At 26.1% G+C, this 57,671-nt stretch carries 47 protein-coding genes and 1 other RNA gene (1 of these 48 running past the window's edge); 24 read left to right on the top strand and 24 right to left on the bottom strand.

Annotated elements, in window-relative coordinates:
- The 4 genes from ACYQ44_RS02615 to ACYQ44_RS02600 all read left to right on the top strand — a co-directional run.
- A protein-coding gene (locus ACYQ44_RS02615) for a helix-hairpin-helix domain-containing protein (protein ID WP_459995007.1) crosses the window boundary here: on the top strand, positions 1–1,270 show its 3' portion. It extends 1,025 nt beyond the left edge of the window; 1,270 of the gene's 2,295 nt are visible here — the last part of the coding sequence; the start codon falls outside the window, past its left edge; it ends in the stop codon at positions 1,268–1,270.
- A 99-nt stretch (positions 1,271–1,369) separates the two neighbouring features.
- The gene (locus ACYQ44_RS02610) at positions 1,370–1,831 is read left to right on the top strand and encodes a ribosome maturation factor RimP (RefSeq protein WP_459995006.1); all 462 of its coding nucleotides are present in this window, start codon (positions 1,370–1,372) and stop codon (positions 1,829–1,831) included.
- 14 nt (positions 1,832–1,845) lie between these two features.
- A complete protein-coding gene (gene nusA / locus ACYQ44_RS02605; protein WP_459995004.1) occupies positions 1,846–2,871 on the top strand; it encodes a transcription termination factor NusA in 1,026 nt (341 codons plus the stop codon).
- Between the two features lie 103 nt (positions 2,872–2,974).
- The gene (locus ACYQ44_RS02600) at positions 2,975–3,403 is read left to right on the top strand and encodes a Fur family transcriptional regulator (RefSeq protein WP_459995003.1); all 429 of its coding nucleotides are present in this window, start codon (positions 2,975–2,977) and stop codon (positions 3,401–3,403) included.
- Between the two features lie 36 nt (positions 3,404–3,439).
- Here ACYQ44_RS02600 and yihA read toward each other — a convergent pair whose 3' ends face one another.
- The gene (gene yihA / locus ACYQ44_RS02595) at positions 3,440–4,018 is read right to left on the bottom strand and encodes a ribosome biogenesis GTP-binding protein YihA/YsxC (protein ID WP_459995002.1); all 579 of its coding nucleotides are present in this window, start codon (positions 4,016–4,018) and stop codon (positions 3,440–3,442) included.
- Positions 4,019–4,020: 2 nt separating this feature from the next.
- Positions 4,021–6,384: an endopeptidase La gene (gene lon, locus ACYQ44_RS02590; RefSeq protein WP_459995001.1), complete on the bottom strand. Its 2,364-nt coding sequence runs from the start codon at positions 6,382–6,384 to the stop codon at positions 4,021–4,023.
- Between the two features lie 217 nt (positions 6,385–6,601).
- Here lon and ACYQ44_RS02585 point away from each other — a divergent pair, with 217 nt between their 5' ends.
- The 5 genes from ACYQ44_RS02585 (at position 6,602) to malE (ending at position 11,167) form a co-directional block, all read left to right on the top strand.
- Positions 6,602–7,330: a WecB/TagA/CpsF family glycosyltransferase gene (locus tag ACYQ44_RS02585; RefSeq protein WP_459995093.1), complete on the top strand. Its 729-nt coding sequence runs from the start codon at positions 6,602–6,604 to the stop codon at positions 7,328–7,330.
- An 82-nt stretch (positions 7,331–7,412) separates the two neighbouring features.
- On the top strand, positions 7,413–7,772 hold the full coding sequence (locus ACYQ44_RS02580) for a DUF1622 domain-containing protein (protein WP_459994999.1): 360 nt from the start codon (positions 7,413–7,415) through the stop codon (positions 7,770–7,772).
- Positions 7,759–8,742 (top strand): DNA-processing protein DprA, encoded by a 984-nt coding sequence (gene dprA / locus ACYQ44_RS02575; protein WP_459994997.1) that lies wholly within the window; start codon positions 7,759–7,761, stop codon positions 8,740–8,742. Before ACYQ44_RS02580 ends, dprA begins: the two co-directional genes overlap by 14 nt.
- 2 nt (positions 8,743–8,744) lie before the next feature.
- Positions 8,745–9,812: a hypothetical protein gene (locus ACYQ44_RS02570; RefSeq protein WP_459994995.1), complete on the top strand. Its 1,068-nt coding sequence runs from the start codon at positions 8,745–8,747 to the stop codon at positions 9,810–9,812.
- 146 nt (positions 9,813–9,958) lie between these two features.
- Complete coding sequence (malE, locus tag ACYQ44_RS02565) at positions 9,959–11,167, top strand: maltose/maltodextrin ABC transporter substrate-binding protein MalE (protein ID WP_459994994.1); 1,209 nt, start codon at positions 9,959–9,961, stop codon at positions 11,165–11,167.
- A 23-nt stretch (positions 11,168–11,190) separates the two neighbouring features.
- Here malE and ACYQ44_RS02560 read toward each other — a convergent pair whose 3' ends face one another.
- On the bottom strand, positions 11,191–12,012 hold the full coding sequence (locus tag ACYQ44_RS02560; protein ID WP_459994993.1) for an MBL fold metallo-hydrolase: 822 nt from the start codon (positions 12,010–12,012) through the stop codon (positions 11,191–11,193).
- 171 nt (positions 12,013–12,183) lie between these two features.
- On the opposite strand from ACYQ44_RS02560, the gene yfcE reads away from it, so the two are divergent.
- Both yfcE and ACYQ44_RS02550 read left to right on the top strand, forming a co-directional pair.
- On the top strand, positions 12,184–12,732 hold the full coding sequence (gene yfcE / locus ACYQ44_RS02555) for a phosphodiesterase (protein ID WP_459994991.1): 549 nt from the start codon (positions 12,184–12,186) through the stop codon (positions 12,730–12,732).
- 81 nt (positions 12,733–12,813) lie between these two features.
- On the top strand, positions 12,814–14,595 hold the full coding sequence (locus ACYQ44_RS02550) for a 5'-nucleotidase C-terminal domain-containing protein (protein ID WP_459994989.1): 1,782 nt from the start codon (positions 12,814–12,816) through the stop codon (positions 14,593–14,595).
- Between the two features lie 104 nt (positions 14,596–14,699).
- On the opposite strand, the gene ACYQ44_RS02545 is transcribed toward ACYQ44_RS02550, so the two are convergent.
- From ACYQ44_RS02545 to ACYQ44_RS02530, 4 genes are read right to left on the bottom strand one after another with little or no spacing between them, the layout of a single operon-like run.
- On the bottom strand, positions 14,700–16,853 hold the full coding sequence (locus ACYQ44_RS02545; RefSeq protein ID WP_459994987.1) for a TIM-barrel domain-containing protein: 2,154 nt from the start codon (positions 16,851–16,853) through the stop codon (positions 14,700–14,702).
- A 27-nt stretch (positions 16,854–16,880) separates the two neighbouring features.
- Positions 16,881–17,678 (bottom strand): RMD1 family protein, encoded by a 798-nt coding sequence (locus tag ACYQ44_RS02540; protein WP_459994985.1) that lies wholly within the window; start codon positions 17,676–17,678, stop codon positions 16,881–16,883.
- The gene (locus tag ACYQ44_RS02535; protein ID WP_459994983.1) at positions 17,662–18,933 is read right to left on the bottom strand and encodes a DUF5693 family protein; all 1,272 of its coding nucleotides are present in this window, start codon (positions 18,931–18,933) and stop codon (positions 17,662–17,664) included. The genes ACYQ44_RS02540 and ACYQ44_RS02535 overlap by 17 nt, the downstream gene beginning before the upstream one ends.
- Before the next feature lie 4 nt (positions 18,934–18,937).
- The gene (locus ACYQ44_RS02530) at positions 18,938–19,825 is read right to left on the bottom strand and encodes an RluA family pseudouridine synthase (RefSeq protein WP_459994981.1); all 888 of its coding nucleotides are present in this window, start codon (positions 19,823–19,825) and stop codon (positions 18,938–18,940) included.
- A 63-nt stretch (positions 19,826–19,888) separates the two neighbouring features.
- Here ACYQ44_RS02530 and ACYQ44_RS02525 point away from each other — a divergent pair, with 63 nt between their 5' ends.
- The 7 genes from ACYQ44_RS02525 to ssrA all read left to right on the top strand — a co-directional run bounded on the left by ACYQ44_RS02525 (position 19,889) and on the right by ssrA (position 30,647).
- Entirely contained in the window at positions 19,889–20,608 is a 720-nt protein-coding gene (locus ACYQ44_RS02525) for a hypothetical protein (RefSeq protein WP_459994980.1), read from the top strand.
- Positions 20,609–20,667: 59 nt separating this feature from the next.
- On the top strand, positions 20,668–21,645 hold the full coding sequence (gene gnd / locus ACYQ44_RS02520; RefSeq protein WP_459994978.1) for a phosphogluconate dehydrogenase (NAD(+)-dependent, decarboxylating): 978 nt from the start codon (positions 20,668–20,670) through the stop codon (positions 21,643–21,645).
- Positions 21,626–23,155 carry a glucose-6-phosphate dehydrogenase gene (gene zwf, locus ACYQ44_RS02515; RefSeq protein WP_459994976.1) on the top strand — a complete coding sequence of 510 codons (1,530 nt, stop codon included), beginning with the start codon at positions 21,626–21,628 and terminating at the stop codon, positions 23,153–23,155. The genes gnd and zwf overlap by 20 nt, the downstream gene beginning before the upstream one ends.
- Positions 23,152–23,838: a 6-phosphogluconolactonase gene (gene pgl, locus ACYQ44_RS02510; RefSeq protein WP_459994975.1), complete on the top strand. Its 687-nt coding sequence runs from the start codon at positions 23,152–23,154 to the stop codon at positions 23,836–23,838. Before zwf ends, pgl begins: the two co-directional genes overlap by 4 nt.
- Before the next feature lie 44 nt (positions 23,839–23,882).
- Entirely contained in the window at positions 23,883–28,952 is a 5,070-nt protein-coding gene (locus ACYQ44_RS02505; RefSeq protein WP_459994973.1) for a fibronectin type III domain-containing protein, read from the top strand.
- Positions 28,953–28,963: 11 nt separating this feature from the next.
- Positions 28,964–30,217 (top strand): hypothetical protein, encoded by a 1,254-nt coding sequence (locus ACYQ44_RS02500; protein WP_459994972.1) that lies wholly within the window; start codon positions 28,964–28,966, stop codon positions 30,215–30,217.
- Between the two features lie 68 nt (positions 30,218–30,285).
- Positions 30,286–30,647: a transfer-messenger RNA gene (ssrA, locus tag ACYQ44_RS02495) on the top strand.
- Positions 30,648–30,704: 57 nt separating this feature from the next.
- Here the strand turns inward: ssrA and ACYQ44_RS02490 are convergent.
- The 12 genes from ACYQ44_RS02490 to ACYQ44_RS02435 are packed head-to-tail and all read right to left on the bottom strand — an operon-like array spanning position 30,705 to position 43,844.
- Positions 30,705–32,174 (bottom strand): glycosyltransferase, encoded by a 1,470-nt coding sequence (locus ACYQ44_RS02490; RefSeq protein WP_459994970.1) that lies wholly within the window; start codon positions 32,172–32,174, stop codon positions 30,705–30,707.
- The gene (locus tag ACYQ44_RS02485) at positions 32,174–33,097 is read right to left on the bottom strand and encodes an MJ1477/TM1410 family putative glycoside hydrolase (RefSeq protein ID WP_459994969.1); all 924 of its coding nucleotides are present in this window, start codon (positions 33,095–33,097) and stop codon (positions 32,174–32,176) included. The genes ACYQ44_RS02490 and ACYQ44_RS02485 overlap by 1 nt, the downstream gene beginning before the upstream one ends.
- A 12-nt stretch (positions 33,098–33,109) precedes the next feature.
- Complete coding sequence (locus tag ACYQ44_RS02480; RefSeq protein ID WP_459994967.1) at positions 33,110–34,015, bottom strand: carbohydrate kinase family protein; 906 nt, start codon at positions 34,013–34,015, stop codon at positions 33,110–33,112.
- Between the two features lie 11 nt (positions 34,016–34,026).
- Complete coding sequence (locus tag ACYQ44_RS02475; RefSeq protein WP_459994965.1) at positions 34,027–34,809, bottom strand: nitrilase-related carbon-nitrogen hydrolase; 783 nt, start codon at positions 34,807–34,809, stop codon at positions 34,027–34,029.
- Position 34,810: 1 nt separating this feature from the next.
- On the bottom strand, positions 34,811–35,350 hold the full coding sequence (locus ACYQ44_RS02470; RefSeq protein ID WP_459994964.1) for a 5-formyltetrahydrofolate cyclo-ligase: 540 nt from the start codon (positions 35,348–35,350) through the stop codon (positions 34,811–34,813).
- Positions 35,351–37,648, bottom strand: a complete 2,298-nt coding sequence (locus ACYQ44_RS02465; protein ID WP_459994963.1) for a DUF2194 domain-containing protein — start codon at positions 37,646–37,648, stop codon at positions 35,351–35,353.
- Positions 37,645–39,066 (bottom strand): exopolysaccharide Pel transporter PelG, encoded by a 1,422-nt coding sequence (gene pelG, locus ACYQ44_RS02460; protein ID WP_459994961.1) that lies wholly within the window; start codon positions 39,064–39,066, stop codon positions 37,645–37,647. Before pelG ends, ACYQ44_RS02465 begins: the two co-directional genes overlap by 4 nt.
- Positions 39,066–40,472 carry a GT4 family glycosyltransferase PelF gene (gene pelF / locus ACYQ44_RS02455; RefSeq protein ID WP_459994958.1) on the bottom strand — a complete coding sequence of 469 codons (1,407 nt, stop codon included), beginning with the start codon at positions 40,470–40,472 and terminating at the stop codon, positions 39,066–39,068. The genes pelG and pelF overlap by 1 nt, the downstream gene beginning before the upstream one ends.
- A 1-nt stretch (position 40,473) precedes the next feature.
- The gene (locus tag ACYQ44_RS02450) at positions 40,474–41,037 is read right to left on the bottom strand and encodes a hypothetical protein (protein ID WP_459994957.1); all 564 of its coding nucleotides are present in this window, start codon (positions 41,035–41,037) and stop codon (positions 40,474–40,476) included.
- A gap of 2 nt (positions 41,038–41,039) precedes the next feature.
- Complete coding sequence (locus ACYQ44_RS02445; protein ID WP_459994956.1) at positions 41,040–41,978, bottom strand: hypothetical protein; 939 nt, start codon at positions 41,976–41,978, stop codon at positions 41,040–41,042.
- A complete protein-coding gene (locus ACYQ44_RS02440) occupies positions 41,975–43,174 on the bottom strand; it encodes a GAF domain-containing protein (protein WP_459994954.1) in 1,200 nt (399 codons plus the stop codon). Before ACYQ44_RS02440 ends, ACYQ44_RS02445 begins: the two co-directional genes overlap by 4 nt.
- Positions 43,175–43,178: 4 nt before the next feature.
- Complete coding sequence (locus tag ACYQ44_RS02435) at positions 43,179–43,844, bottom strand: flagellar brake protein (RefSeq protein WP_459994953.1); 666 nt, start codon at positions 43,842–43,844, stop codon at positions 43,179–43,181.
- Positions 43,845–44,049: 205 nt separating this feature from the next.
- Here ACYQ44_RS02435 and fabF point away from each other — a divergent pair, with 205 nt between their 5' ends.
- Genes fabF through fabD form a run of 6 tightly spaced genes read left to right on the top strand, consistent with a single transcriptional unit; the run spans position 44,050 to position 49,271 of the window.
- Positions 44,050–45,282 (top strand): beta-ketoacyl-ACP synthase II, encoded by a 1,233-nt coding sequence (fabF, locus tag ACYQ44_RS02430; protein ID WP_459994951.1) that lies wholly within the window; start codon positions 44,050–44,052, stop codon positions 45,280–45,282.
- Positions 45,283–45,296: 14 nt separating this feature from the next.
- On the top strand, positions 45,297–46,142 hold the full coding sequence (locus ACYQ44_RS02425) for a DegV family protein (protein ID WP_459994949.1): 846 nt from the start codon (positions 45,297–45,299) through the stop codon (positions 46,140–46,142).
- Complete coding sequence (gene fabZ / locus ACYQ44_RS02420) at positions 46,142–46,561, top strand: 3-hydroxyacyl-ACP dehydratase FabZ (protein ID WP_459995092.1); 420 nt, start codon at positions 46,142–46,144, stop codon at positions 46,559–46,561. The genes ACYQ44_RS02425 and fabZ overlap by 1 nt, the downstream gene beginning before the upstream one ends.
- Position 46,562: 1 nt before the next feature.
- Complete coding sequence (locus ACYQ44_RS02415) at positions 46,563–47,444, top strand: 3-oxoacyl-ACP synthase III family protein (protein WP_459994948.1); 882 nt, start codon at positions 46,563–46,565, stop codon at positions 47,442–47,444.
- Positions 47,437–48,348 (top strand): nitronate monooxygenase, encoded by a 912-nt coding sequence (locus ACYQ44_RS02410; protein WP_459994946.1) that lies wholly within the window; start codon positions 47,437–47,439, stop codon positions 48,346–48,348. The genes ACYQ44_RS02415 and ACYQ44_RS02410 overlap by 8 nt, the downstream gene beginning before the upstream one ends.
- Before the next feature lie 35 nt (positions 48,349–48,383).
- Positions 48,384–49,271, top strand: coding sequence for an ACP S-malonyltransferase (fabD, locus tag ACYQ44_RS02405; protein ID WP_459994945.1), 888 nt, complete (start codon positions 48,384–48,386; stop codon positions 49,269–49,271).
- A 60-nt stretch (positions 49,272–49,331) separates the two neighbouring features.
- Here fabD and ACYQ44_RS02400 read toward each other — a convergent pair whose 3' ends face one another.
- The 5 genes from ACYQ44_RS02400 to ACYQ44_RS02380 form a co-directional block, all read right to left on the bottom strand.
- Positions 49,332–53,369, bottom strand: coding sequence for a PolC-type DNA polymerase III (locus ACYQ44_RS02400; protein WP_459995090.1), 4,038 nt, complete (start codon positions 53,367–53,369; stop codon positions 49,332–49,334).
- A 251-nt stretch (positions 53,370–53,620) separates the two neighbouring features.
- Positions 53,621–54,970 (bottom strand): FAD-dependent oxidoreductase, encoded by a 1,350-nt coding sequence (locus ACYQ44_RS02395; RefSeq protein WP_459994944.1) that lies wholly within the window; start codon positions 54,968–54,970, stop codon positions 53,621–53,623.
- A 122-nt stretch (positions 54,971–55,092) separates the two neighbouring features.
- Positions 55,093–55,692 carry a hypothetical protein gene (locus ACYQ44_RS02390; protein WP_459994943.1) on the bottom strand — a complete coding sequence of 200 codons (600 nt, stop codon included), beginning with the start codon at positions 55,690–55,692 and terminating at the stop codon, positions 55,093–55,095.
- Positions 55,667–56,245, bottom strand: coding sequence for a macro domain-containing protein (locus ACYQ44_RS02385; protein ID WP_459994942.1), 579 nt, complete (start codon positions 56,243–56,245; stop codon positions 55,667–55,669). The genes ACYQ44_RS02390 and ACYQ44_RS02385 overlap by 26 nt, the downstream gene beginning before the upstream one ends.
- A gap of 12 nt (positions 56,246–56,257) precedes the next feature.
- On the bottom strand, positions 56,258–57,523 hold the full coding sequence (locus ACYQ44_RS02380; protein WP_459994940.1) for an ArsB/NhaD family transporter: 1,266 nt from the start codon (positions 57,521–57,523) through the stop codon (positions 56,258–56,260).
- Positions 57,524–57,671 lie beyond the last annotated feature (148 nt).

Below are 57,671 nucleotides of genomic sequence, written 5' to 3'. Positions count from 1 at the left end.
TCTAGAAGGTATAGAAATTGCAGAGTCTGTACATGCTGCTGGAATTATTTTATCTAATGAAAAAATAAAAGAAAAAATACCTCTCGATTTATCACGTAAAATACCAATTACATTATGGGAGATGAATGAATTAAAAGATATTGGTATAGAAAAATTCGATTTATTATCTCTTGATACTCTTTCATTATTGAAAAAATTCGATTTTAAATACTCGAGAGAAACTTTTAATAATTTAAATAATAAAAAAGTTTATGATTTTATATCCAAGGGATTTACAGAAGGAATATTTCAACTTGAATCCAAATTAGCTAAAAATTTAGCTAAAAATTTAAAACCAAAAAATTTTGATGAATTGTATATATTATTAGCATTAAATAGACCAGGTCCTTTAAATTCTGGTATGTTTGATGAATATTTAGAAGGTAGTAGTAAAGAATATTTAAAAAAATTACTTCCCGAAACTAAAGGAGTAATTATTTTCCAGGAACAGGTCATGTTCTTAGCTCAAAAATTAGGCGGATTAACACCTCATGAATCAGACAACTTTAGAAAAGCCATAGCTAAAAAAAATATTGACCAAATAGAAAATTTGAAAAATAAATTCATAATTAATGCTTCTAAAATAATAGGTATTGATGAGGCTACAAAATTATACAAAAAAATTGAAAATTTTGCTCAATATGCCTTTAATAAATCCCATAGCGTTGCTTATGCCCATCTGAGTTATTGGTTAGCTGAATTAAAAACTTCCCAACCTGAAAAATTTTACTTGGAATATATTAAATATAAAGGACTTAACTTTAGTTTATTTAATGAAATAAATGCTATAAAAATTAAAGTTTTTACTCCAAATATAAATTTTCCAACAGGCTTATACAAAAAAGGAGAAATTATATTACCTTTGAGAATAATAAAAGGTGTAGGCGAATTTGCTGAAAAAAAAATATTAGAAGATATACAAAAAAATGGCATATATACTTCATTTGAAAACTTTATAAAAAGATCTAAAAATATGGGAATAACACGAAATATTATTGAACAAACAATTAAAAGTGGTGCCTTTGATATATTTGATAATAATAGACGAAAACTTCTTAGAAGAATTTCAGAGATCGAGAGAACTGCCAGTGATACTTCTAAAAAAATTTTATCCAATGTTTTTGGGGAAAATATTAAAAATAATGATAAGAAAATAACTACTTCAAGAGATGATATTATTAAATTCGAAAAAGAAGTCTATGGATTTTCTATTTCATTCTCGCTTACTTGATTTTATATAAAAAATATGATATAATAAATTTTAGAATAATCTTCAAGAAGTTCGAGGGCTGTGCCCTCGAATTCTCTTTTATTACAAAGGAGGTGTATTATGAACAATAAAGACTTGATTAAAAACAAAGCTGAAGAAATAGCTAAAGAAATGAATCTGGAAATATTCGATATATCAATGAAAAAAATAAGGCGAAAACTAAAACTTGAAATTATTATCGATAAGCTTGATGATTATGTGGGAATAGATGATTGTGAAGCTTTTTCAAGAAAAATTGAAACATATTTAGACAAAGAAGATATTATTGAATCATCTTATGATTTAGTAGTTAGTTCTCCTGGTTTAGATAGACCCTTAAAAAGTTTAAATGATTTTATACGGTTTAAAGGAAAACTAGCTAAATTAATATTAAGAGAGCGAATTGAAAATAGAACTGCAGTAAAAGGTTACATTGAAAATATTGAAAATAATATTATTACTATAAAAGAAAAAGATGGAGGTAAAATAATAAATATTCCTTATGATAAAATTCTTAGATCAAATTTAGAAATAGATATTTAATTGGAGGTGATTACATGAATGTTGTTTTAATCGAAGCATTAGAAGAATTAGAAAGAGAAAAAGATATAAAAAAAGAATTATTATTAGAAATAATTGAAAAAGCTATTGAAAAAGCTTATAAAAATAACTATGAAATGGAAAATGTTGAGGTTATTGTAGATAAAAATCATGGTGAAATCTCAATATATCAAATTTTAAAAGTTGTTGAAAACGTTGAAAATGAAGGAGAAGAAACTTCTTTAGAAGAAGCAAAAAAAATCAATTCTAAAGTTCAAATAGGAGATTTTGTAAAAAAGAAAATTAACCCTAAAAAAGAATTTAAAAGAATAGCCGCACAAACTGCTAAACAAGTTATTAAACAAAGTATTAGGGAAATAGAAAAAGAAAATTTATATCATAAATATTCTCCGCTTGAAGGGAAAATTACAACTGCAGAAGTTTTATTGGTTACAAATGATTACGCAGATATACGAATAGGAAAATTAGAAACAAAATTACCTAAAAAAGAATGGATACCAAATGAATCTTTATATTCTGGAGATATTATCAAGGTTTATATAAAAAGTGTTCAAAAGACAACAAAAGGTCCGAAAATTTTAGTTACTAGAAGTGCTCCAGAATTTATTGAAGAATTATTTAAAATGAATATACCTGAAATCGAAGATGGTATTGTAAAAATTAAAAAGCTTTATAGAGAACCTGGTATTAGAAGTAAAATTGCAGTGTATTCTGAAGATCCAAAAATTGATCCTGTTGGAGCATGCATCGGGGAAAATGGTGTAAGAATTAGCCAAATTCTCGAAGATTTGAAAAACTTAGAAAAAATAGATGTAATAAAATGGTCTGAAGACATTGAAGAATTAATAAAAAATGCATTAGCCCCTGCACAAGTTTTAGATATTAAATTAGATAATAGAAATAAAATAGCATTAGTTCACGTCCCAGAAAATCAATTATCCTTAGCTATTGGAAAAGGTGGGCAAAACGCTCGAGCTGCAGCAAAAATTACTGGTTGGAAAATAGATATACATACTGTTTGAATTAAATAAAAGGGAACACAATTTTAATAATGTTTAAATCAAAAAGTATTTTTTTTGCTGTAAAATTGAATCGAATAAAATACGAGGAGGCGGATTTTGCATTATGTCCCAACAAATTCTAAAAAAAGTTCTAAGAGATAAAAAACAAAGAATGACTGCACAAAGGGAGTTAATTTTAAAAATATTTATGGAATCTAAAGGAAGATTAATGAGTTTAGATGACGTTTATATGCACATAAGAAAGAGTAAAAATCATAAAACAAGCAAAATGACAGTAAAAAGAGGTATTGACCTTTTAGAAGATTTAGGTATAATAAGAAAAGTTGAATTTGAAGATGGAAACCCACGTTATGAATTAATAGAAGATGTGGAAGAAACATCAAATGCTTTGATTATTTGCGAAAATTGCGGAAAGGCAACAAAAGTTGAAATATCAAAAGAGAAATTAAAAGATTTATTACCTTTTGAAAATCTAGAAATAAAGGATTATGACTTGAAAATATATGGATTATGCCCTGAATGTAATGGTTAATTAATAAAATGATGGCTGATAATATCAGCCATCATTTTATTTTATATATCTTTCTATTTCATTCTTTAATAAACCTATACCTTCTCCTGTTTTTGATGACACTGGAAAATATATAAATTCGCCAAATTTGGATAAGCTAGATTTTATGATATTCAATTTTTTTTGTCTCTCGGATTTCTTTAATTTGTCTAACTTAGTAAGAATAATCATAAAAGGTATTTCAAGTTCTTTAAGCCATTGGATCATTTCTATATCTTTTTTTTGAGGTTCATGTCGATGATCTATCAATAAAAAAATCATCTGTAACGAATAACGATTAGTAAAATAATCTTCTAATAAATCTGCCCATTTCTTTTTTTCTGCTTTTGAAACATTTGCAAAACCATACCCTGGCAAATCAACTAAATATCCTTTATTATTCACATTATAAAAATTAATAGATCTTGTTTTTCCAGGATTGGAACTAATTTTTGCTATTTTTATACCAAATAATTTATTTAACAAACTTGATTTTCCAACATTAGATCGTCCTGCAAATGCTATTTCAGATTTTAATGGCGGAGGATAATCTCCTTTAATATAAGCTGTTTTTATCAGTTCTACTTTTTTAAACATTTTCATTCCTCCAATAATGCTATTTTTAATACTTCTTTTATATTGTTAACTCTATAAACTTTTATTTTCTTTAATATTTCCTCAGGTATTTTTTCTAAATCTTTTTCATTATCTTTAGGAATTATAACCTCATTTATTCCGCTTCTATAAGCAGATAATAATTTTTCTTTAATTCCACCTACTGGTAACACTTTACCCATTAAGGTGATTTCACCAGTCATTGCTATTTCATTATTTATTGGCTTTTTAATAATTGATGAAATTATAGATGTAGTTAATGTTACTCCCGCTGATGGTCCATCTTTTGGAACAGCTCCTTCTGGAACGTGAATATGGAAATTACAATTATCAAATTTTTCAATTAATGTGTTATCCATTTCTTCTATTAACGATTTTGATAATGTTAAAGCTATTTGAGCTGATTCTTTCATTACATCTCCTAATTTTCCTGTAATAATAATTTTCCCTTTACCAGATGTAATAAGAGTTTCAACTTGTAATATTTCACCTCCATATGCAGTCCATGCCATTCCAGTAGCTACTCCTATTTCAGGTTTCGGTAATTTATCTGATTTAAAATAAGGTGGTGCTCCTAAAAATTCCTTAATATCATTACTTTTAATTGTAACTTTTTCTTCTCCTTCTGCTATTTTTAATGCTACCTTTCTCATCAATTTGGCTAATACACGCTCCAATGATCTTACACCAGCTTCTCTTGTATATTCTGATATTATCTTTTGTAATGATACTTTGTTTATCTTTATATTGTTTTTGTTTAATCCGTGTTCTTCCAATAGTTTTGGAATAATATAATCTTTAGCTATGTAATATTTTTCAGCATCAGTATATCCAGGAATATGTATAATTTCCATTCTATCCCTTAACGCTGAAGGAATAGTATGTAAAACATTTGCTGTTGTAATAAAAATAACTTCTGATAAATCAAAAGGTAATTCAATATAATGATCTATAAAACTATTATTTTGTTCAGGATCTAAAACTTCTAATAATGCTGCTGAAGGATCGCCTTGATACGAAATTCCTAATTTATCTATTTCATCTAAAACTATAACAGGATTTTTAACATCTAATTTTTTTATTAATTGTATTATTCTACCCGGCATTGCACCAACATAAGTTCTTCTGTGTCCTCTAATTTCAGCTTCATCTCTCATTCCACCTAAAGAAATACGACCAAATTTCCTTCCTAAAGCTTCTGCTACTGAACGACCTAAAGAAGTTTTTCCAACACCTGGAGCTCCTACAAAACATAATATTGGTGATTTTGGTTTATCTGATAATTTTCTAATAGCTAAAAACTCTAAAATCCTTTCTTTAGGTTCTTTCAAACCATAATGATTTTTATTTAATAATTTTTCTGCTTCTTTTATATCTAACCGATCTGTTGTTTTCTTATTCCAAGGTAAATTTATAATCCAATCCAAATAGGTTCTAACAACATTTGCTTCTGGTGAATAGGATGACATTTTTTCAAGTCTTGATAATTCATGCTCTGCTTTTTCTTTTACATATTCTGGCAAATCCAAACTTTCTATTTTTTCTTTAAGTTCTTTAATTTCTTCATCGCTCTCACCAGAAAGCTCTTCTTGAATAGCTTTTAATTTTTCTCTAAGGTAATATTCTTTTTGACCTTTTTCTATTTTTTCTCTCACTTTTGATTCTAAAACTTCTTCGATTTCAAGTAATTCAATTTCCCTCATCAAAATTTCTAATTCTAGTTCTAATCTTTTTTTGGGATGTAATTCTTCCAATAATTCTTGCTTTTCATCTAACTCCAGAGGTAAAACAGAGGCTATTAAATCACTTATTACTTCAGGATCATTAGTGTCTTCTAACACCATTATTGCTTCTTGAGGAAATTTTTTAGTTAAACTAATATACTTTTCAAATAAAGTTTTTACTTTTCTCACCAATGCCTCTAATGTCTTTGTTACTTTATACTTTCTTTCAATAGTTTTTATTTTAAATTTAAACATTTCATTTGTTTCTAAAACTTCCTTTACCTCAGCCCTTTTTAATCCTTCTACTAGAATTTTATATTCTCCATCTGGCAACTTTGCTATTTGAACAATTCTTCCAACAGTTCCGATTTTAAATAAATCTTCTACAGTAGGATCTTCAAGTTCAATTTCTTTTTGAGAAACGAAAAATAATAAATTATTATACTTTTCTAATGATTCCTCCAATGCTTTAATTGATTTTTTCCTACCAATTAACATCGGTAAAACAGAATTTGGAAAAATAACTAATTTAGCCCTTGTTGCTATAACTGGTAGTTCATCTGGTATAATTTCTTTAAATGATTTATCTATAAATCTATCAATAGCACTTTTTTTATTATCCATATAATCAACCTCCATTTTTATACTAAATATTAACATACATATTAATAAATATATTTGGAAATATGGTAAAATATAAAATTGATGAATACTTTGAATTCCAAATAATATACCAATATATATTTTAACATATAAATTGTAATTTATTAGGTATTTAAGGTAAAGATAAAGAAAAAATAAATAGAAGCGATTATTAAAAGGTGGGAATGACGTGACTCAAATGATTCAATTATTTGGACTAAGATTATTATCAGGAAAGAAAGAAGAAATGTGGAATTTCATAAAAAGAAAAATTAATTCAGAAGAAAAGGTTTGGGTTGTAACCTTAAATGCTCTAATGTTCCTAGAATATTTTAAAAATGATGAATACAAATATGAACTTCAAAATTCTACAATATCCATTCCTGATGGTATAGGAGTTGTTAAATATCTTGAAAAGTGGGGATATAAAACTGAACGTTGCCCAGGAATAGATACTATGTTAAAGATATGTGAATGGCAAGAACATAAGATATTTTTATTAGGTTCAAAACCTGGTGTATCAGAAAAAGCTAAATTACAATTAGAAAAAAAATTCCCTAATATAAATATTGTCGGTACACATCATGGATATTTCGAAAATACTGATGAAGTTATAAAAAAAATAAATTCAAGTGAAGCTGAAATATTATTTGCAGGTATGGGGGTTCCTAAACAAGAAGAGTTTATATATAAAAACCTTCATAAATTAAACATTAAAATGGCTATGGGGGTAGGTGGAAGTATTGATGTTATATCTGGAAAAGTGCATAGAGCTCCAAAAACATTCCAAATTTTTGGTCTTGAATGGTTATATAGAATGTTAAGAGAGCCAAAAAGATTCAAAAAATTTCCTGACTTAATGAACTTTTATTTTAAAATTTATCGTTCAAAGGAAATGCCAATAAATCTTGAAGTAATAAATTTATAAGGACAATCTTTTGATTGTCCTTTTATTTTTTTAGTGTTTATGGTAAAATATTTGTAAAGAATTTAAAAAGGAGGGATTATATTTGACTTTGCATAATGTAGTAGAACTTGTCGTAGGTTATGTATCAGATATATCATATATTATGGCAATAATAGTAATAGTCTTCGGTATAATTAAAGGATTTTCTATATTTTTAAAGGATGTTTTACTTGGCGGGAAGTCTGAAGAAAGTGTTTGGGAAAGCAGACTAGAATTGGGCCACTCTTTTTCTTTAGGGTTAGGTTTTTTAATTGGTTCTAGTATTATAAAAACAACTGTAGCACCAACATGGAATGATATAGGACAATTAGCTACAATTATAGCAATTAGGACAACATTAAATTATTTCTTAACTAAAGAAATTAAAGAACATAAAAAGGATGTTCTAAATGGTTCGAGATAGTATTATTTGGATGAAAGAATTTTTAAAAGAATCCAATGAATCTATCCTAAAGAAAATTAAAGAAAACAAAGTACCTATAATAGATGAAGAAAAATTAGATGAATATTATACCTCGCTTGAACAAAAAAATATAATAGTTATAACTTATGTAGATGATGAATATCCTGAAAAATTAAAAAGAATTTTTAATCCTCCTCTTGTTTTATATATAAAAGGAAATATTAAACTATTAAAAAAAGAAGCAATAGGTATTGTAGGATCAAGAAAGTGCACTTCTTATGGAAAAAATATCGCTCTCTCTTTTTCTGAAATTTTATCTAAAAAATATATTATAATTAGTGGTATGGCTTATGGAATTGATTCTTTTGCTCATAAAGGTGCACTAAAAAATGGTACTATTGCTATTCTTGGGAGTGGGATAGATAAACCATATCCAGCTTCTAATAGTAATTTATACAATGAAATATTAGAAAATAACGGTTGTATTATATCAGAATATGCTCCTGGTACTCCAGCACAACCTTTTAGATTTCCAGAAAGAAATAGAATTATTGTAGGATTAAGTGAAAATATTATTGTTATAGAAGCTGCGCAAAAAAGTGGTTCATTAATAACTGCAAGATTAGCTATAGAATCTGGTATAGATGTTTATGCTGTTCCTGGTGACATAACCAAAAAAAATTCACAGGGAACAAATAATTTGATATACAACGGGGCAACACCCATTATCTCTGAAACTCATTTAAAAGAAATATTTAATATCTCAGATGATAAACCTTTTATTAACAAAATTAAAAACTATTTAGATATTAAAATTATCGAAGCTATTTCTAATGGATATAATTCATTAGAAAAAATTATTTACTATACAAATAAATCACCTTCCTTAATCTTACAACGTTTGACAATATTAACAATGGAAGATTTAATAGTAGAAAATAATGGAATTTACTACTTTAAAGGGGGATAAATATGAAGAAAAAAACTTATTTTTTAAAAACTATTTTATTTTATTCTACTATAATAATAGTGTCTTTTCTTTTATTTTCATGCTCTTCACAACCAAAAACAGAACCATACGAATATTTCTCTTCTAAAGATTTAGGTTATACGGAAATTATAGTTGAAGGAAGGGGTATTAGTTTTGAAGATGCTGAAAGTAATGCTAGAATTCAAGCATTACAAAATGTTGTTGGAATGAAAATATATAATCAAACCACTGTAAAAAATTTTAAGTTAGTTGATAAAACAATTTTATCAAAAACTTATGGATTTATAAAAGATTCAAAAATTCTGGAAAAAAATGTTGAAAATGGTATATATATTGTTAAAGCAAAATATAAAGTTGCAAATAATATTGACGAAAATGACTATTTTTATATTCTTCAACAAATGAAAAAACCAAAAATTGGGGTTATTATAAATTCTGATAATAAAAATATAAATAATATTTCTGAAATAACTATAGAATCGGAACTTAAAAAATATGGATTTAATCTATTTGATTCTAATAGAATAAGAGAAATTTCTGATAAAACTCAGTTATCTAATGAAGGATTAGATATTTTAATTACAGGGAATATAACTGCTGAATATTCTGGAGAATATTATAATTTAAAAACTGCACGTAGTAAAATTACACTAAAAGCTTATTGGACTGCTACAGGAAAATTAATTTCAAGTATTTCAACTGAATCAGGTGGTTCTGATATTACAGAATTAGGCGCAATTAAAACTGCATCAAAAAAAAGTGCTGAAATTGCCGGAGAAAAGCTTGCAAAATCTATTTTAAAAACATGGATGGATTATCTTGCTAACGGGTTACCAGTACAAATTGTTGTATTAAACATTTCAAATGATGAGTATAAAACTTTAACTAATAGAATAAAAAATAATTTTAAATTATTTTCTTATAATTATTCTAATAATACTGCCATATTTGAAATAGAGTCAAATATATTTACTGATGAAATATACAATTTGTATTTTTCTGATTATGAATTAATAACTCAAAATATTACATATCTAGTTATAAAATAACCATTTTTTATCATAATCAAAAATATTTCATATTATTCTAAGTTAAATAATAGTAATAATAATAAACAACATAGAAAAAAGTAGTTTTTTATGTTATAATTAGAATGTAACAGTTTCATATAATAAATTTTAAGGGAGGGTATAAGATGAAAAAGATTGTAGTATTATCATTATTAGCATTATTTGTATTTACTTCTATCTTTGCTGTTTCAAACAAGATAGTTGTTTGGTCATCAGAAAAACAAGTTGATTTCATTAAAACTTTAGGGGAAAAATTCACAAGAGATACCGGTATTTTAGTAGAAGTGCAACAAGTAAACTTTGGTGACATTAAATCAAAATTCTTAACAGCCGCTCAAGCTGGTGAAGGTCCAGATATTATCATTGGGGCTCACGATTGGGTTGGAGAATTAGTAGAAAATGGATTAATTGATTCTATACCATTTTCAGCAATAGATGCAGCAAATTTTGCTGAATCAGGTTTAAACGCATTTACAGTGAATGGAAAATTATATGGTGTTCCATATGCTATAGAAGCTGTTGCATTATTATACAATAAAGATTATGTTGAAGAAGCTCCAAAAACAATTGAAGAATTAAAATCTATTGCTGCTGAATATACAACTGATGAAACATTAGGATTTGTATATGATGCTGGTAATTTCTATTTCTCCTATGGTTTTATCGCTGGAAATGGTGGATATGTATTTAAATGGACTAAAGAAAATGGCTATGATGTAAGTAATATTGGATTAGATAATGAAGGTGCAATTAAAGGTGCTGAGTTAATAAAATCATTCTTTGATGATGGATTAATTCCTCAAGGTGCGAATTATGGAACAATGGATTCAATGTTCAAAGATGGTTTAGCTGCTATGATTATTAATGGACCTTGGGCAGTAAAAGATTATATAAACGCTGGTATTGACTTTGGTGTATTACCTTTAACAGAATTAGAATTATCAGATGGTCATTTTGGAAAACCTTTCGTTGGCGTTCAAGGTTTAATGGTTAATGCAAGAAGCGAAAATAAAGCATTAGCAAAAGAATTTGTTATTAATTATTTAGCAACAAAAGAAGGTGTTTACCAATTCTATTTAGCAGATCCAAGATTACCAGCAAGAACAGATGTTGCAAAAATAATTGAAGAAAAAGGTGGTCCAGTTCCAAAAGATATCGTTGATGCATTTGTAAAGAGTGCTGCAGGCGGAGAACCAATGCCAAATGTTCCAGAGATGGGTGCAGTATGGGGACCAATGGGTGACGCTTTAAGTCAAATAATCAATGGCCAATTAGAACCCGCACAAGCTTTAAAAGAAGCTGTAGAAAAAATTAAAACTGCAATTTCGAAATAATTAAAATGACGGCCTTCAAGCCGTCATTTTTTTATCTTAAGTCCATCAAATGCTGGAATTATATTGCTTTTAGTATAAATTTTCTCAAGTTCTGAATGAACTGGATTATGCAAATGCGAAAAATGGGTTACTATAAGATTAGAATTTTCATCTATAATTTTATCGTTTAATAATATTTTCTTCGTTTCTAATACTTCTTCATATCCCATATGATATTCATATTTTTTATTAAATCCCATTGTTCCATCTAAAATAACTACATCCAAATATTTTAATTCATTTTTTATAAATTCTAAGCTTTCAGACAGAATTTTACCAGAATCAACAGCATATAACACTTTTATTCCATCTTTTTCTATAATATAATTCAAAGGAGTTTCACCGTATAATGATGTATGATTAGCCTTCAATGTATGAATTATATAGCCATTTAAATGCAATGTTTTAAAAGGCTCTACGGACATTAAACTAATTTTAGGAAGTTCTACATTTTCTTTCAATACCCCACCTAATTTATCAGGAACTATTAAATCAATATGGTGCAATTCATCAAAAGAACCAGAAAAAATAGGATTTCTATATTCAAAATTATAAAAAAACAAATGATCTGAATGCCCATGAGTAATCAAAAGATGTTTAATTTTAGAAAGGTTTTTCCCAAATCGATTAGATGAGGCTACAATATCCGGACCAAAATCGATCAAGATGCTTTCATCAATCATAACACTCGATCTTAATCTTATACTTTTTTTACCTTCTTCTCTTGCTTTTTGACAATTTTCACAAGAACAAAATGGATTTGGAAAACCTTCTGAAGCTGCTGTTCCTAAAAATAAAATTTCCATAGCCTTTCCCCCTCAAAAATATAGATTTTTATTTATTATATCATATTTTACATATATAAAATACCTATATTTTTAAATTTAAAAAAGATTATTTATATCTTGAATTTTTCTAAAAATGTGTGTATGATAAAAATAGCACTATAAAAAGATAATTTTACAGGAGGTATAAAAATGAAATTAGGGATCTTAAGTGATACTCATGGTTCATTATTTTATTTTGAAAAAGCATTTAATTATCTTAAAGATGTTGATAGGATCATACATCTAGGAGATTATTTATATCATGGACCTAGAAATCCATTACCTGTTGGATATGATCCGATGGAATTATCTAAATTATTAAAAAATTTTAAAAAAAGAACCTTTATAACAGGAAACTGTGATTCTCCTATAGACTTAAAACTATTAAATATACCTGAGCAAACTCCATATGCTGTAGAAAGTTATTCCTCATATAATTTTTTCTTCACTCACGGTTGGGATCCTAATTTAGAAGATGCACTATCTTTAGCTAAAAAATACAAATGTCAATATTTAATTCATGGTCACACACATATCATAAATTTTGAAAAAATGGAGGATATTACAATAATAAATCCTGGAAGTGTTTCTATACCGAAAAATAATACCCCTCATAGCATCCTTATAATAGAAATAAATGACCACATAAATTTCAAATTTATTGATATTATTAATAATAAAATTTATATGGAATATTAAATTTATTATTAATAACCCAATTTTAATTTAATAAAAAAAGTGGTATAATAGAATTACCATAATAAAACAGGGGGTGTAAAAATGAAAAAACTTTTTATTTTGTTTAGTATTTTGATTATTAGTTTATTTGTCTTTGCAGAGCAGATGAATTTGGTTATTTTACACACAAGTGATTTACATGGAAATATTTTTCCAGTAAATTATGCAACAAATTCACCATATTATGTAGGTCTAGGTAGAGTTGCCACGTTCTATAAAATGGAAAAAGAAAAAAATCCTAATGTTTTATTAATCGATACGGGGGATTTAATACAGGGTACCCCACTTGAATATTACCATGCAAGAATAGACAATCAACCTATAGATCCAATGGTAAAAGTTATGAATCATCTTGGGTACATAGCATCTGTTCTTGGAAACCATGAATTTAACTATGGGAAAAATATTCTAAATAAAGCTATTTCAGAAGCAAACTTCCCATTTTTAAGCGCTAATATTGTTGATAGAGACACTGGTAAACCTGTTTATAAACCTTATATGGTTTTTGATTACAAAGGTGTGAAAATTGGAATATTAGGATTAACTACAAAATATATCCCTCATTGGGAAGATCCTAAAAATATTAGAAATTTAGATTTTTATGATCCTGTTGAGGTTGCAAAAAAGTATGTAAAAATATTAAGAGAACAAGAAAAAGTTGATGTTTTAATTGTAGGTTATCATGGCGGTTTCGAAAGAGATTTAAAAACAGGCGAGCCAACGGAAGAATTAACCGGCGAAAATCAAGCATATCAATTATTAACAGAAGTTCCAGGTATTGATGTATTACTTACAGGACATCAACATAGATCATTATCAGGAGTATATAATAATGTAGCAATATCAATGCCAAGTAGTTGGGGTAAAAAAGTTGGAAGAATTGAATTGACTTTGGATAATTCTGATGGAAATTGGAAGGTTGTTGCAAAAAAATCAGAACTATTAGATTCAAAAAAAGTTGAATCAGATCCAGAAGTATTAGCATTAGTTCAAGATTATGAAGATAAAGTACAAGAATGGTTGGATCAACCAGTAGGAACAGCTAAAGGTGATTTTTATGTATATGATCCATTAAAAGTTAGATTAGCAGATCATCCATTAATTGAATTTGTAAATACAGTACAACAAACATATTCTGGTGTAAAAATTTCTTCAACAGCTTTATTTAATAACGAAATTAAGGGATGGAAATCAGGCCCTGTTACACTAAGGGATATAAATGGTGTCTATATATATCCAAATACTTTAAAAGTATTAAAAGTATCAGGAAAAGATATAAAAGATGCAATTGAGAAAAGTGCTGATTATTTTGTATACGAAAATGGAAAAGTTGACGTTAATAAATCATGGGTAGAACCAAAACCAAGACATTATAACTATGATATGTGGGAAGGAATTAACTACATTATTGATGTATCAAAACCTGTCGGCGAAAGAGTTGTTTGGTTAGAATACGATGGAATGCCTATTGAAATGGATAAAGAATATGAAATCGTATTAAATAATTACAGAGCAGGCGGCGGCGGAGGTTACTCAATGTTTGCTGGAAAACCTGTTGTAAAAGAAGTAATGATGGAAGTATCTGAATTAATAGCAGATTATATTATGGAACATAAAACAATTGAAGCAAAAGTAGATAATAATTGGTACGTTGCAACTGACATAATGTACAATGTAAAAACAGGTGATACTTTATTCAAATTAGGTAGAATGTATAATGTAAATCCTTATGCAATAGCAAAATGGAATAATATTAAAAATCCTAATTTAATTTTTGTTGGTCAAAAATTAGTGATTTATAAACCTGTTATTTCCAATAATTGAAAAAAGCCCCTGTTCGCAGGGGCTTTTTTTGATGATATATATTTTCTTACTAAATTATTGGTAAAAAGTTGCATTTTAATTTTTATAATATTTTTATCCTTTATTTATATTTCCAAAACTGCTGTATGTTTTTCTCCTTTTTCATCAAATATTTCAAATTTTATACTCTCAATATTAGATAGATACTCATTATTTTCATCTTTAACAATTTCATAATTAAAATATTTTCCATTTTTAATAACAAATATTTTAATCTTTGCATATTTCCCGTTTTTAAATTCGTATGTTTCACCATCATCTTCAAAGTATACAAATTCAGCTTTATCTGTAACTAAACCAATTACAGTTAATTCCTTTATAGGTTTTTCATTTACGTAATTTGTATCTTCTTCATTTAAAACTATTAAAGAATTTTCTTTTATGAACATTGGAATATCTTTTAAATCAGCCTTTATATAATAATCTCCTGGATCATATACCTTGTAATTTAATAAATTTAACCACTTTACTTCAGGTAAATGAACAAATCGTCCTCTTGCATTTGGTTGTATTACAGGAGAAACCATTAATGAATCTCCAACCATAAACTGATCCTCAATATCTATAGAAGTATCATCTTTGAAATATAAAAATAGCGGTGATAAAAATGGTTTTAACTTGTTAATAGAACTAAAATATTCAGAGTATAAATATGGAATCAAAGCATATCTCATTTTAATTGTTTTTCTTAAAATTTCTTCTATTTTATCATCAAATGCCCAAGGTTCCTGATTTCTTGTTCCTAATGCAGAATGATTTCTATATAAAGGTGAAAATACTCCTAATTGCATCCATCTAACAACTAATTCTGGTGACGCATTACCACCAAAGCCTCCAATATCAGCACCAGTATAGAAGAATCCTGCCATATTTAAGGATAAAAGCATACGTATATTAACTAACATATGTTCCCACCACGACATATTATCTCCCATCCATATAGTAGCTATCCTATGATGACCAGAATAACTACTTCTTGATAATAATAAATATCTTTTATTTGGAATAAATTTTTTAAATCCTTCCTCAACTGTCGCTTTTGCCATATAATATCCATATAAATTATGTAACTCATCATTTGTATAATTACCTTCTGATGTGTTATGATAAAAACTCTTGTAATATTCTCTTCTATTCGATAAATTCACCGCTTCATCTTTAATCATAAAAAACTCTAATCCTACTTCTTTATCCTTAAAATCATCAATTTTTTTAAGATATTCTTTCAAAGTTTTTGGAACAAAGAATATAGATGGCTCATTCATATCATTCCAAAAACCTGTTATACCTAAATCAGTAAATAATTTATATTTTTCTCCCCACCATTTTCTAACTTCAGGATTTAAAAAATCCGGAAAGTGCGTGTAACCAGGCCAAACAGTTGCTATAAAATATTCTCCACTATCATCTTTACAGAAATAATTATTTTTTACACCTTCTTCATATATATCATATCCTTTTTCTATTTTTACTCCTGGATCAATTATAGGAATTAAATTAAACCCTTGTTCTTTCATTTCCAATACAAATTCCTTAAAATTTGGAAATTTTTTCTCATCAATTGTAAAAACTTTATAGTTCTCCATATAATCTATATCCATATATATTGCGTCGCAAGGAATCTTTTTTTCTCTAAAATTCTTTGCTATATTTCTTATGGTTTCTGCATCAGGATAACTCCATCGACATTGTTGATAACCAAATGCCCATTTTGGAGGAATATAAGGTTCACCAGTTAACGTTAGATATTCTCTTATAATAGACAAATTATCATTTTTATTAAATATATATAAATCAAAATTTTTAGAAGGAATAATAATAGTCATTTTGTCAAATCTGGTATATCCTATATCAAAAATAATTTCACCAGGAAAATCAATAAAAAAACCAAACTTGTTACTTATTATCACAAATGGATGAGAACTATACAATGCATCTTTTTCAGGAGTATGAATTGGATCATCCGTTGCATAAAGTCTATATTTTTTACCTCTTTTATTTAATCCTCCTAAAGTTTCTCCTAGTCCGTATATTTTGTCTTCATCATCTAAACCCAAAGTCAAAATTGTTTTTTCCTCTTCAAAAAAAACTTTAAAAAAGTCATTAGATTTTGCATCTTCAAACATAATTTCTTTTTTATCTATAACTGTAGCCTCTGTTTCAAATGGATCCCCAAATCTATATAACATAGTAAAATTTAATAATTTTGCTTTTTTCATACTTTTCTCCTTTCATTTTATAAAAAATTAATGAAAAAATGCCATTATTATTTCAAACACAATAAGTACAACAATTAAAAATTCAAGAAAATTCGCTCTTGATCCTTCATTAATTTCATTCAAAACCGTATAACTCTCAAGAGCATTATCGAGTTTATGAGATAATATTCTATATCTTCTTGATAATTCAAAAAATCTTGATAAGCTTTCATACAATTCATCATAAATATTCCATTCCCATGTAATTGCTGGTTTATCTAAAATCATAATATCAGAGACAATTTCATGTCTAGTTTTTATTAAATTTAAGGCTTTCCCCATAGCAATATTTCTCATAATAGGGAGTAAATGTCTATATTTATTATATTTGTCAATAGTTTTCTCTATATCTTCTTCTAAATCATCTGATAATTTTTCATATCTTTCCAAGGCAACGCTTTGAGATATAGCAAGTGATATTAAAGCAAAAATTTCTCTTGAAATAATGTCTTTTTTTATAAAAAATATTTCATTATTATTATCCATATGAAAGTTTTTATCAAAATTTTCCATAATATTTATTGACAACTCATCTTCAAAATCTGTTCTAATTTCTATCTCCAATAATTTCTCTATATAATTAATAAACTCTTTTATTTCTTTATCTAAAAAGTTAAAAAATACAAATGCTCCAAATTGATATATATGGACGTTCTTTTGATTATAGTTTAAAATTAACGGCATTTCCCATTTTGTTACAACAGGTAATTGCAACTTAGCTGCTATCATTTGAATATCAATATTCTTTCCTGCATCAAATGCTTTTATTTTAATTTCTTTTTCCATTATTTCCCCTCCATAAAATACTTATTATTTTATAAATAACAATAGTTATAATAAAAGCATTCATTGTTCTCAAAACACCTAGATACAAAGGTGTTTGAAAATGTAAAAATGTATCTAAAATAGATACAAATAATATAGATTGGCCTATATTCCAAAATATTTTAAAAAACTGTGTTGGAGGTTTTGTAAATATAAAAAAGTATGCTAAAAGTTCCTTGAATCTAGGTCTAGCTATAAATGTTTTTTCAAGAAAATCTCTTATATTTCTTTCAAACATTGTTGAAAAACCGAAATTCCCGCTTCTTAAAATATAATAAATAAATATCAAGCATAAAATTATAGAAGATAATATTATATCTTTTTTTCCCATTTTAAATTTTTTTATCTGTACTAAAAATAAAACAAATGGCAAAAATATCAATAATAATTTTACACCTCTTATTACATCTATTTTGTAAATTAAAAGATAATTATACCCTGTTCCATAAACTAGAATTCCAAAAAAAATATTTAACAACAAAATATAAAATATTTTTAAATTCTTTTTCCATTTTATCCATGAAATAAATGAAAAAACGATAGCAAGATAAACATATGACCATGATTTAAAAAATATAAAAATAATTATATATAATAAGGATAATAAAGGAACATATAAGGCTAATAATATTGAATTTACAATAGTGGTTACTGAACTAACGTATTTATTTACTTTCATCAAATTTGGAATAGAATTATTATAATCTTTCATTCTATCTCTTATTTCTTTTACTACTATATTTCTTTTTGGATGTTCTGGAATATAAAAAATATTTATTCTTCTTTCATAAAAAGCTCTCCAAAATCTTTGAACAATTTGATTAACACTATATTTATCCATTTCTTTTGGTTTTATATAATGCGCATATCTAATTTTCCTTAATTCCGATTTATTTAAAAAAATTTTGTATTTGTCAAATAAATATCCAAAGTCAGAAAATTCTGCCACAAGAATATTATTAAAGTTATCTATAATTTTTTTAAAATCCTCTAATTCAATATTAGTTGAATTTTCACTTATTAAAATAAAATCATGATACTCATAATAATCTATACTTTTATTATTTATATTAAAAGTATGTTTAATCAAACTATTATTATCCAGGATATGGTATCCTGCTTTTAAATATTTTAAATCATTGAAAGAAATGTATATGAATATTAATAAAGCATATAAAATAGATAGAAAAAATATTGTTTTTTTTATTTTTTTCAATCAATTACCCTCCTAATCTCTCTAACACCTTTTTTAAATCATAAGTCAAATTAGATATTAATGTATATCTTTTATTTTTATATATAAACTCTAAAAAATATGAATGAAGAAAATATCTTTTTAACCCTATCATTTTTTTTAATTCCCTATTAATTTCAAAGTTTCCATACTTATTATCTCCGGCTATAGGACATTTTATTTCTGCAAATTGTTTCCTTATTTGATGCTTCCTTCCAGTTTTTAATTCTATATCAACTAATGTTAAATCAATATTTTTAATTTTATAAATATCCAATACATCATAAAATAATACAGCTTTTTTATCTTCTAGGATACTTTCAATTTTTTTATTTTCTTTTTTCAATTTTCCAATTACAAGAGCTTGATATTTTTTTATTATTTCTCTTCCTTTTATAATATCAGTTAATTCTCTAGCTACTTGCTTGTTTTTTGCAATTACAAGCACTCCAGAAGTATGTTTATCCAATCTATGTACAAGATGTGGCTCAAATGATCCATTAGCATAAAATAATAACCCCTCTATTATAGTAACTTTCTCCTCATTCCTTCCAGGATGGACAGATATACCAGCAGGTTTATTTATAGCTATTATATCTTTATCTTCAAAAATAATATCAAGTTCAAGAGGTCTTGGAAGTATTTTTTCTTCTTTTTTTCTTTCATCTAATGGGCCATTATATTTTACTTCTATCTTATCACCAATATTTAATTCAAAGTCTTGTCTTTTAACTCTTTTACCATTAACATATACAAATCCCTTTCTGAGAATTTTATATATGAATCCTAATTTTAAATTAGAATAATTATTTCTCAAAAATTTGTCCAATCTTTTATAATAATTTTTATTATTTACAATTATAAATTTTTGCATACAAACACTCCTTTTTTTGATATAATATAATTAATAATATAAAATTGCAAAGAGGTGATAATTTTGTATAAAGAAATACTCAAAACATTGTATTCTTTTCTTGGTGATAATATAATAAAAGAAGAAACTAAATTAAAAAACGAAATTTTTGATAAATTACATTCAAAAAATGATTTCTACGAAGTTCTAGATTTTTTAAAATCTGAAACTTTTTCTCAAAATGTTGAAGAAAAATTTCTTTCCTTGTTTATTATATCATTATTTAATAGATTACGTATCTCAATTGATTTTGAAAAGAAAATTTTAATTTACGGAAATGAAAAAATTAGTTTAGATGTTTTAGAATTAAATAGTGGAATTATTAAGTCTGAAAATTTATTAAAAGAACTTATAGACTTAATTGATTATGGAAATCTTCCCACAGAGTATCTTTTCGGTATTTTATCAAATGATTTATCTGTTAGATTAAAAGTTTTTAAAGAATTAATTGGAATTTCAAAAATAACAGAAGAAAAATGGTCAAAAAATGAATTACAAGGGTTAATCAATTCACTAACAAATTCTACAAAAGAATTTTTAATTTATATGGTAAAAAAAGGAAAAAGTTCAAAAAATGAAATTATAAAAGATTTACAATTAAAAGATACAAGGTCTATTTCAGCTTTTACAAGTGCCATTTCAAGAAATTCACCTACAAATAAAGAAAGAATTTTATTTGGTGAAAAGGGAAAAATTTATATAAATGAAAATTATAGAGAAACATTAAAAGAAATATTATTATAATATAAATTTTAAATATCGAAAAAATTATTTATATATAAAAACATGGGAGAGGTGATAAAATGAAATTAGGTATAATTGGTTTAGGAAGAATGGGGAAAAACATGGCAAAAAGACTAATTAAAGGTGGTCATGAAGTAGTTGTATATAACAGAACAAAAGAAAAAGTTGAAGAGATGGAAAAAGAAGGAGCTATAGGATCATATTCTATAGAAGAGTTTGTTAATAATTTAAATAATCCAAAGATTATATGGTTGATGTTACCTGCAGGAAAGATTACAGATGATAATATTAACGTATTGATCCCTTTATTAAATAAAGGAGATATTATTATAGATGGAGCAAATACTCATTATAAAGATGATTTAACAAGATATGAAAAATTGAAAAAATATGGGATACATTATTTAGATGCTGGAGTTTCTGGAGGAGTTTGGGGGCTTAGCGAAGGATATTGTACTATGGTTGGTGGAGATAAAGAAATATTCGAGTATATTGAACCTATTTTAAAAACATTGGCTCCTAAAGATGGATATTTATATTGTGGCCCAAATGGAGCGGGACATTTTGTGAAAATGGTTCATAATGGTATAGAATATGGCTTAATGGAAGCATATGGTGAAGGTTTTGAATTATTAAAAGCTTCAAATTATGGGAAATATATTAATTTACATGATGTTGCACATTTATGGAATCAAGGAAGTGTAATAAGGTCATGGCTTCTAGAATTACTTGAAAACGCATTCAAAAATGATAATAATTTAGATGAAATACAGGGATATGTTGAAGATTCTGGTGAGGCTAGATGGACAGTGTTAGAAGCAGTAGAAAAAGGCGTGTCTATTCCAATAATTTCTAATTCATTATTTAAAAGATTTCAGTCAAGACAAAAAGATGTTTTTTCAGATAAGGTCGTAGCTGCTTTAAGAAAAGAATTTGGTGGACATGCGGTTTATAAAAAAGAGCAAGATGTAAAAAAAAGTATAGCAGGTGCTGGAGAAGTAAAACCAGCAAATCCCGATGAAACATTTAGAAGGTGATGAGATGAGTTTTGTTGAAAATAAAATAGGATCTTATGTTGAATTATGCGAAGATCCAACACCTAAACCAACTGGAATAGTTATTTTTGGAGCTTCTGGAGATTTGAGTTTCAGAAAATTAATACCATCTATTTTTAAGTTATTTAAAAATAGAAAGCTAATTAATTTTTATTTACTAGGAGTAGGAAGAACAAATATAACTGATGAAGAATTTAAAAAAAAAGTAATGAAAACCTTAGATAAATCTTTTGAAAGAGGAATTATAGAAAAATTTATAAAACATCTCTATTTTTTATCAGGTAATTATAATGAAGATAGTATGTATAGTGATTTAAAAGACAAGGTAAAAAAACTTAATAGTATTCATAATACAGAAAATAATATTTTATTTTATTTTGCAACACCACCACATATATACTTACCAATTATTAATCATTTAGGGAAATATGGCTTAACATTAGAAGATAAAAATTATTCAAGAGTTATAATCGAAAAACCTTTTGGTAATGATTTAAAAAGCGCTAAAGAACTTGATAATGAGTTACAAAAACATTTAAAAGAAAATCAAATCTATAGGATTGATCATTATCTTGGTAAGGAAACAGTTCAAAATATAATGATGATGAGGTTTGCAAATATAGTATTTGAACCCATATGGAATTACAAATATATAGATCATATTCAAATAACTGTGTCTGAAACTCTTGGGGTAGGGAACAGAATAGGATATTTTGAAAATACTGGATTATTAAGAGATATGTTTCAGAATCATATTTTACAATTACTGACATTAATAGCAATGGAGCCGCCTGCTTCCTTAGATGCAGATATGATACATGATGAAAAAATAAAAATTTTAAAATCAATAAGACCTTTTGAAAAAGACATAGCTGAAAGGATAATTAGAGGACAATATATAGAAGGCTATGTAAATGGAGAGCTAAAACCAGCTTATATTAATGAAGTGGGGAAAAACTCAAAGATAGAAACCTTTATAGCTACAAAATTATATATAGATAATTGGCGTTGGAGCGGAATACCTTTTTATTTAAGAACAGGTAAAAGGTTGAAAAAGAAAATTTCAGAAGTTGCAATTATATTCAAAGATGTACCCCATTCTCTTTTTTCTGAATTTTATCCTGTTAGAATAGAACCAAATACACTTGTTATCAGAATTCAACCTGATGAAGGATTTACATTAACTCTTCAAGCAAAGCAGCCTGGTTCTAAAATATGTATAAACTCGTTAGATATGGAATTTAAATATAAAAATTTTTTTGATTTTGAACCACAGGATGCATATGAAAGACTTATATTAGATGCATTATTAGGAGATCAAACACTTTATGTAAGGAATGATGTTATGGAAGAATCTTGGAAATTGGTAACACCAATATTAGAATATTGGGAAAAAGACAATAATTTATTTTATTATCCTTCAGGAAGTTGGGGGCCAAAAGAAGCATTTGATTTAATAGAAAAAGATAATAGGAAATGGAGGATATTATGAGATTATTCGAATATGAAACATTAAATGAAATGAGTTTTGATGTAGCTAAGACTATATTTAATTTTTATAATTATTATATAAAAAAACAAAATTATTTTACTTTAGTATTGTCAGGAGGAAATACTCCTAAAATATTGTATCAAATACTTTCTTCTGAGTATAAAAATAAGATTAATTGGTCAAATGTATATATATTTCTTGGTGACGAAAGATATACAACAGATAAAAAATATATCAATTATGAAATGATATATGAAACATTAATATCAAAAATTGATATTAACCCAGAAAATGTTTTTAGAATACATACAAATATTAATCCAATTGAAGAATGTGCAAAAAAATATGAAAAAAATATAATGGATTTTTTCAAAAATAAGGAAATATCCTTTGATTTAATTTTATTAGGTATGGGGGATGATGGTCATACAGCCTCAATTTTTCCAGATACAATAGTTTCAGATGATAAATATATTGATTATGTATATCCTAAACATGCAAAACCAAAGGTTCCAAGAATTACATTTACTTATAAAACAATTAATAACAGTAAAAATGTAATTTTCATTATTAGTGGAGAGAAAAAAATAAAAATATTTAGAGAAATTCTTAAGGGTAAAGAATATCCAGCTGGAAAAGTGAACCCTAAAGAAAATCTTTTATATTTTATTTCTAAAAATTAAGAAAATATATCCCAAATATGGAATAATCAATTGGGGTGATAATAATGATAGAAAAAAATAAAAAATTATATAAAAAAAAGCAGCATATTTTTATGCTAGCTATCTTGATAATATTAATTTTTAATTCGTGTATTATTAATCTTAAGCCTCCAAAACCTATATTAACTTATCCAAAGGAAAATATGTTAAACGATCTTCCTTTAAAAATTGATATATCATGGATAACAGAAGATATTAATTCAAAAAATTTATCTTATGAAGTATATTATGGGAAATCAGAGGAACTGTTAAACAACAAGTTGACTACAAAAAATACGTATATAACAATTGAAAATTTAGAACCTGAAACAGACTATTACTTAAAAATAAGAAGTGTTAAAGGTAATAATTATAATGATTCTATAATTTATCATTTCAAGACAACAGATGTCCCGAAAATTAATTTAGATAACTATAATCCTACAATTTATAGTAAAAATCTACCTTTATCTTGGAATGCTACTGATAATGATGGAATAAAAGAATACTATGTATATATTTCTCTTAATGAAAATTTTTCTGATAGCACACTTTTATATAGAGGAGTCTATCCAAGCTATACAATAAGTAACCTTCAATATGGAAATACTTACTATATTAAGTTAGTTGCTTATGATAAGTTGAATGTAAATGCAGAAAAAACTATAGTAATTAATGTTTCCGATCTCAAGTTTTATAACATTTCACCTTCAGATAATGAAACTGGAATACCTGTCGATTCAATAAAATTAAGTTGGGAATATTCCACTAATTCTAATAATTATACTTTGATTTTATCTCCAAATAATGATTTATCTGATGATAGCAATCTCTATAAATATGTAGAATTAACAAAAAATGAATATATAATAAACGACCTTCCTCCTGGCATGACATTTTATTGGAAAATTATTGACAATAATACTAAATATGAAAGTCCAATTTTCAAATTCACAACTTCATATAAACCGGAAGTTGAAATTACATATCCTAAAAAGACCTTAGAAACAGAAAATTATGCTGTGGGTGTTCCTATTAACGCTAGAATTACATGGAATGCGACAGATAATGATAATGATAATTTAAATTTTAATATTAAATTAAAAGAAATACAAAAAAATGATGATATTAACCTTGTAGATTTTTCAAATAATCTATTATTGGATGAAGAAACAACAGATAATTACTTTGACGTTACTTTGAAAAAAGATGCTTATTATGCATTAAAAATTTTTGTTAATGATGGAAAGGGTAATGAAGCTGAAAGTATCCCAATAAAATTCAGAACAAATCTAGATCCCACTTCTCCTTATGATTTATATCCTAATAATTTAATAGATATTCCTACAAAAATTGCAACTTTAACTTGGAATGGATATGATCCTGATAATGAAATAAGTTATAATGTTTATTTTGGTGAAACTTTAAATTCTTTATCTCTAAAAGGTACAACTACAAATACCTATTATACGCTTTATAATCTTGAATATGGGAAAAATTATTATTGGCAAATCGAAGCTATGGATTCTGATGGTGCTACTTCTATTAGTAGTATAGCAACTTTTATGACAAATAAAAAACCCGTGTTCATATCAGTATCTCCTTCTAACGACTCTACTAATTTAAGCTTAAAACCTATATTAAATTGGAATTTTGAGGATAGCAACATAAAAGAATATCACCTTTATTTTTCTAAATCTTCAGAAAAATTATCATTAATTGCTACATTAACTAATAATAATTATCATTTTGATAATTATTTACTCCCAGAAAGCCCATATAAATGGGAAGTTATTGCTTATGATTCTCTAAATTCAACAGAAACAAGTGGAGTAAATTATTTTAATACTACTAATACACCAATAATTGATTTAATATCTCCAATAGGTAATAATGAATCATTAAAACCCATTTTTACCTGGATTGCTACAGATACAGACTCCGATGAATTATTATACAAACTATATTTAAAGTTTCCAGATGAAAAACTGGAGGAGTACACTACTTCTTCAACCTATTTTGAATATCCAAATTTATTGGAAACAGATTCAAATTATTCTTGGAGTTTATTAGTTGAAGATAGTAATTTAGCAACTAATATATCTTCAACTCAAACCTTTATAACAAGCAAAGAACCAACAGTTACTCTTATATCTCCTATAGGAGAGGAAAGTATGAATGCATCTGTTACTCTAAAATGGACTGGCTCTGATCCCGAAAATGATTCGCTATATTATGAAATAATAGTTAATAATACTTTATACGGAACAACTACAGAAAACGAATATATATTAAATGATTTATTACCCAATACAGAATATACATGGAAAATAAAAGTAATCGATAATAAATATGCGTTTTCTTTCTCTAATGAGGCGACATTTGTAACATCTAAAGCACCAGAAATAAATCCAAATATCACAAATATTTTTGATTTCAACAATCCAACAAAAGAATATTCTTTTAATGAAGTTAAATATCCAAATAAATTAAAAATTATTTGGGAGAATTCCAATGCTGATTATTATAATGTATATAAATTTGCTAATAATATAGAAACTGCTATAGCAACAAATATTACAGATAATTATGCTTATATTGAAATTCCTGAAGGGGGAAACTATAACATTTATGTAAAAGCATTTAATTTGAAGGGATTTTTTACTAAAGGTAATGAAATACCTTTAAAATTCAACAAACCTCCTTTTATACAAGATTATTTCCCACAAGATATGGAAAATAATGTTTCTTTAAATCCTAAAATACAATGGATAGCAGAAGATTTTGATGATAGTGTATTTAGCGCAACAATATATTTTGGTAAAGATAAAAACAATTTAGAGAATGAATATATATCAAATGCACAAAACATTTCTGAATATAGTATCAATAAAACTTTGGATTCAAGCTCCACATACTATTGGAAAATAGTTTTAATGGATGATATGGGAGGTTATAATGAAACTGAATTCAGACAATTTACAACTACGCACAAACCTGAAATTAGTTCTATAAATATAACTAACAACTCTACAAATATATCTCTTGAATACAATTTGAATTGGGAAGCATTTGATATTGATAATGATAAATTAATTTATGATTTGAAAATAACATCTGGGAACAACATAATATTATCAGAAAAATTAGAAAATAATAATTACATTTTAAATTTAGATGCTGATGAAAATTATACTTTAGAGATAACTGTTACTGACGAAAAAGGATCATCTGATTCAACAATAATTAACTTATCCACAACTAAAAATCCTATAATATATGACAATTCTTTAATATCTGATAGTTTAACTCATTTCAAGAATGGTGATAAAATATATTGGAATGCTTATGATCCAGATGGTGATGAATTATATTATGAAATCTATTTAGGAACATCTTATAACTCTTTAAATAAAATAACAACTACCACACAAAATGAATATCAACTAACTGATTTAGAAGAAGGAAAAACATATTATTGGAAAATCATTGTCTTTGATAACAAAGGAGGAACTGTTGAATCAAATATTAAATCTTTTACCACAAATAGTTCTCCAATATTTGAAAATAATTATTATCCAATAAATGAATCTTTTGGAATTGAAAAAAGTGTAACTTTAAGTTGGGAAGCTAAGGATAATGAAAATGATATTTTAAAATATGATATTTATTTTGGAGAAAATAAATTTAATCTTTCAAAAATAGCAACGGATTATACTTATTCTAATTTTAATATAGGGAATTTAGAGAACAATAAAACGTATTATTGGAAAGTAACCGCCAAAGATGATTATAATGGAATAACCGAATCAACTATCATGAGTTTTACAGTAAATACTCCACCAATATTAAAATCATTAAATTATGAAGTTCATAATGGATTAGAAATAAAACTTTCTTGGGAGGGTAATGATCCTGAAGGTCAATCTATAACATATGATTTATTAAAGTCAACTGATGGAACTAATTATAGCACAGTATTATTCAATACAACATCAAAAGAATACTATTTTGAAAGATTAAAGCCTAATACAACTTATTATTATACTGTAAGAGTTATAGATGAAAAAGATGATTATTATGAGGGTATTACTTCAGTAACAACCAAAAATACTGATACAAAAATATTTACAATAGAAAGGGGGGCTAATTCAGAAAATGATGTTATAGATTGTGTTGAGTTTTCAAATGAATTTGTTATCATAGAAAAAGACGGTAACAACTATTTCTTAACTAAATTGGATAATACTGGTACAGAGACAACAAAGAATTCTTCTGTAACAATTAATTTTACTCCATATTCATTAAATCTAAATACTGATAAATTATTATTATTTGGTATTGATTCAGGAAATTTAATAATAAATGAATACGATAATAATCTAAATGAAAACTCTACTTCTACTACAATACCAGTAAATAACATAAATGACTATTTAAAAATTAACGATACTACATATATTATCTTAGATGATGAAAAAATATTTGAGATAAATATATCTGATGGATCAATATTAGATTCATTTTCAGAAACTAATGTACAGTTTAAAACAATCGTCAAATATTTGGACAATGGTAATACAAAGTATTTAATTGGCAGTTCCGTTGGAGGAAAAGGTTATTTATACATTTTTGATGATCAATTAAATAAAGAGAATATAATAGAAATTAACGACATAGATAATGTTCTAAAGATTAAAGAGGATGCCACAGGATTTTTAATTTTTGGATTTAATAATAATGACCTAGTAATAAAGAAATATAGTAAAAGGTTTAATATATTGTTGACTCCAAAATATGAGAACAATTATCAAAATGATTTTATTGATGTTGTTAAAACAAGCGATGGTTATGTTATCCTATTAAATGATGAAAATGGAGATATAGAAGCTTTGAAAATTGATGAAAATATAAATGTTTTAGAAAAAATTAAATTTGGAAGAGATTATGAAGAAAAATCTAATGGTATTATACAAACTTCAGATAATGGTTATATAATTTTTGGACAAACAAAATCTTTTTCAGATAAAATTAACGGAAATTCATATATAATAAAAACTGATTCTAATTTTATAGGGTGGAATACCCCAGAATAATGGAGGGATTTATGAAAAAAGTAATTTTATCTACAATTGTCTTATTATTTAATCTAATTATTTTTAGTCGATTAAACAATATATATATAGATTATTCTTATACTTTTTATAATAATAATAATAATAATAACTTTCATTCATTATATTTGGGATATAATTTAGGAAATATCCCCTTGAAAATTCAATTTGGAACTCAAAATGATTTTCAATTTATTGGTGTTATATCAGCATACACTAACATAAACAACCTATATATTGAACCTTATATAAAATATACAAAGGATTTTTCTTTGGGTTTTAAATTTAGTATAAATCACTTGTATTTTGATTATAATGTAAATAAATTTATGACAAATATCTTTGGATTAGGTTTTTATTTTCCAATTATTAAATTTGGAGAAGATATAGGTTCATATGTTATAAGCAAAAATTATATAAAAGAAACTGTAGGAAATGATATTAAAATAAAAATGTTTGTTAAAAATAAGGGTGTCCCTGCAGAAAATATTGAGATTTTTTATACACTTAATAATTCAGATAAATTATACATAGGAAAAACAAATGAATTTGGGGAAATTACATTAAAACTTTCAAATATTACCAAATCAGGTATATACAAAGTTAAAATATTTAATTCTGATAAAAAAATTAAAGAAATTATTTTAGAATTATTACCTGATGAGCCTTATAGAGTATCTTTCAGTTTTGATAAGGACTTTATTTTTACTGATAATGAGGAAATTATAAAAATTAAAAACATCAATATTTATGATAAATATAATAATGAGATATATAATTATAATATAAGATTTATAAATTTCAAAATATTAGGAATTCCCGAACAAATAAAATATAGTTATTTAAATAATTCTTTGATTTTTCAACCTTTCAAGGAAAAGGGGGAATATAATCTTTATTATGAAATTAATGTAAATAATAAATATTTAAATGGATTAAAAAAAATAATAGTAAAAAATAATCCTAAAAACATTATAAAAAGCAATGTAGATATAAATTATATAGGAAATGAAAATAACTATATGATATTCGAAATAAAAAAACCAGAGATATATTTTTCTAATTCAACCAAAGATTATGCTGATCGATATTTTATCTATTTTAATAACAAAAGGATAAATATAAAAAATGGAAGGTTTAAAATTCCTATAGAAGGTAATTTTTCAAAAACAGTTAATTTTGAAGTATCAGTAGGGTATTACAATTTTTCAACTGTTATTAATAAAAATATAAATATAAAAAATTAAACTTTTCTATTTTATTTTCGTCTAAATAGTTGAAAAAATCTTTTGTTTATGTTATAATCGTATCGTTTGGGGACGAAACGGTTTCGACGGGGGTAGAGTAAGTCGGAAAGCGAGTCGTGGACGACTGTAACCACGTTAAACAATCGGTCAAAAAAGAGAATTGCCGAAGAAAATTACGCTTTAGCTGCTTAATATAATATAGCAGCCGTCCTATCAGTTGTTCTGGGTCAAACGACTGAATAGGATGTCATATATATGACCCTTACCCAAAAATCATTCTCCCGGATTTTTGGGAAAATTTTTGGGAGATAGCTTAATCTTATCCTGCCTGTGGGAGAAGATTAGGCGAAAATCAAAACACAGGCTGCGCTCGGAGACGTCCGGCTTACTCTACTTTCGGACGCGGGTTCGACTCCCGCCGTCTCCACCATTATAAGCAACAAAAAAATAAAGCCCGAATGGGCTTTATTTTTTATAAAAAGTGACCTTAAAGGTCGTTTCTATTTTTGAGATATTTTAATATTAAATTACTGTCTAATTCTTTATCCTTATTAAAAAAGAAATCTGGTATCTTCATATAATTATTCTGCTTAATAGGATTTTTTAAATATTCCTCTATACTTTCAAGGTATCTTTTTGCTGTAATTTCCCATGTGTAATTTTCTAAAACTCTTTTTTTACCTAAATTAGAATATTTATCAAAATTTTCTAATCCTTCAATTATACCTTTAGCTATATCTTCTTTATCAAAAGGATCAATTAATACTCCGTATTTACCCTTATCAAATGATTCAGTTGGTCCGCCATTTTTAGTCGCAACAACTGAAAGTCCTACAGCAGCTGCTTCAATTGGAGCTAATCCAAATGGTTCATAAAAAGCTGGTAACACAAAAACAGATTTTTTTCTAACAAAAAATCTGTAAGCACTTGCTAATTCTTCTTGACCTGGAACATCAAACAATGATACCTTTCCATGTAAATTATATTCTTCAACGATTTTTTTTATTTCTCCTATTATTTTTTGTTCTTTTTCAGATAGTTTGTTTATATCATTGAATCCATTTTTTAATCCTCTAACAAAAATAACGAGATTTGCCATTTTTTGAAGTTTATAGGATTTAGCATAAGCTCTTACTACACCAAGATGATTTTTCTTCTCATCTACCCTGCTCGATAATACAATATATTGTTTGTCTTTTTCTTTTATATCTCTTATTAAATATCTTTCTATTTCTTTCCAAAAAATTTTATCTATCTCTTTATTTTTAGAAGAAAATGTTTTTATATTTACTCCAGGAGGAATAACTTTGAATTTAGAATCATTTTCAACATCAATAGCCCCTTTATATAACGGATGTGAGTATTGCTCAAATCTTTCTAAATGAGTACTTACAATATTAAAAGCTGAACGATTCATCGAGACTCTTTCAGCATGAATCCTTATAGAAAAATTATATTCTCTATCATAATCATCAAAATTAAATTTATTTATACCAAGTTTATCCATTTTTTGTGCACCTAAAGAATGTGCAGTAAAAGAAAATGGAATATGTGAAATATTTTCAAATATTGCCCCAGCAATACCACCATCACCATAATGAGTTGTTACAAAATCTGGCATCTTATTTATAGCATCATAATATTTTAAAATACCTTCTGCAAAATCTTTTAAATGAGGCCATAGTAGTTCTTTTCTTAAAAATTTATTTCCACCAAAAGGGATTCTTATAATTTTCAAATTATTATATCCTTCGTAATAATCAAACTTTTCTTTAAATTCTTTCCAATTTTCGTCAATTATTTTTCTTGTAAAAATGTCGACTTCAATCCCTAATTTGGATAGTTCCATAGCAACTTCCCTAACATAAATTAATTGACCTCCAAAATCCGGATGTTCTGTTAATCTAGAACTATTTTTATCAAAATTTCCCTGTGGATTAAAAAACGCTATTCTCATTATCTCACCTCATTAAAATATTTTAATGCGTCGGATATATCATTTAATTTCTGATTTTTATTAGCAGGATATCCAAAAAATTCGTATTTTTTACATAAGTTTATGAAATCCAAAATAATATCTTCATTAGGATTATTAGGATCAAAAACATAATCTGTAACTAAAACAAATTTTCCAGTTTTTTGTATTTGTAAAATATAGTCTAATTTTGAATTTACATAGTTTTCTGATCTTTTGTCTGTATGTTTATAAAACAAACTTTCAACGCTTATTCCAGAAATAGTATATAAATATTTATTATTTTTATCATATTTTATAATATCAACTCCATTTTGAGGAACAATTAGAAATATAGGATTCTTTTTTCTGGCGTATCTTGCTATTTTTAATACTAATTTAATCATTTCATTTGCAGTAGCTTCAATGTTATAACCTTTATCAGCCCAATATTTATAAGAATCGATTAAATCTAAATAAACACCCATAAACCCTTGATCAATAATTTTATCTAAATATTGATAAATAATCTTCTCCCAATCGTCATACCAATATTTTATTTTAAAATTTCCAGGCCAATTAGGATTTTCCCCATCAACCCATGATGGTGGATTATCGGTCCAACTTTCTTTCCAATAAAATCTATAATCTTCTGCTTCGCCTATACTTAAATAGGCCAAAGGAATAATATCCATATCCTTTAACTTATTTATATCTTCGCGTGTAAATTTATTTTTATCAGTCCCATCTTTAGAATAATCAATAATCAAAAATTTAGGCTTATAATTGCTAATTACCTTATCAATGTCTGATCCATTTATGTAATAAATAATTGGAACTTCGAGAATTTTTTTAGGTTGAACAAAAAATATAGTCAACATTCCAATTATAGAGGTTAAAACTAATAATAGTAAATTACTTTTCATATTATCACCATTTTATATATGATATATCTCCTTTAATAAATTCCAATTTTTAATAGGAGCAATTGCACCTGTATATTTTAATTTTTCAGCCGCAAAAGACAATCCTAATTTTGTTGAATCTAAAATAGACAATCCGTTTAATAATCCAATATATAATCCCGACCAAACTGCATCCCCTGCTCCTGTTACATCAACTACTTCTTTTGCATATGACGGTAATTTAATTATATCATTTTTTGTTTTCAATAGTACACCATCTTTTCCTAATGAAAAAATTATATTTTTTAATTTCAGTTCTTCAAAATATTTTAAATAATCTTCTATTTTCCCTTTTCCAAATATACTTTCTGCGTCATCAAAAGAGGGTTTTATAAAATCAATATATGGACCTAATATTTTTAAAATATCAACAATGGAATAAGTATTATTCCATAAAATTTCTCTATAATTCGGATCAAAACCTATATAAATTCCATATTTTTTTGCTTTTTTTACTAATTCCAATATTTTTTCAAATTGATTCTTTTCTGAAACTGCCCAAGAAGATATATGAATAATTTTAAATTTATTTAATTCAAAACTCTTTGGAATATCAATTTTTAATGATGCATTTCTATATGCACTGAACTCTGGTGTTTCTTTCGATTTATTAACAAAAACTATATCAGTATATACATCTTTTCTTTTTACTAAATAATTTAATTTTACATTATTACTCAATAAAAAATCCTCTATAAATTTTCCAAATGGATCTTTCCCTATACTTGATAATAAAAAACTATCAATTCCTTGTTTAGCAACATTTATAGCTATATTAGCAGGCGAACCACCAAAAAATCTTTGGAAAACGGTTGCATCATATAATGACACAGATTCTGTTATCATATCTATTAAAACTTCTCCAATTGATAAAAACATTCTCATCTCTCCTATTTATAAAATTTTTCCATTCTATCTTCTATAATATTATTATATTTATTTATATTTTTATTAAGTGCCATTTTATGATCAATATCTACAACTTTAACCATATCACCTTTTTCTGGAAATCTAATAACAACTTCGCCTTTTGGATTTGTTATTTGACTCATACCTGTAAATTTGTTTGTATTTAAAAGGTTCTTTTCTTCACCCCATCTATTTGATGTTGCAATGAAAACTCTATTTTCTAATGATCTGATTTTATTAGCTTCCTGACAATATGGCATTACTAAATTTGCACTATGCGCTATCACTTGAGCACCTTTTAAGGTTAACGTTCTAAATGATTCAGGAAAAAACCAATCAAAACATATCGCAAGGCCAATTTTAACTCCTTTAATTTCTTCAACCCAAAAACCTGTATCTCCCTTTTCAAAAAATAATTTTTCTTCAAAAAACAAATGAGTTTTTCTATATATTCTTGTACTACCATCACTTTTTATTAATATAGAAGAATTGTAAAATTTTCCTTCCGATTTTTCAACAAAACCAAAAACTATATTTGTTTTTTTAGATACTGCAAAATCCTTAAATATTTTTATTGAGTATCCATTTATGTCTTCAGAGACCCATTCAATTTCACTTTTGGTATTAAAAGTATAACCTGTAAATGCTAATTCTGGAAAAATAAATATATCAGCATTTTTTTCTTTTATTAGTTTTATCCCTCTTTCAACATTCTCTTTAACCTGAAAAAGTTCTGGTCTAAATTGTACTAATCCAATTTTCATATTAATCACCCTTTAATATTCTTTTTTCAGTTATTATGATATCCATTTTTATATCATGATCAAAAATTGGAAGTTCTTTTAAAATTTGAAAATCAAATCCTACTCCTATTAAAAAACTCTTTTTATGTTTAGAAAAATATCTATCGTAATAACCTCCACCATACCCCAATCTATAAAGTTTTTCATCAAAAGCCACCCCTGGTATCAAAAAAACATCTATATCACTTTTAAATTCTTCCCCAATTGGTTCCATTATACCAAATTTTCCTTTTTTAAAATCCATAATAGAATTAATTTTAACAAAATACATATTCTTTCCACATATTTTAGGAAACAATATATCCTTTTCATAAAAGATATCTATTAAATTTAAAATATCAACTTCATTTCTAAAGGGATAATACATAGCAATACTATTAAAAAAAGTAAAATTTAATAATTTAGCTATTTTTTCACTTATTATATAACTTTTTTCTATATATTCTTTTTTATTAATACTTTTTCTTTTTTCTAACATTATTTCTCTCAATATCTTTTTCATTTAATCACCTAAAAATTTAATTCTTAGCTTATTTTCAGTTGCTTCAATAATATATAAATTATTATTCCTGTAATAATGTATAATTTTTCCTCCAGAAACTTCTCTTATATTCTTTTTTGACCTTATCATAAAATATTTTGGAAATATTGAAGAATTAGGTATAATAACAGTTAAATTATTTTCTTTGAAAAAATAATTAAAATTTTGTGTTAAATAATCAAAATAATAAGGATATGCTTCTGACGCACTATGATTTCTTAACCAAGGAAATTTACTTTTAATAGTATTATAAAAATTTTCCAATAACTTATACATTTCATCCCATGTTTTTCTATCTGGATTTCTATCCTTAGAAAACAAATCATCAGGATGAATAAAATGTTGAAATGCACCAAAGTTAGCCAGAGTATTAATAGTTGTAAATAATATTCTCTTTATAGGATAATATCCATATGTTGATCTTGGAATAATCAGTACAAAATTATTTGTTATTTCATATTCAGAAAATTCATCTTGTCCTTCATACGATGTACCGATAGTTTTAATGGTAGGTATAGATTTTAATAAATATTTTACACCAAAATCGTCTATAATATTATTAGGAGCTACATAGCTACTGATTACTACAGGATGATCTAAAATTTTATTTAAAAAATCCTGAGCAGCATTTAAACTTAAAATTATATTTTCATAATTAGGCCAATTTTCTTTTGTTAGAGATGTATGATTATAACCATGAAGTCCTAGTTCAAATTCCAAATTATCTATCTCTTTCATTGTTTTAAAAGGGTTATTATTCTTACTCATAAAAAACTCAGAAAAATCAAAAGGCGGACTACTTACTCCATTATAACTTAAAGGTGTAATAAAAGTGTATTTAATATTATAGTCTTCAGAAAATTTCTTTATAGATGGCCACCATATATTATAATAATATTCATCATCAGTAATAATTTCACCTTTATTATTATCAATTTTGATATTATATGATGGTAATGGAAAATCATCTATATAGAAAGTATAAGAATTTAATAAACCTGCAATAGATATGTCACTCATTTCAAGAATAGATTGTAATATTAATCCCCTTAAATTTTTTATAATTAAAAAAGGGCTAATATATCCTATATATCCATTTTTCTCTTTTCTATACCATATAGCTGGAGATTTTTCATCATTATCATTAGTAAAATAAGATAATACTTTTTCATCATTTAATAAATTCACATTAAAATTTAGTTTAAAAATTATGGTAACTGATGTATTACCATTGTTTTCATTACCTAATGGGAATAATGCCTTATCAAATATAATCTTTGAAATATTTAATTCTTTTAAAGTTACATTATTTCTCCATGGAGTATTGTAAATATCCGTAGAAAAAATTAGCGTACCTTTATTTTCTAAATAATGATTTAAACTTTTATTCATTATAAATTTTGAATCTGTATTCCATATAATATATTTATAAGGAATTAAATCAAAAAAGGTAAAATTATAAAAACGTCTAACATCAATAAATTCATATGGTATTTTTGCATACTTAAAAATATATTCAAAATTCTTTTGACTATCTAAATAATTTTTTTTATCATATAAATTATCAATAATTAAAACTTTATTTTCATACCCTACATTACGTTTAATGATTTTTAAAATTAAGTTTTCAATATTTAAAATAACGTTTCCATCATCTGTAATAAAACTATTTAATAAAGCACCTCCACCCTTTTCTGATAATATTAGAGTTGGATATGTAAATTCCGGAGTTATAAATTTCAAAAAAATATTATCTTCATTAAAAACAATATATTTTTCTACAGATTTTTTTGTTTTAGTTGAAGGCGGGCTTAAAAACATATTTTTGTCATATACTACTTCAAAATTATTAATTTCTTTAAAACCATACATATAATGCATTCCTATTTTATTTAATAAATTATTTATTTCCCTTAAATCAGCTGATACACCTAAATTATTAAAGAAAAAGAAAAAGCCACCATCTTCAACAAAATTAGAAAGTTGTCTTAAATATAAACCTGAATCTGGTAAATTTGTTGAATAATACCAACTTATTATACCAAAATATTTATTATAATTAATTTCATAAAAATTAATTTCTTCAACATTTTTCAGTTCATAATTTATATCATATTTTTTCAAAATAGGAATAACTTGTGATTGAAATAAATATTCCCCATATTGTTCAGATTTTTTATATAGTAGTAACAAATCTTTTTTCCCAAACATTGTAAAAGAAATAGATAAAATAAAAATAATAATAAGTAATTTTTTCATTTTGATTTTTCCTCCATTAACTTTTTTACTTGATTAAATTTGATATAAAAGCCATCTTTTACAGCTAATTTTTGTCTAAAATACTCTATTTCAATTAAGTTTTCTACTCTATCAATTAATAACTTATAACCTATAAAAGTTCCAATAGTAAATGCTATAGTATAGCTAGCTCCTAATGTGTAATGACCATATTTGTTATGAAATATTATGCTTAAAACTAAATTCATAATAAAAACTGATATATTTAATGTTAAAGCTAAATTTCTGAAGTCAAAATACAATATCAATAACATAATTGTTAAATAAAAAGAGTTCATCATAGCACCAATTATACCCATTCTAAATATTGGTTTTACCAATTCTGATACAAAAGGCACAAGATTAATTTCATTCAAAAATAATAATGATAATGTCACAATCAATTGGACTTTTACTGTTAAACTTATATCAAATTTTAATTCTTCTTCCATATCTTTTCTTCTAATTTCAATTTCAGAATAATTATATCCTTCTATTAATGAATCATAAAAAAATCTATATGTTTTATAAAATCTAGTTTCTAAAACTAATATAAACATTGTTGCGGTAGGTATAATAGTTAGATATGCTAAAAACATAGGATTATCATATATATATGAAAAATGAAATCCTCTTATAGGTTCTTCACCATAAATTGGTGAATACCACATAACAAAATCATCAATCCAAATTGATAAATAATAAAAAAAACCAATAAAAATATTTTGCCAATATTTTTTTAAATCGTCCATCCAATCAAAAGATATTGATAATTTTGCTCCAAAATTGTATAAAATAATTAAATAATGAGAAAAAGTACCTATATTTACCCCAAAAGCATAACCCAATAAATATCCTGCAGGATTATCATCAGAACCTAAATAATTAGATAAAACTATAGAAAAAAATCCCATTATTAAAAAAGATAATATATACATATTTACATTATCTGTAGATATGGAAGCTATTCCTATTATCCAAAGAGTCAATAATGATATTGACAAATAAGTAAAAGATAATACATACCATAATTCATGGGAATTAAAAGCAAAAAAAATAAGTAAAATAATAAGTAAAATAATAGAACTATAAACTAAAAAACCCAATACTTCTGGGAGAATCATATTATACTTTTTTAAAAAAATAAGATCCGAAATTCTCCTTGATTCAAACATAATGAATAATCCTGAAATAATAATAGAAATTATAAAAGAGTAAACAATAGCTACATTAAAATAAATATTTGTTATTTTAAACAAATTTAATATCACCCACAACGATAACGTAGTTATTATCCATGGTCCTGAAGAAACTACTACAGAATAAGCAACTGCTAATAAATCGCTAGAAAATCCTCCTCTACTAAACATTTTTGTTAGCCTAAATCCAACTCCAGCCATTATTTCACCACCGAATAATACAATTCTCTATAATTTTTTATCATTTGATCAAGCCTATATCGTTTTTTTACTCGCTCTTTACCAATTTTAGAAGCATTTAATCTAAATTCATCGTCTTCATATAATTTAATAAGACTATGTGCTAATCCTACGAAATCTTTTGGTTTTACAACAATCCCTGCATCTCCTATTACATCCTCAGATGACCCATAAATCATTTCTGAACAAGCTCCAACATCAGTAGATACAACAGGAATTCCAGCAGCAAAAGCTTCTAAAATAACTAAAGGTTGTCCTTCACTAACGCTTGATAATAACAACGCATTTATTTTTGGATAATAATCTAAAACATTTACTTTTCCTGTAAATTCAATAGTATCTTCTAATCTAAATAATTTTATTAATTCTTTACATTCTTCAAAATATTCAGGCTCTTCATCTGTTGGACCTATTATTAACAACTTGAAATTAGAAATTCTTTCTTTCACCATTTTTGCTGCTTTAATAGCAGTTTTTATGTCTTTAATTTCAACAACTCTTCCAACTAAACCTACTATATATGGATCTTTCTCTTTCCTATACTCTATTTTTGAAAATTTATAATAATCAACTCCATTTGGAATAACATACATTTTATCATAATCATCACACAATTCTTTTTCAAACATTTGGTTTTGTGAAAATAATGTTGTTATTTTATTTGATCCTTTATAAACTAAGGAACTAATTGTATTAAATAATTTTATCCAAGCTAATCTATATTCATCTTTTATCCACCCTGCTTTTAAAACCTCCAACTGTCTTTCTCTATGATAAATCCCATGTTCTGTCAATATTATAGGAATGTTATTTCTTATGCCATTTAATAATGCAGAAATCCCAGCATATCCAGTAGTAATGGTATGATATATATCACACTTTGGTAAATCAACCGTCATAGAATTTAAAAATGGCAAAAGCATTGATTGTAATGTCCAAAAATAGTTAGTAAAATTTTCATAAGGTATATAAGATTTGTAAAATTCAAGCATAATATCCCAATATAAATCATTTTTTAGTATTGAAGTAAAATCATAATTTGAATATTCATGAAAAAAATCATATAATTTATTTGCCATTGACTTTTCATCAAATGGATAAATTAAAATATCTTTTAATTTTTTACTGATATCTTTATTTATTTTATGTTTTTTAGGAAAATCATATTTAGCAAACAAAAAAAATTCAAAGTAATCAACAACATTGTCAGGAAATATATATTTAGGATCTCGATTTTTCGGTACATCCCCAATTTGTATTACACAAAACTCAATATCTGGCATATTTCTTATAAGAGAATTTCCCCAACTGGATACTCCTCCTGTAACATATGGATATGTTCCTTCAAAAATTATCCCTACTCTCATATTATTCACCTATTATTATTGAATTTATTTTTTTTAATATATTAATTTCATCTTCAGTAAAATACTTTATTACAGAATCTATAATTTCTGGATAGAATTTATCAATTAATAGTAATATTATTATTTTCTCCTTTTGATCAACATTTTTTATAATGCTCTCTAAATAATCTGCATTTCCAGAAAGTAAAAAAAGCCCTAACTTAGACTTAAAGTCTATAAAGTCTAAGTTATAAAATTCAGAATATTTTAGATCATATAAAATATAACTAAATTTTATAGAGTTAGCAAATTCTAATGTTTTTTCATCCTTTAATTCTTTGGAAATATTAATTAATTGATTTATTAATACAAAATCTTTATCGTTATAATATTTTTTATCTCTTAATTTAGAAATCAATTCTTTCTGTTTAATATACATTGACCGTTTATTCCATGGAAGATTTTTTATGAAATCTGGATCAAAATCATATTCTGTATTAAAATTTATTAATATGATTATAAATATTAGAAACATTGTTATAGAAAAATAAAAATAATATTGAATAGATGCACTTACTTTCTTCATATTTAATCCCCCAATATAAATTTTAATGCTTCATTATTAGATTTAAATCCTAGCATTATATATTCATTTACTAATTTTCTAACTTTAACTGTTTTTTTTGTTTTTATATAATAAAAAATTGCATATTCATATAAACTTTGCAATTTTAATATGTCTAAAAAATGATCCAACATATTAGATAATATTTCATGTTCTTCCAATAATTCCAATATTTTTAAGTTATATATAAGTATTTCACTATTTTCTGAATAGAAGTACACTGCTATTCTTAATCTAACCGCACTTTGCCATAATATTTCTTTTTTGTGTTCCCCTGCTAAAAATCCTGAATTTGCATAATAATATACATATTTAGCATAATTAATATAATCACGTGGTTCATTTAAATTTTCTATATAATAAGATATTTTTTCTATTAAAAATTTTTCTAAATTCGTTAATGCATCAGTGGCATATAACACAACATCAGGATGACTATCTATTGATACAGCTGTTCTTATTAATTTTAAACCTTCAATAAAATCTATTTTCTCTTCCTTTATTGAATTAAACAAAAGTCTTACAACATATTTTCTTTGTGCTGCATCGCCATATTTTATTATAAGAATAAAAGGAGCTAAATCCACTGAATTAAAAGATATTGAACTTGTATTAACTAATTTCTCCTCCTGAATTAGAAAAGGTTTATATAATGGCTTAATTTCAGAAAAATGAAATAATACTATAATAGGGAAAAAAGGAAAAAATATTAGTGAAAAAAGATTTTTTTGTAATGAATATAAAAATCTTCTTTCATTTATATACACTAATATAAATGAAAGAATAAAATAAATCAAAAATAAAATTACAGACATAATATATTTATATGTTAATAAAAAAAAGATTATAGCAAAACCTAAAAATAACCCAATAAATCCTAAAATTATCAATAGTTTTTTCATTTTTTGGTATAAGCCTCCAAAATTTTTATTCCAGGAATTTCTTTAATTTTCTTTAATACTCTTTCTAACCCTGTTTCACTAGAAGATGTTAAAATTATATTAAATTCTTTTTCTTTAATAAAAAGAAAATCTGTATCTCTAATAATCGATTTCAAAAGATTTATATCTAAATTACCATTATATGAACATCTTATCACAGAAAATGGTATATTAAATTTTTTGTGCCTTTCATCAACTTCTTTTAGAATTTTATTAAATCTTTCATATTCATCCATAACAATCGATTTATTTTCAATTTCTTCCGAGGCAACCAATAAAGAACTTAACCAGTCAGATAAAATTCTTAAATAAATTTCTGTATTCTTGTTCATTTTTTCTGGATCAATGATTTCAACAACAATAAATCCAATAATTCTTTTACCGGATTTAATACTAACAGCCATTGCGGGTTCATATTCAAAATCATATTCTATATCAGTTAGGTATAAAACATTTATATTAGCACTTCCAAATTCTTTTGCCATAGATATTACTGTTGATTTATTTAAAGGCATAGAATTTGGTAAAAATTGAGGTCCTTTTCTTACTTTTAATCTTAAAAAATCATTTTCTCCTAAAACATATATAGAAACAGATTTAGCAGATATAAAATCTGAGATCAAATCTATCGCTTCATTAAATATATCTTCAGCATTATCATATTCTATTTCTCTTAGTTTATCTATTAATAATGACACTCCATTTTTTTCTAAAACAAGCTTATGTTCAAGATCAGTTGTAACATTTTTCAACATCCTTACTTCTTCTTCCAAAGAATTTATTTTATTTTTTAACAAAGATATTTGATCTTTCTGAATATTTATTTTTTGTACATACATATCTCTAAAAAAACCGACAACTATACCAAAAACCAGCATAGATAGAGGTATTTTTAATACCTCCCATGATACAGCTACTTTAAAAAAATCCTCTTTAACATTAAAATATAAAGACAAGAACATAAAAAAAGAACTTAAGCCTCCAGCCACTAATGAATAATTAATACCATATCTTATAGCAACAAAAATAATAAATAAAAAATATGGATTTGGATTAATAAAAATATATCCAAAATATCTAAGAGATATATCTATAATGAATAATAAAACAATTATTATTGGTATTTCGATTATTCCATACAAATTATCCTTTAACATATTATCACCCAATATCATGATTTTTAGAACGTATTGTATATAAATTTACATATCTAACTATTTGTTTTTCTAGGTTGTAATCGAGATTTAAAAACATTATACCATATAGTTTTTCATTATATATATTTTCTCCTACTATTCTAACAACTCTTACAGGAAGATCTTCTAATATTAAATTTTCATCTACTTCTAATTTACTTAGATTATATTCTTTTTCTTCAAGATTATATTTACATGCTATTTGCATACCTCCAGCGCTAAAATCTCTTGTCTCAAAGGGAATAAATTTTTTTTCTTCTTTATCTTTTAATATACCATCTCTGATTATAGGAATTCTAAAAAATCTTCTTTTCTGAATTTTAATAGCATACGACGGTAAATGAATATATATATAATCTTTTTCAATTTTCAATACTTTTGATTTTATCATATAATTTGAAGATCTTTCATATACTCTTATATTTAATAATTCCCCATCATTTATCTTAACCCTTGAATTTCTGTAAATTGGAGGTAAAATCTTAACATTATGAGATATATAATTTATAGATAATATTCTACTATTTGCAATAATATGTTTTTGAGGCAATTCAACATCCACAATATCACCTTCGAATATTATTTTCCGAATAGAAACTTTTTCAATAAAAACACTATTTTCACTCTTCATATATATCTTCACCTCTCTTTTTATTAAATTATATCATAAAAATTATTGGTTCTTAGAAGTATATATTTTATACCAAAAGAATCCTGGATTAAAAAAAAAAGGTATAATTATTATACCTTTATAGAACTTATGTTCTATAAATTTTATATTGGCATAATGTTGCTAATATTTATAGTGGATAAAATTTTTATTGGGAGGTATAAATATGAAAAAAGTTGTTGTAACTGGTTTAGGAACTATTAATTCTATAGCAAAATCTAAAGAAGAATTTAAAGAAAATTTAAAAAAAATGACTATAGGTATAGACTACATCACTCAATTTGATACAACAGAACATAAAGTTAAAATTGCAGGAGAAGTAAAAGATTTTGATCCAACTTTATATATGGATAAGAAATTAGCTAAAAGATATGATAGATTTTTACAATTTGCTATTGCAGCATCCAAAGAAGCCTTAAAAGATAGTAAATTAGAGGAAAATGGAGAATGGAAAGAAAATGCAGCTGTAATAGTTGCTTCTGGGATTGGTGGCTTTAAAACATTGTATAAGGAATTCCAAAAAATGGAAAAGAAAGGCCCAAAGGTTGTTAGTCCATTTTTAATACCTATGATGATATCTGATATGGCATCTGGTGTTGTTTCTATAGAATTTGGATTAAAAGGACCAAATTTTAATACCGTAAGTGCTTGTGCTTCTTCATTGCATGCCATAGCTATTGGAACCATGTTGATAAGGCATGGTTATGTTGATGTTGCTATTGTCGGAGGAACTGAAGCTACAATTGATCCAATGCCTATAGCCGCCTTTGCGAATATGAAAGCGTTATCTACAAGAAATGATGATCCTAAAGGTTCTTCAAGACCTTTTGACAAAGATAGGGATGGTTTTGTTATGGGAGAAGGTGCTGGTGTAATTATTTTAGAATCAGAGGAACATGCTAAAAAAAGAAATGCTAATGTGTATGGTTATGTTGAAGGATTTGGAATGACTGGTGATGCATATCATATTAGTGCTCCTGATGTTGAGGGAAGAGGTGCTGCCAAAGCAATAAAATTAGCCTTAAAAGATGCTAACGTTGATCCTGAAAAAATTGAATTAGTTAATTGCCATGCTACCTCTACCCCTGCTGGAGATATTGCTGAAACAAGAGCTATAAGAGATGCTTTGGGCGAACAAGCTAAAAATATATATATTCAAGGTTCAAAAACATTATTTGGACATGCACTTGGTGGAGCTGCTGCAATTGAGTTTATTGGAATGATACTACAAATGCAAGAAGGATTTATTCATGGAATGCCAAATTTAGATGATCCTTCAGAAGAATTAAAAGATTTAAAAATTCCTAAAAAAACTATAAATTATAAAGCAAAATATGCTATTAAAAATTCTTTTGGTTTTGGTGGTCATAATGTTTCTGTTGTTTATAGAAGCTTATAAGGAGGCGCTTTTTTATGAAAATTGGGATAGTAACCGATAATACTTGTAATTTATCTATAGATTTTTTAGAAAAAAATGATATTGGTTTTACATCACTTTATATATTAAGAAATGGAAAACATATAAAAGCTATTGATTTGTGTCCAACTACATTTTATGAGGAACTTAAAGAAGGTTCCTATGTTCCTCTTACTTCTCAACCTTCGGTAAAAGATTTTGAGATAGTTTATAGAGATATGCTAAAAAAATATGATTATTTAATCACTTTAACTATTTCAGAAAAATTGAGTGGAACACTAAATTCTGCAAGACTGGCAGCCTCTATGGTTGATGATAAAAGAATTTTTACTATAGATACTAAACTAACGAGTTTTGGTTTAGGATTTTTAATTCTCGAATTAAAAGAAAAAATAAAAAGTGAAAATTATACTCTAGAACAACTATTAGAATATTCAAAAAATTTTTATACTACTATTAAAACAATATTCAGCGTAACAAATATAGATTATTTATATAAAGGTGGTAGAATAGGTAAAGCCAAAGCTTTAATGGGTGGTTTACTAAACATGAAACCTATTCTCTCTTTAAATGAAGGTGAAATCATACCAGTAAAAAATGTTAGAGGAATAAATAAAATGGTAAAAGAAGTAGCAAAACTAGGTATAGAAAGAATTGATTCTCTAAGATTAAAAAAGATTGCTGTTATCCATACTGGCAATTTAAAATATGGAGGTCTAATTATTGAAGAATTAAGAAATAAGGGTTTTAACGATGAAAATATAATATATGCATTATTGGATCCTGTAATAGGAACCCACTTAGGTCCTGATGCAGTAGGGGTGATTACACAATGGGAATAATTAACATTAATGAAATATTGAAAATTTTACCTCATAGATATCCTTTTTTGCTTGTTGATAGCGTGTTGGAAATAACTGAAAAAAAAATTATTGCTTATAAAAATGTAAGTATAAACGAACCATTTTTTCAAGGTCATTTCCCAAATTATCCTATAATGCCAGGAGTATTAATTATTGAAGGATTAGCTCAAACAGCGGGAATATTGCTAATGAAAGATCTTAAAGAAGAAACTATACCGTTATTCTTAGGCATAGATAAAGCGAGGTTTAAAAAAGAAGTTAGACCTGGAGATAAATTAATATATGAAACCGAAGTCATTCAAGAAAAAATGGGAATGTATAAATTAAATGCAATTGCAAAAGTTGAAAACAAAAAAGTTACTACCTGTGAATTAATGGTTGGAATAAAGAGGGGATAATATGGTAATATCTCAAATTAATGCTTTTATTCCTGATATAATACTTGATAATAAAAAATTAGCGGAAAAATTTGATGTTTCAGAAGAATGGATATATAAACGAACAGGAATAAAATATAGATACATTTCTAATTTAGAAATTTTTGAAATGGGGATAAAAGCTACAGAAAACTTAGATTTAGATGGTGTTGATACTGTACTTTTTGTTTCTTCAGTTGGAGCACATTATGTGCCATTTTATGTGAGAACATTTGAAACATTAAAAATCAAAAAACCACGTTACGGAATAGATATTTCAAACGGTTTTGTTGGTTTTGTAACTGCTATGCATGTTGCAGACGTTATGTTTAGAGAAAAAATTGCAAGTAAAATTTTACTTATCGTTTCAGAAAAATTATCTTCACTTGTTGAAAAGGATGATATTAATACTGCAATATTGTTTTCTGATGCTGCTATAGCTATGGTTCTTGAGAATAATGATAATTGTATATGTGATCATAGGGTTTTATATGATTCAGAGTATTTTGATGCTTTAAATATAAATAAAAATAAAAAAATCATAATGGAAGGAAAAAGAGTATACAAATTTGCAGTAACAAATATGAAAAAGATGATACATGAGTATTTTGATGAATATGGAAAAAAGATTATTGTTCCACACCAAGCTAATAAAAGAATATTAGAAAGCGTAAAAAAACATTTTTGTGAAACTAAATTTCTAGATATTATAGAAAATTATGGTAATACTGGAGCTGCAAGCATTCCTCTTACTTTGTTTAAAACATATGGAAATACAAAAATTTTATTAAAAGATCATTTGTTAATATCAGTTGGCGGAGGAATGACAACATCAGCAATAACATGGAGGTGCACTAATGAATAGAATAACAAAATTGCTAAAGATAAAATATCCTATCTTAGAGGGAGGAATGGCATGGGTTGGAACTGCCAAATTAGCAGCTGCAGTTTCTGAGGCTGGCGGTCTTGGAACAATAGGAGCAGGAAGCATGACACCTGAAATTCTGAAAACCTCCATAAAAGAAATTAAAAAACTTACTAATAAACCTTTTGCTGTGAATATAATACTTGTAAATCCATATGTAGATCAATTAGTTGAAATAGTAAGAGAGGAAAAGGTTCCTGTAGTTATTTTTGGAGCTGGTAATCCTGGTAAATATATAAAAAGTTTAAAAGAGAACAACATTAAAATACTTGCTGTTGTCTCATCTGAAAATTTAGCTATTAGGTTAGAAAAAATAGGCGTTGATGCCATTATAGGTGAAGGAATGGAAGCCGGCGGCCATATTGGTGATGTTTCAACTATGATATTAATACCAAAACTTGTTGATGTATTAAATGTTCCTGTTATTGCAGCTGGTGGGATCGCAGATTTAAGAGGAATGAGAGCTGCTTTAAAATTAGGCGCAGAAGGAATACAAATGGGAACAAGATTTATTGCCACATATGAATGCGAAGCACACGAAAACTATAAAAAATTGATATTAAAAGCAGGTATTAGAGATGCAATAGTAACAGGAGCTACTATAGGCCATCCTGCAAGAGTTATAAAAACGAAATTCGCAAAGAAAATAAAACATCTAGAAATTGCTTCACCAGAGGAAGCTGAAGAAATGCTTGTTGGTAGTTTAAGAAAAGCTTTTGTTTCAGGAGATTTGGAAAATGGTTCTTTTATGGCCGGACAAAGTGCAGGATTAATTAATGATATAAAAAGCGTAAAAGAAATAGTAGAAGAGTTTGGGAAAGAATTTAAAAAAATTTCTGGATGATATCAAAAATTTTATTGTATATTGGAGGTGTAGAAATGATAGCTTTTGTTTTTCCAGGTCAAGGATCACAAGCACTAGGAATGGGAAAGGAAATTTTAGAAAAATATCCAGAATATAAAAAATATTTAGATAGAGCTTCTAAAGTTATTGATATAGATTTAGAGTCTATTATTTTTGGGAATGATGAAAAAGCATTAACTTTAACAGAAAATACACAACCAGCATTATTAACTATTTCATATATAATGTATCTTTATGCCATAGAAAAATTAAATATTATCCCCGACATCGTTGCCGGACATTCATTAGGGGAGTGGACTGCGTTAGTTGCCTCAAAAGTAATTTCTTTTGAGGAAGGAGTAAGATTAGTAAGATTAAGAGGAAAATATATGAGTGAAGCATGTCCTCCAGGTATTGGTGGAATGGGTGCAGTTATAGGTTTAAATCTTGATGTAATCAATTCTGTTTTAGAAAATTTTGAAAATGTAAACATTGCTAATCACAACTCTCCAGAACAAATTGTTATTAGTGGTGAAAGAAATAAAGTACTAAAAATTGTAGAAATTTTAAAAGAAAAGGGGGCAAAAAAAGTTGTAGAATTAAATGTCAGTGGCCCTTTTCATTCATCTTTAATTAAACAAGCAAAAGAAAAAATGTATAACGAATTAAGAAATGTTTTATTCAATTCCCCTCAATATAAGATTATACAAAATTATACAGCAAATTTAGAAGAAAATCCTGAAAAAATAAAAGAAAATATAATTAATCAAATAACAGGTACTGTAAGATGGGTAGAAAGCATTAAAAAAATGAAAGAAATAGGCGTAACCCAAGTATATGAAGTTGGCCCAGGTAAGGTATTATCCGGTTTGATCAAAAGAATAGATAGAAATTTAAATCCAAAATCAATATTAAAAGTTTAAAAATAACTCACAAGACAACCATAACAAAAACCCTCAGCATTTTTTGCTGGGGGGTTTTTGTTACATAAATTCTTCAAATAAATTAACCTGATTCTTTTCAGGCAATCCTTTTAACATACCTAATTTCCTAAAAGTTTCTAATGTAGTTTTATTTATACCTGTTCTTTTTAACAAGTCCTCAACAGATAAAAATTCTTTTTCCGCTCTTGCTTTTACTATACTTACAGCAGCTTTCTCACCTAAATTTGGAACTTTAATAAATGGTATTCTTAAATTATTCCCCTCAATAATAAAATTTTTAGAATCAGATTTATATATATCCGGAGGCAAAAATCCAAATCCTCTTAAAATCATTTCATATGCGATTTCTAAAACTGTAAGTTCATTTTTTTCTTTAACATCCAAGGATTTAAGTGATTTTAAATCAAAAATCCTATTTCTTATAGCATTTTTCCCTTTTAATATAATATGAGTGTTAAATTCATCGCCTTTTACAGAAAAATAAGTAGCATAAAAAGCTAATGGATAATGAACTTTAAAATACGCAATTCTAAATGCCATACTTACATATGCTGCTGCATGCGCTTTTGGAAAAAGATATTTTATTTTTTTACATGAATTTATAAACCATTTTGGAACTTTATTTTTTTTCATTTCCTCTTCATCTTCTTCTGATAATCCTTTACCTTTCCTAACTTTTTCCATAATAAAAAATGAATGTTTTTTATCTAATCCTTTTTGGATTAAGTAATTCATAATATCATCACGACATGCAATAACTTCATCAACAGTTGCTTCTTTTGAAATAATTAAATCTCGAGCATTATTCAACCACACATCTGTACCATGAGACAACCCAGAAATTCTTACTAAAGCTGCAAAAGTTTTTGGTTTTGTTTCTTCTAACATTCCTCTAACAAACTGAGTACCGAATTCTGGTATTCCAAGAGTGCCCACTGTTGTTCTTAATTCAGAAGTCAAATCTATTCCTAAAACTTTTGAAGAAGAAAAAATAGACATAGTATCTTTATCATCCATTTTAATATTTTTATATTCTATACCTGTTAAATCACTTAACATTTTTAAAAATGTAGGGTCATCATGTCCTAGTGCATCTAACTTTACTAAATCATCATGAATAACATGATAATCAAAATGTGTTGTCATTGTATTTGCTTTTCTATCATTTGCAGGAAATTGCACAGGAGTAAAATCATAAACTTCCATATTTTTAGGCACAATCATTAATCCACCAGGATGCTGTCCAGTCGTTCTTCTGGCACCTTCAATTTTTTTTGCTAATCTGATTATTTCTGGATTTTTTAATTCGCCTGCATACTTTTCTGCATACTTCTTTACATAACCATAAGCTGTCTTCTCTGCAACTGTAGAAATAGTACCTGCTCTAAACACATGATCTGCTCCAAATAACTCTTCAATATATTTATGAGCCCTAGTTTGGTATTCTCCAGAAAAATTCAAATCAATATCAGGAATCTTATCTCCTTCAAATCCCATAAATGTTTCAAATGGTATATCTTGACCATTCTTTGTCATCTCAGAATTACATTTTGGACATCTTTTATCCGGTAAGTCATAACCTGAATCATATGATCCATCTGTAACAAATTCGCTATGTTTGCATTTAGAACATACATAATGCGGAGGTAATGGATTCACCTCAGTAATACCCATCATTGTTGCAACCAACGATGAACCAACTGATCCTCTTGAACCTACAAGATAACCATCGTCATTTGATTTTTTTACTATTTTTTGAGCCATTAAATATAAAACAGCATAGCCATGATTTATAATAGAATTTAACTCTCTTTTTATTCTTGCTTTAACTATTTCTGGCAAAGGGTCTCCATATATTTTTTTTGCTGTATTCCATGTCATTTCTCTAACTATATTATCTGCTCCTTCTATGATTGGAGGATGTAATTTACCTTCTAAGGGTTTTATTTCTTCTATTTGATCTGCAATTTTATTAGTGTTTTCTATAACTATTTCTCTAGCAATTTTTTCATCTTCAAAAATTTCATATGCTGCTTTTAACATTTCTTTTGTAGTTCTTAAATATTTATTTGAATCAAAAATTTGCTTTTTTTGCCCTTTTGTAGCAGAACCTATTATCAAAGCATCTCTTGCCTTTTTATCTTCTTTATTTAAATAATGCGCATTACTAGTCATCACAACTGGAATATTGTAATTTTTTGCAGAATCATATAATAATTTATAAAATTCTGCAATTTTATTTTTTTCAACACCTCGATGTTCAACGCTATCTAATGGTTGAATTTCTATATAATCAAATAAACTAATTAAAGAATTTATTTCATCTATAGAAGCGCCCCTTGAATATTCCTCAAATATAATATTTTTTGTACATCCGCTTCCAATTAATAATCCTTCTCTATTTTCAAGTAATTCATTTAATAACACAGTCGTATCTCTATAAAAATATTCTGTATGTGCTTTTGAAATTAATTTGTATAAATTCTTTAGTCCTATTCTATTTTTCACTAAAACTGTCATATGATATTTTCTTAATTTTTTAAAATCTATCATTTTCTCTAAATTTATTAAATCATTTATTACCTTTATTCCTCTTCCTTTTGCCTTATCCAACAACTTTAAAAATACATATGCAGTTATTTTCGCATCTTCATGAGCTCTATGGTGTTCAAAATGACCCAATCCTAAAGCTTTTACAACTTTATCTAAAGAATGTCCTCCTTTAAGATTTAATAATGCTCGAGCCATAGCTAAAGTATCTATATAAGGTATTTTTATTTCTATATTCATTATCTCTTTAACCCATCTTCTCAAAAACCTATAATCAAAATTTGCATTATGAGCAACCAACACTGAATCCGAAATAAATTCAAAAAAACTTGGTAATACTTCTTCAATAGATAAAGCATTGCTTAACATTTCATTGGTTATACCTGTAATTTCTTGTATTTTCTGAGGAACATTTTTTCTAGGTTTTACCATTTTATGAAAAATATCGACTATTTCGCCTTTTTTAATTTTTACTGCACCTATTTCTATTATTTCTTCCATGTTTGGATCAAATCCAGTAGTTTCAAAATCAAAAACAACAAAAGTTGAATCAAAATTTATTTCATTAGAAAAATTATTTATAATAGAAACTTTATTATTAACCACATTAACTTCACAGCCGTATATAGGCTTTATATTATTTTTCTTCGCAATGTTATAAAATGTTGGAATTGATTGTAAAACTTCATGATCAGTAATTGCAACAGCTTTATGTCCCCATTTTGCAACTGTACTCACTAACTCATCTACATCCAAAACAGAATCCAAAGCACTAAATTTAGAATGAACATGTAATTCTACTCTTTTTTCTTCACAATCATCTACTCTTTCTTTTAAATGAATCTTCATTATATTTTCAGGAATTATTACATATTCTCTTTGATACTCATCATATGTAATTTTTCCTTCTACTTTAATTACATCATTTTCTTTAATATTATTATTTAATTTTTCTGCAGAATTTTTAAATGCTTTTATTGAAATTGAATCCTTATTATCTGTAATATACATAGTTAAAATAATAGATCTATCATTAAATTCTTTATAGAAAACTCGCCCTTCAACAACAACCTTTGATGTTTGATACATTACCTCATTTAATTTATCTAAAGGTATAGAAACTTTTTTAAAATCATTACCTAATATTACATTATTACTTGATTTTTCTTTTATTTCATTATAATTACCTTCTTCATATTCATTATCTTTCTCATAATCATCTATCAATTCATAACTTTCATCTTCAAAATTTTCATAATCTATTTTTATATTTTCATCATAAACCAACTCAAAAGTTGGTAAATACCCTAAACTTCTGCTTAATATATTTTCAATAATATTTATATTTTTTTTCATTCTTTCAAGAGCAAATTTATTTGAAACACGAAATATTAATTCTTCACCGTCTATATCAGGAATTAAAAAACGGAGATAATTCTCCTCCTCATTACCATTAATTAATTCTATCCAATTTTCAAGAATATAATTTAAATCTTTTTCAGAAAGCAAAACAACCCTAACCGGCATTTTCATAAGCCTTGAAAAAAACCTTTTTATATTCCTTTCATCATTTTCATTTAACGGATTAGAAAGTTTTAAAAGAAGAATATCATTTATTTCTATTTCGCCTTGAAGATTAAAAGGATCAAATCCTATTTTGGAGATTAAAAAATCGGAAATTTTCATTGAAAGACCTCCTGAAAGTATGCTAAGTTTACTATATCATATTTTTTTTAACTCTCTGTATCAAAAATGGAGTTCATAATGAACTCCATTTTTCATAATTTTTTTATAGCTTGTGTTGCTGCAACTAGATCTATATCCCATACAGGAGAAAAAGGTGGTGAATAGGCTAAATCCATATTCCTTAATTGATTAACTGTTCCATTAGTATAAAGAAGAGAAGTTATTGTGTTTAATCTAGGATGAATTTCTCCACCAACCAATTGCGCTCCTAAAATTCTTCCTGTTTTTCTCTCAAAAACTAATTTTATTTTTAATTTTTTAGAACCTTTATAATAATGTGCTTTACTTCCAGATTTTATAAACACAGCTTCTGCATCAAACCCTTTTTCTCTTGCTTCTTGCAAAGTTAACCCTGTCTTTGCATATTCTATATCTTCAAATTTTGTAATTAACGATCCAACTACACCAATAAACGAATCATTATCTCCCGCTAGATTTTTACCAGCAATTCTACCTTGTTTATTCGCTGTGGTTCCTAATGGTATATATACATTTTCTTTAGTTATAAAATGATTAACTGTAGCACAATCTCCTGCTGCATATACGTCCTTAATGCTCGTTTCCATTTTATCATTAACTATAATAGCTCCATTTTTTACTAAATTCAAACCTTTATCTTTTAAAAATAAAGTATTTGGTCTTACCCCAATTGATACTATAATCATATCTGCGATATAACTTTCATTTTCTGTTATTACTTTAAATTTTCCACTTTCTTTTATAATATCTTTAGCAAATGTATTAAATATGATCTTAACACCTTTTTCAATAATACCATTAATAAATTCATCATGAATTTCAGGCTCTATATTTCCAAGAATATGATTTGTACCCTCAATAATAGTAATATCAATATTATGTTTTTTCAAGGCTTCTGCTGTTTCAATACCAATGAATCCTCCTCCTATTATAATCGCTTTTTCTGGTTTATTTTTATTAATAAAATTCAAAATATTTTTTGCATCATCAGGATTTCTTAACTTAAATATTCCATCTTCTCCCCATGCTTCAAAGTGTGGAATTATAGGTGAAGCTCCTGTAGAAATTACTAATTTATTATAAGAAACTTCCTTTTCTCCAGTTTCAGATTTAATGTAAACAATTTTATTTAAAAAATCTACTTCATATGCTTCATGTTTAACAAAAACATCTGCACCTTTTTTTTCTTTAAAAATATCTGGAGTTAGTGCTATTACTGCTTCAGGCGAAGATACTTCTCCACTAATAACATAAGGTAATCCACATCCACCATATGAAATATATGGTTCTTTTTGAAATATCGCTATTTTTAAATCTTTATTTACTCTTTTTGCACTCGCAGCTGCACTTGTACCTGCTGCTACTCCTCCAAGTATGACAACATCGTATTCCATCTTTTCCATTTTTACACCTCCATACTAACTATTATTAATTTAATGATATAATTATTAATATATATTTAACAATAAAAAGGAGCTAAGCTCCTCACATCATGATTAAATTATAAGCTTATATACGACATACTTTATTTCAAAATATCATAATAAGATAATAATGATAAAAACACAGAATAACTTAAATATACGATACTTGGAATATAAAATATGTCACTTCTGCCAAATGTTGTATTTCCAAATAAAGAAGCTCCGAACCATTGAATACCATGCCTAAAAATTAAATATAATATAGAAAAAATCATAATCATTGATATTAAAAACTTTATAAAAGCTGATATTTTAGTACCTTTGTAACTTCCTTTCAAATAATAAATTGCATTAAACTGTTCAAAAATACTATATAGTAAATATAGAACACCTAAAAGTATAATATTTGTAACATCTAGTGTAAATTGGCTCCCAAGAATACTTTGAATTAAAGATTTTTGAAAATATATTAAAATTACCATCGATGTTAATATTAAAGAAATCAAAAAATTGAAACTGGAAAATATTATTTTTATCCATCCAATCCCAACATTTGAGGATAATATTACTTTATCCTTTATAACTTCTTCCTTATTAAATTCTTTTTCCATTTTTTTTATAGGCTTAATCCTTTCAGATAAATGATGTTTCTCTTTATCTGATTTTTTTCTTTTCTCATGACGTACTTTTAACGTTGCCATCTTTTCCTCCTACAATCTTAATAAAAATATCTGCCTTTTTCTTATCTAAAAAACAAAATCTTACTTCTTTTAAAGAATTATTCTCCTTAGAAAAATCTAAAATAGCTTTTAGATAAATTTCACACGCTTTAACAAATGGATAGCCAAAAATCCCCGTACTAATTGCGGGAAATGATATTGATTTTATCTTTAATCTTTCTGATATTTTTAAAGAGTTAAAAATAGCATTATATAAAAACTTGTCTTCATTTTCTTTCCCACCATGCCATACTGGCCCTACAGAATGAATTACATATTTGGCTTTTAAATTCCCACCAGAAGTGATCCCTACTTCACCTGTTTTTATTATACCATGCTTTTTTATATATTCATCACTTTCTTTTTGAATAACAGGACCGCCTTTTCTAGAAATAGCAGCTGCTACTCCACCACCATGTGCTAAATATGAGTTAGCTGCATTTACAATGGCATCAACATTTTCTTGAGTTAAATCTCCTATTACTATTTTAAAATAAAGATTATTAAATTTTTTTTCAAAGATTGTTTTATTCATATAATCACCTATCTATATAAAAAATATATAAATACTCCCTAAAATCATTGGTAATAAAACAAACATAAGTGACTTTTTCATATATTCATTAAAAGTTACTGTTTGGTTATAATTTTTCTCTAATAAAGAAACTCCAACTATATTTTGAACAGCACCAAGAGGAGTTAAATTAGTTCCTAAATTTGCTCCAATTGCGTATGCATACCATAATTCAAAAGGAGCTCCATTTAATATCAACAATTTTATAACAGGTGCAAGTATTAATGTTCCTGGAACCGCACTTAAAAATGGTATAACAAATGAAGAAATCCACATAATAACCAACATTAACATTTTCGGTTTATCCAATAATGGATTAAAAATATTAGCTATCGCTTGAGTAACTCCCACTTCTTCTAAAGCAAAAGCTATTGTAAACAATCCTCCATAAAAAAACATTGTATCCCAATCTAAATCTTTTGACATACTTTCAAAATCTTTTTGCGTTAACAACATTAATACCAAAGCCCCTGCTACGGCTATTAAAGCAAGATCAATTTTAATTGTAGAATGAAAAATAAATCCTGTTAATACTATAGCAAAAACAATGATTCCCTTATACATCAAAGATTTGTTTTCAATTGTTTTTCCAGGATCCATAGAAGATAATGTTTTCAATCTCTCATTAAATATTTTCGAATCCACTTTATTACTAACTTTAAATACAAATATTGTAGAAATAAAAGATAATATCGTTATAGGAAGCATTTTTATAAGAAATTTTGTAAAATCTAACTCACCTATAGAACCTAAAACTATATTCAACGGACTACCAATTAAAGTACTCATACCACCTATATTATCAATAGCTATTGTTAACAACATCAAAGGCGTAGGATTGATTTCTAAAGTATCTGCAATCAAAAAAATAATAGGCGCCATTAACATTATTGTAATCAAGTTATCAAGAAAGGCGGAAAAAAGAACAACTAAAATCATTATAAGTGTTAAAACTATCCAAAATTTATATCTGCTTAATTTAATCGCATTAACAGCAGCAAATGTAAAAAAACCACTTTCTTTTAATATTTCAACTATAATCATCATGCCAAGTAAAATTCCTAATGTTTCAAAACTAACAATATTTCCTATGTTTTCAAACTCCAATCCTTCTACAGGCTTTAAAATAAATAGCAATACCCCAAAAAAGAATGTAATGATAGACTTTTTCACACTTTTAGAAAAAATAATAAAATAATATGCAATGATAGTTATCCCCAAAACTAATATCTCTGACATTTAACCGCCTCCAATTCAGATAGTTTTAACATTCTAATTAAACTCTTTTTCTTTAAAGTTCTCTTGAAAAATTTTTTAAGTTTTAAAAAATGATTTTTAGATTTCCAATCTATATAGAATTTAACTTTTTTGACATTTTATTATGTTT

The sequence above is a fragment of the Marinitoga arctica genome (genome assembly GCF_054657315.1).
This window is presented reverse-complemented; position numbering and strand designations above follow the sequence as displayed.

Bases quoted from the DNA above. Each gene is read 5' to 3' on its own strand.
- ACYQ44_RS02450 (WP_459994957.1), bottom strand. From the start codon at position 41,037: ATGAAGAAAGTAAGTGCATCTATTCAATATTATTTTTATTTTTCTATA.
- ACYQ44_RS02585 (WP_459995093.1), top strand. From the start codon at position 6,602: ATGATTCAATTATTTGGACTAAGATTATTATCAGGAAAGAAAGAAGAA.
- ACYQ44_RS02445 (WP_459994956.1), bottom strand. From the start codon at position 41,978: ATGAAAAAACTATTGATAATTTTAGGATTTATTGGGTTATTTTTAGGT.
- malE (WP_459994994.1), top strand. From the start codon at position 9,959: ATGAAAAAGATTGTAGTATTATCATTATTAGCATTATTTGTATTTACT.
- ACYQ44_RS02400 (WP_459995090.1), bottom strand. From the start codon at position 53,369: ATGCCGGTTAGGGTTGTTTTGCTTTCTGAAAAAGATTTAAATTATATT.
- ACYQ44_RS02475 (WP_459994965.1), bottom strand. From the start codon at position 34,809: ATGAAAATTGGATTAGTACAATTTAGACCAGAACTTTTTCAGGTTAAA.
- zwf (WP_459994976.1), top strand. From the start codon at position 21,626: ATGAAACATTTAGAAGGTGATGAGATGAGTTTTGTTGAAAATAAAATA.
- pelG (WP_459994961.1), bottom strand. From the start codon at position 39,066: ATGGCTGGAGTTGGATTTAGGCTAACAAAAATGTTTAGTAGAGGAGGA.
- ACYQ44_RS02500 (WP_459994972.1), top strand. From the start codon at position 28,964: ATGAAAAAAGTAATTTTATCTACAATTGTCTTATTATTTAATCTAATT.
- ACYQ44_RS02485 (WP_459994969.1), bottom strand. From the start codon at position 33,097: ATGAAAAGTAATTTACTATTATTAGTTTTAACCTCTATAATTGGAATG.
- fabD (WP_459994945.1), top strand. From the start codon at position 48,384: ATGATAGCTTTTGTTTTTCCAGGTCAAGGATCACAAGCACTAGGAATG.
- pgl (WP_459994975.1), top strand. From the start codon at position 23,152: ATGAGATTATTCGAATATGAAACATTAAATGAAATGAGTTTTGATGTA.
- ACYQ44_RS02480 (WP_459994967.1), bottom strand. From the start codon at position 34,015: ATGTTTTTATCAATTGGAGAAGTTTTAATAGATATGATAACAGAATCT.
- ACYQ44_RS02415 (WP_459994948.1), top strand. From the start codon at position 46,563: ATGGTAATATCTCAAATTAATGCTTTTATTCCTGATATAATACTTGAT.
- ACYQ44_RS02435 (WP_459994953.1), bottom strand. From the start codon at position 43,844: ATGAAGAGTGAAAATAGTGTTTTTATTGAAAAAGTTTCTATTCGGAAA.
- ACYQ44_RS02540 (WP_459994985.1), bottom strand. From the start codon at position 17,678: ATGGAAAAAGAAATTAAAATAAAAGCATTTGATGCAGGAAAGAATATT.
- ACYQ44_RS02505 (WP_459994973.1), top strand. From the start codon at position 23,883: ATGATAGAAAAAAATAAAAAATTATATAAAAAAAAGCAGCATATTTTT.
- ACYQ44_RS02440 (WP_459994954.1), bottom strand. From the start codon at position 43,174: ATGTTAAAGGATAATTTGTATGGAATAATCGAAATACCAATAATAATT.
- pelF (WP_459994958.1), bottom strand. From the start codon at position 40,472: ATGAGAGTAGGGATAATTTTTGAAGGAACATATCCATATGTTACAGGA.
- ACYQ44_RS02490 (WP_459994970.1), bottom strand. From the start codon at position 32,174: ATGAGAATAGCGTTTTTTAATCCACAGGGAAATTTTGATAAAAATAGT.
- yfcE (WP_459994991.1), top strand. From the start codon at position 12,184: ATGAAATTAGGGATCTTAAGTGATACTCATGGTTCATTATTTTATTTT.
- ACYQ44_RS02550 (WP_459994989.1), top strand. From the start codon at position 12,814: ATGAAAAAACTTTTTATTTTGTTTAGTATTTTGATTATTAGTTTATTT.
- ACYQ44_RS02610 (WP_459995006.1), top strand. From the start codon at position 1,370: ATGAACAATAAAGACTTGATTAAAAACAAAGCTGAAGAAATAGCTAAA.
- fabF (WP_459994951.1), top strand. From the start codon at position 44,050: ATGAAAAAAGTTGTTGTAACTGGTTTAGGAACTATTAATTCTATAGCA.
- yihA (WP_459995002.1), bottom strand. From the start codon at position 4,018: ATGTTTAAAAAAGTAGAACTGATAAAAACAGCTTATATTAAAGGAGAT.
- ACYQ44_RS02470 (WP_459994964.1), bottom strand. From the start codon at position 35,350: ATGAAAAAGATATTGAGAGAAATAATGTTAGAAAAAAGAAAAAGTATT.
- ACYQ44_RS02600 (WP_459995003.1), top strand. From the start codon at position 2,975: ATGTCCCAACAAATTCTAAAAAAAGTTCTAAGAGATAAAAAACAAAGA.
- ACYQ44_RS02545 (WP_459994987.1), bottom strand. From the start codon at position 16,853: ATGAAAAAAGCAAAATTATTAAATTTTACTATGTTATATAGATTTGGG.
- ACYQ44_RS02425 (WP_459994949.1), top strand. From the start codon at position 45,297: ATGAAAATTGGGATAGTAACCGATAATACTTGTAATTTATCTATAGAT.
- ACYQ44_RS02410 (WP_459994946.1), top strand. From the start codon at position 47,437: ATGAATAGAATAACAAAATTGCTAAAGATAAAATATCCTATCTTAGAG.
- ACYQ44_RS02395 (WP_459994944.1), bottom strand. From the start codon at position 54,970: ATGGAAAAGATGGAATACGATGTTGTCATACTTGGAGGAGTAGCAGCA.
- ACYQ44_RS02530 (WP_459994981.1), bottom strand. From the start codon at position 19,825: ATGCAAAAATTTATAATTGTAAATAATAAAAATTATTATAAAAGATTG.
- ACYQ44_RS02390 (WP_459994943.1), bottom strand. From the start codon at position 55,692: ATGGCAACGTTAAAAGTACGTCATGAGAAAAGAAAAAAATCAGATAAA.
- gnd (WP_459994978.1), top strand. From the start codon at position 20,668: ATGAAATTAGGTATAATTGGTTTAGGAAGAATGGGGAAAAACATGGCA.
- nusA (WP_459995004.1), top strand. From the start codon at position 1,846: ATGAATGTTGTTTTAATCGAAGCATTAGAAGAATTAGAAAGAGAAAAA.
- ACYQ44_RS02560 (WP_459994993.1), bottom strand. From the start codon at position 12,012: ATGGAAATTTTATTTTTAGGAACAGCAGCTTCAGAAGGTTTTCCAAAT.
- dprA (WP_459994997.1), top strand. From the start codon at position 7,759: ATGGTTCGAGATAGTATTATTTGGATGAAAGAATTTTTAAAAGAATCC.
- ACYQ44_RS02380 (WP_459994940.1), bottom strand. From the start codon at position 57,523: ATGTCAGAGATATTAGTTTTGGGGATAACTATCATTGCATATTATTTT.
- ACYQ44_RS02570 (WP_459994995.1), top strand. From the start codon at position 8,745: ATGAAGAAAAAAACTTATTTTTTAAAAACTATTTTATTTTATTCTACT.
- ACYQ44_RS02465 (WP_459994963.1), bottom strand. From the start codon at position 37,648: ATGAAAAAATTACTTATTATTATTTTTATTTTATCTATTTCTTTTACA.
- ACYQ44_RS02385 (WP_459994942.1), bottom strand. From the start codon at position 56,245: ATGAATAAAACAATCTTTGAAAAAAAATTTAATAATCTTTATTTTAAA.
- lon (WP_459995001.1), bottom strand. From the start codon at position 6,384: ATGGATAATAAAAAAAGTGCTATTGATAGATTTATAGATAAATCATTT.